The 57671-nt window shown below is 67.3% G+C and carries 49 protein-coding genes and 1 tRNA gene (1 of these 50 only partly in view); 31 read left to right on the top strand and 19 right to left on the bottom strand.

The features are described from left to right. Nucleotides 1-146 precede the first annotated feature (146 nt). A complete protein-coding gene (locus AB0O89_RS07890) occupies nt 147-1100 on the bottom strand; it encodes a hypothetical protein (protein ID WP_363495975.1) in 954 nt (317 codons plus the stop codon). A gap of 352 nt (nt 1101-1452) precedes the next feature. Here AB0O89_RS07890 and AB0O89_RS07895 point away from each other — a divergent pair, with 352 nt between their 5' ends. Further along, on the top strand, nt 1453-2778 hold the full coding sequence (locus AB0O89_RS07895) for a hemolysin family protein (RefSeq protein ID WP_363496220.1): 1326 nt from the start codon (nt 1453-1455) through the stop codon (nt 2776-2778). Further along, entirely contained in the window at nt 2775-3842 is a 1068-nt protein-coding gene (locus AB0O89_RS07900; protein WP_363495978.1) for a hemolysin family protein, read from the top strand. Before AB0O89_RS07895 ends, AB0O89_RS07900 begins: the two co-directional genes overlap by 4 nt. Before the next feature lie 9 nt (nt 3843-3851). On the opposite strand, the gene AB0O89_RS07905 is transcribed toward AB0O89_RS07900, so the two are convergent. Next, a complete protein-coding gene (locus AB0O89_RS07905) occupies nt 3852-4928 on the bottom strand; it encodes an NADH:flavin oxidoreductase/NADH oxidase (RefSeq protein ID WP_363495981.1) in 1077 nt (358 codons plus the stop codon). Between the two features lie 27 nt (nt 4929-4955). On the opposite strand from AB0O89_RS07905, the gene AB0O89_RS07910 reads away from it, so the two are divergent. The 6 genes from AB0O89_RS07910 (at nt 4956) to AB0O89_RS07935 (ending at nt 12755) form a co-directional block, all read left to right on the top strand. Beyond that, nucleotides 4956-5807, top strand: coding sequence for an ADP/ATP-dependent (S)-NAD(P)H-hydrate dehydratase (locus tag AB0O89_RS07910; protein WP_363495984.1), 852 nt, complete (start codon nt 4956-4958; stop codon nt 5805-5807). Nucleotides 5808-5863: 56 nt separating this feature from the next. Beyond that, on the top strand, nt 5864-7144 hold the full coding sequence (locus AB0O89_RS07915) for a hypothetical protein (protein ID WP_363495987.1): 1281 nt from the start codon (nt 5864-5866) through the stop codon (nt 7142-7144). Further along, the gene (locus AB0O89_RS07920; protein WP_363495990.1) at nt 7141-7467 is read left to right on the top strand and encodes a thiamine-binding protein; all 327 of its coding nucleotides are present in this window, start codon (nt 7141-7143) and stop codon (nt 7465-7467) included. The genes AB0O89_RS07915 and AB0O89_RS07920 overlap by 4 nt, the downstream gene beginning before the upstream one ends. Nucleotides 7468-7762: 295 nt before the next feature. Beyond that, nucleotides 7763-8872 (top strand): NAD(P)-dependent alcohol dehydrogenase, encoded by a 1110-nt coding sequence (locus tag AB0O89_RS07925; RefSeq protein ID WP_363495993.1) that lies wholly within the window; start codon nt 7763-7765, stop codon nt 8870-8872. A 2-nt stretch (nt 8873-8874) separates the two neighbouring features. After that, nucleotides 8875-10365, top strand: coding sequence for an aldehyde dehydrogenase family protein (locus tag AB0O89_RS07930; RefSeq protein ID WP_363495995.1), 1491 nt, complete (start codon nt 8875-8877; stop codon nt 10363-10365). Nucleotides 10366-10385: 20 nt separating this feature from the next. Next, nucleotides 10386-12755, top strand: a complete 2370-nt coding sequence (locus AB0O89_RS07935) for an acetyl-CoA acetyltransferase (RefSeq protein WP_363495998.1) — start codon at nt 10386-10388, stop codon at nt 12753-12755. Nucleotides 12756-12767: 12 nt separating this feature from the next. Here AB0O89_RS07935 and AB0O89_RS07940 read toward each other — a convergent pair whose 3' ends face one another. Beyond that, nucleotides 12768-13673, bottom strand: a complete 906-nt coding sequence (locus AB0O89_RS07940; RefSeq protein ID WP_363496001.1) for a LysR family transcriptional regulator — start codon at nt 13671-13673, stop codon at nt 12768-12770. Between the two features lie 242 nt (nt 13674-13915). Between AB0O89_RS07940 and AB0O89_RS07945 the strand changes: the two genes are divergently transcribed. Further along, the gene (locus AB0O89_RS07945; RefSeq protein WP_363496004.1) at nt 13916-16318 is read left to right on the top strand and encodes a CoA transferase; all 2403 of its coding nucleotides are present in this window, start codon (nt 13916-13918) and stop codon (nt 16316-16318) included. 38 nt (nt 16319-16356) lie between these two features. Here AB0O89_RS07945 and AB0O89_RS07950 read toward each other — a convergent pair whose 3' ends face one another. Next, the gene (locus tag AB0O89_RS07950; RefSeq protein WP_363496007.1) at nt 16357-17562 is read right to left on the bottom strand and encodes a homoserine O-acetyltransferase; all 1206 of its coding nucleotides are present in this window, start codon (nt 17560-17562) and stop codon (nt 16357-16359) included. Nucleotides 17563-17704: 142 nt separating this feature from the next. Further along, nucleotides 17705-19027 (bottom strand): bifunctional o-acetylhomoserine/o-acetylserine sulfhydrylase, encoded by a 1323-nt coding sequence (locus tag AB0O89_RS07955; protein WP_363496010.1) that lies wholly within the window; start codon nt 19025-19027, stop codon nt 17705-17707. A 138-nt stretch (nt 19028-19165) separates the two neighbouring features. Here AB0O89_RS07955 and AB0O89_RS07960 point away from each other — a divergent pair, with 138 nt between their 5' ends. Beyond that, the gene (locus AB0O89_RS07960; RefSeq protein ID WP_363496013.1) at nt 19166-19942 is read left to right on the top strand and encodes an SDR family oxidoreductase; all 777 of its coding nucleotides are present in this window, start codon (nt 19166-19168) and stop codon (nt 19940-19942) included. A gap of 129 nt (nt 19943-20071) precedes the next feature. Here AB0O89_RS07960 and AB0O89_RS07965 read toward each other — a convergent pair whose 3' ends face one another. Beyond that, the gene (locus AB0O89_RS07965) at nt 20072-21577 is read right to left on the bottom strand and encodes an MFS transporter (RefSeq protein WP_363496016.1); all 1506 of its coding nucleotides are present in this window, start codon (nt 21575-21577) and stop codon (nt 20072-20074) included. 63 nt (nt 21578-21640) lie between these two features. Between AB0O89_RS07965 and AB0O89_RS07970 the strand changes: the two genes are divergently transcribed. From AB0O89_RS07970 to AB0O89_RS07980, 3 genes are read left to right on the top strand one after another with little or no spacing between them, the layout of a single operon-like run. Beyond that, nucleotides 21641-22141, top strand: a complete 501-nt coding sequence (locus AB0O89_RS07970; protein WP_300593729.1) for a phosphoribosyltransferase — start codon at nt 21641-21643, stop codon at nt 22139-22141. A gap of 3 nt (nt 22142-22144) precedes the next feature. Then, the gene (locus AB0O89_RS07975) at nt 22145-22843 is read left to right on the top strand and encodes a uracil-DNA glycosylase (RefSeq protein ID WP_300593726.1); all 699 of its coding nucleotides are present in this window, start codon (nt 22145-22147) and stop codon (nt 22841-22843) included. Nucleotides 22844-22852: 9 nt separating this feature from the next. Next, a complete protein-coding gene (locus tag AB0O89_RS07980) occupies nt 22853-23491 on the top strand; it encodes an N-acetyltransferase family protein (protein WP_363496020.1) in 639 nt (212 codons plus the stop codon). On the opposite strand, the gene AB0O89_RS07985 is transcribed toward AB0O89_RS07980, so the two are convergent. The 6 genes from AB0O89_RS07985 to AB0O89_RS08010 all read right to left on the bottom strand — a co-directional run bounded on the left by AB0O89_RS07985 (nt 23424) and on the right by AB0O89_RS08010 (nt 29603). After that, a complete protein-coding gene (locus AB0O89_RS07985) occupies nt 23424-24272 on the bottom strand; it encodes an ATP-binding cassette domain-containing protein (RefSeq protein ID WP_363496023.1) in 849 nt (282 codons plus the stop codon). The genes AB0O89_RS07980 and AB0O89_RS07985 overlap by 68 nt on opposite strands. Next, a complete protein-coding gene (locus AB0O89_RS07990; protein WP_300591649.1) occupies nt 24269-25066 on the bottom strand; it encodes an ABC transporter ATP-binding protein in 798 nt (265 codons plus the stop codon). Before AB0O89_RS07990 ends, AB0O89_RS07985 begins: the two co-directional genes overlap by 4 nt. Continuing rightward, the gene (locus AB0O89_RS07995; RefSeq protein ID WP_300591650.1) at nt 25063-25992 is read right to left on the bottom strand and encodes an ABC transporter permease; all 930 of its coding nucleotides are present in this window, start codon (nt 25990-25992) and stop codon (nt 25063-25065) included. The genes AB0O89_RS07990 and AB0O89_RS07995 overlap by 4 nt, the downstream gene beginning before the upstream one ends. Further along, nucleotides 25989-26939, bottom strand: a complete 951-nt coding sequence (locus AB0O89_RS08000; RefSeq protein WP_300591651.1) for an ABC transporter permease — start codon at nt 26937-26939, stop codon at nt 25989-25991. Before AB0O89_RS08000 ends, AB0O89_RS07995 begins: the two co-directional genes overlap by 4 nt. A gap of 83 nt (nt 26940-27022) precedes the next feature. Next, nucleotides 27023-28531, bottom strand: a complete 1509-nt coding sequence (locus AB0O89_RS08005; RefSeq protein ID WP_363496028.1) for an ABC transporter substrate-binding protein — start codon at nt 28529-28531, stop codon at nt 27023-27025. A 124-nt stretch (nt 28532-28655) separates the two neighbouring features. Next, nucleotides 28656-29603 (bottom strand): alpha/beta hydrolase, encoded by a 948-nt coding sequence (locus tag AB0O89_RS08010; protein ID WP_300591653.1) that lies wholly within the window; start codon nt 29601-29603, stop codon nt 28656-28658. 110 nt (nt 29604-29713) lie between these two features. Here AB0O89_RS08010 and AB0O89_RS08015 point away from each other — a divergent pair, with 110 nt between their 5' ends. Beyond that, nucleotides 29714-30427, top strand: coding sequence for a tyrosine-protein phosphatase (locus AB0O89_RS08015; protein WP_300591654.1), 714 nt, complete (start codon nt 29714-29716; stop codon nt 30425-30427). Here AB0O89_RS08015 and AB0O89_RS08020 read toward each other — a convergent pair. Genes AB0O89_RS08020 through AB0O89_RS08035 form a run of 4 tightly spaced genes read right to left on the bottom strand, consistent with a single transcriptional unit; the run spans nt 30417 to nt 34492 of the window. Beyond that, the gene (locus AB0O89_RS08020) at nt 30417-30899 is read right to left on the bottom strand and encodes a Fe-S oxidoreductase (protein ID WP_292711859.1); all 483 of its coding nucleotides are present in this window, start codon (nt 30897-30899) and stop codon (nt 30417-30419) included. The genes AB0O89_RS08015 and AB0O89_RS08020 overlap by 11 nt on opposite strands. Further along, complete coding sequence (locus AB0O89_RS08025; RefSeq protein ID WP_363496033.1) at nt 30896-31711, bottom strand: arginase family protein; 816 nt, start codon at nt 31709-31711, stop codon at nt 30896-30898. Before AB0O89_RS08025 ends, AB0O89_RS08020 begins: the two co-directional genes overlap by 4 nt. Before the next feature lie 12 nt (nt 31712-31723). Next, nucleotides 31724-32461, bottom strand: coding sequence for a PspA/IM30 family protein (locus AB0O89_RS08030; RefSeq protein WP_292711863.1), 738 nt, complete (start codon nt 32459-32461; stop codon nt 31724-31726). A 45-nt stretch (nt 32462-32506) separates the two neighbouring features. Further along, the gene (locus AB0O89_RS08035) at nt 32507-34492 is read right to left on the bottom strand and encodes a TPM domain-containing protein (protein ID WP_363496037.1); all 1986 of its coding nucleotides are present in this window, start codon (nt 34490-34492) and stop codon (nt 32507-32509) included. A 139-nt stretch (nt 34493-34631) separates the two neighbouring features. On the opposite strand from AB0O89_RS08035, the gene AB0O89_RS08040 reads away from it, so the two are divergent. The 5 genes from AB0O89_RS08040 (at nt 34632) to AB0O89_RS08060 (ending at nt 40406) form a co-directional block, all read left to right on the top strand. Continuing rightward, complete coding sequence (locus AB0O89_RS08040) at nt 34632-35471, top strand: DUF3097 domain-containing protein (protein ID WP_300594176.1); 840 nt, start codon at nt 34632-34634, stop codon at nt 35469-35471. A gap of 96 nt (nt 35472-35567) precedes the next feature. After that, entirely contained in the window at nt 35568-36857 is a 1290-nt protein-coding gene (locus AB0O89_RS08045) for a hypothetical protein (RefSeq protein WP_363496040.1), read from the top strand. A gap of 89 nt (nt 36858-36946) precedes the next feature. Further along, on the top strand, nt 36947-37606 hold the full coding sequence (gene trmB / locus AB0O89_RS08050; RefSeq protein ID WP_363496223.1) for a tRNA (guanosine(46)-N7)-methyltransferase TrmB: 660 nt from the start codon (nt 36947-36949) through the stop codon (nt 37604-37606). Between the two features lie 38 nt (nt 37607-37644). Continuing rightward, nucleotides 37645-38517, top strand: coding sequence for a CPBP family intramembrane glutamic endopeptidase (locus AB0O89_RS08055; RefSeq protein ID WP_363496226.1), 873 nt, complete (start codon nt 37645-37647; stop codon nt 38515-38517). Nucleotides 38518-38585: 68 nt separating this feature from the next. Beyond that, nucleotides 38586-40406: an alkyl sulfatase dimerization domain-containing protein gene (locus tag AB0O89_RS08060; protein WP_363496043.1), complete on the top strand. Its 1821-nt coding sequence runs from the start codon at nt 38586-38588 to the stop codon at nt 40404-40406. An 82-nt stretch (nt 40407-40488) separates the two neighbouring features. Here the strand turns inward: AB0O89_RS08060 and AB0O89_RS08065 are convergent, their stop codons facing one another. Both AB0O89_RS08065 and AB0O89_RS08070 read right to left on the bottom strand, forming a co-directional pair. After that, entirely contained in the window at nt 40489-41688 is a 1200-nt protein-coding gene (locus tag AB0O89_RS08065; RefSeq protein ID WP_363496046.1) for an alpha/beta hydrolase, read from the bottom strand. 430 nt (nt 41689-42118) lie between these two features. Next, nucleotides 42119-42191, bottom strand: a tRNA-Arg gene (locus AB0O89_RS08070). Nucleotides 42192-42298: 107 nt separating this feature from the next. On the opposite strand from AB0O89_RS08070, the gene AB0O89_RS08075 reads away from it, so the two are divergent. From AB0O89_RS08075 to AB0O89_RS08130, 12 genes are all read left to right on the top strand, one after another. Continuing rightward, complete coding sequence (locus tag AB0O89_RS08075; RefSeq protein ID WP_363496049.1) at nt 42299-43129, top strand: transglutaminase family protein; 831 nt, start codon at nt 42299-42301, stop codon at nt 43127-43129. 191 nt (nt 43130-43320) lie between these two features. Next, on the top strand, nt 43321-44985 hold the full coding sequence (gene argS / locus AB0O89_RS08080) for an arginine--tRNA ligase (RefSeq protein ID WP_363496052.1): 1665 nt from the start codon (nt 43321-43323) through the stop codon (nt 44983-44985). Nucleotides 44986-44988: 3 nt separating this feature from the next. Further along, nucleotides 44989-45825 carry a DUF2993 domain-containing protein gene (locus AB0O89_RS08085; protein ID WP_363496055.1) on the top strand — a complete coding sequence of 279 codons (837 nt, stop codon included), beginning with the start codon at nt 44989-44991 and terminating at the stop codon, nt 45823-45825. Next, the gene (gene add / locus AB0O89_RS08090) at nt 45822-46826 is read left to right on the top strand and encodes an adenosine deaminase (RefSeq protein WP_363496058.1); all 1005 of its coding nucleotides are present in this window, start codon (nt 45822-45824) and stop codon (nt 46824-46826) included. The genes AB0O89_RS08085 and add overlap by 4 nt, the downstream gene beginning before the upstream one ends. Nucleotides 46827-46981: 155 nt before the next feature. Further along, a complete protein-coding gene (gene lysA / locus AB0O89_RS08095) occupies nt 46982-48409 on the top strand; it encodes a diaminopimelate decarboxylase (RefSeq protein ID WP_363496061.1) in 1428 nt (475 codons plus the stop codon). Then, the gene (locus AB0O89_RS08100) at nt 48406-49743 is read left to right on the top strand and encodes a homoserine dehydrogenase (RefSeq protein ID WP_292711891.1); all 1338 of its coding nucleotides are present in this window, start codon (nt 48406-48408) and stop codon (nt 49741-49743) included. Before lysA ends, AB0O89_RS08100 begins: the two co-directional genes overlap by 4 nt. A 1-nt stretch (nt 49744) precedes the next feature. Further along, complete coding sequence (gene thrC, locus AB0O89_RS08105; RefSeq protein WP_363496064.1) at nt 49745-50833, top strand: threonine synthase; 1089 nt, start codon at nt 49745-49747, stop codon at nt 50831-50833. Beyond that, the gene (gene thrB / locus AB0O89_RS08110) at nt 50830-51771 is read left to right on the top strand and encodes a homoserine kinase (RefSeq protein ID WP_363496067.1); all 942 of its coding nucleotides are present in this window, start codon (nt 50830-50832) and stop codon (nt 51769-51771) included. Before thrC ends, thrB begins: the two co-directional genes overlap by 4 nt. 219 nt (nt 51772-51990) lie before the next feature. Further along, nucleotides 51991-54087 (top strand): transcription termination factor Rho, encoded by a 2097-nt coding sequence (rho, locus tag AB0O89_RS08115; RefSeq protein WP_363496070.1) that lies wholly within the window; start codon nt 51991-51993, stop codon nt 54085-54087. Nucleotides 54088-54117: 30 nt separating this feature from the next. After that, entirely contained in the window at nt 54118-55200 is a 1083-nt protein-coding gene (prfA, locus tag AB0O89_RS08120; RefSeq protein WP_292711899.1) for a peptide chain release factor 1, read from the top strand. A 66-nt stretch (nt 55201-55266) separates the two neighbouring features. Continuing rightward, nucleotides 55267-55671, top strand: a complete 405-nt coding sequence (locus tag AB0O89_RS08125) for a hypothetical protein (RefSeq protein ID WP_267189575.1) — start codon at nt 55267-55269, stop codon at nt 55669-55671. A 42-nt stretch (nt 55672-55713) separates the two neighbouring features. Next, nucleotides 55714-57444, top strand: a complete 1731-nt coding sequence (locus AB0O89_RS08130) for an amidohydrolase (RefSeq protein WP_363496073.1) — start codon at nt 55714-55716, stop codon at nt 57442-57444. Nucleotides 57445-57565: 121 nt separating this feature from the next. On the opposite strand, the gene epsC is transcribed toward AB0O89_RS08130, so the two are convergent. Then, nucleotides 57566-57671: the 3' portion of a serine O-acetyltransferase EpsC gene (gene epsC / locus AB0O89_RS08135; protein ID WP_363496076.1), read on the bottom strand. Its footprint extends 473 nt past the window's final position; the window shows 106 of its 579 coding nt (coding positions 474-579); its start codon lies off the right edge, out of view — the gene reads right to left on this strand; it ends in the stop codon at nt 57566-57568.

Here is a 57671-nt window from a genome sequence, read left to right on the forward strand (position 1 = left end):
TCGCCGGTCGGCGTTGCGCAAATCTCCTTCGTGCTGCTGTTGTGTGCAGGTGCTGCGAATAGAAGCGCAGCACCTGCACACAACAGCAGCACATGTATGCCGGCAGCCAGCGAACACCCGGGCGTGCTCCGCTCGGCGAGCAGCGGTCAGGGGCGCGGGAGGGCACTGGCCAGTCCGTCGCCCGTGAGGATGTCGTAGAGGCGACGCGGATGCTCAACATCCGCGCGGTCCCACCGCGAGAACCCGCGCACTTCACGTCGAATCTCGTTCTCCCGGTTCTTCTCGTCTATCACCGCGTCGGCGACGTCGTGACCTGGGCGGCGGAGCGCGGCATCCCGGTACTTCCCTTCGCCGTCGAACTCGCCCCAATGATCGGCCTCGGGAAAGTAGAAGTCGGCGAAGACGAGTCTTCCGGTGCGCAGGACGCGCCGCTCTTGCAGCCGAGGCCGTGGAAATCCCAGTCGTGCGATTTCCACACGGCAGTGGGATTCGCGAACGTTAGCGGCTCCGGTTTCCGCAAACGACAGCGCCCGCAGCGCCCGGACCTGTCCGCGATGATGCGCGTCGCGAGTCCACAGCGCGTGAATGCTGTCGATGTCGGTGAGTGCTCCGCCCGGGCGATCTGCCCAGATCGCCTGATCGACGCTGGCGACGGCATTCAGGAACCGCAGAGAGCGGGCGAGGTCCAGCGCGGTCTGCGCCGGCGTCGTGATCGTGTGGCGACCGAACGGCATCACCTCAAGCGTCCGCAGGTCGCGGGTGTGGCGGCGAACGACGCCGCTGGAGCGTCCGCCCGTTGCAGGCCCGCAGGTCACATCGACAACGTGCGGCCAGGGGCCCAGCATGTCGATGCCGTGCTCCGCTGCCGCCGCTGCGTGCGAGAGGACGGCGCCGGGCTGAAGACGACGTGCCACTTCGTGAACGAGTACGCGGTGGCGTTCGATCGGTGTGAGCATGAGCCAGTGATCGGAGCGGACAAACGCCCCGGGCGCGACCTTTACCCAGGTGCCCGCCTCGAGGGCGCGCCGCAGGCGCCGATTATCCAACGGTTCCATCCGGTCTGAACGGCGAATCGTGTCGATCTCGGGCAGTGTGCGCACGGAAGAATCCTCGGACCAACGCTCCACGCAGCATCCCCGTGCGTGCCACCGCAGTGGATTTGCGCCGGAACACCCGCTCGGGGGAGGAGATCTGCAGGCGGCGAGCGGCCTAGCGCGGGGCGGGCCGGGTTCGGGCGCCCTGTCGCGTCTGAGCGCTGCAGTTCTGTGCGGATGCTGCGCGTTTATGAACAGCGCACGCACAGACGTGCCGCGCACGTGGGGCGATACACCTGCGCGAACGCGCCGCGCTGGGGCGGCATCTCGCCGGGTAGACTCGTCTCACGATGGACGACCCTCCGAGTTGCCGACGATCGCCCCACCGACCCGCACCCCAGACCGGGGGTGATGCGTGATGGAGTTCATCATGCTGGGGGTGGGGCTCCTGCTCACGATCGGGACGGGGCTGTTCGTCGCGAGCGAGTTCGCGCTGGTGAACCTCGATCGCGCCGATCTCGAAGCGCGTCAGGCTGCGGGAGAGACGCGCCTCTCGCTGACGATCAGCGCGCTCAAGATCACCTCGACGCACCTGTCCAGTGCTCAACTGGGCATCACGCTGACGACCCTGCTCACCGGTTACACGATGGAGCCGGCGATTTCGAGCCTGTTGCGTCCGGTCTTCACGGGGTGGGGTTGGCCCGATGCCGTCGTCAGCCCGCTCGCTGCGATCATCGGTGTCGCCATCGCCACCATCTTCTCGATGGTGATCGGCGAGCTCGTACCGAAGAACTTCGCACTCGCGGTCCCGAGACAGACGGCGAAACTTGTCGTGCCGTTTCAGACTGCCTTCACGACCGTGTTTCGCCCGGCGATCGTCGTGCTCAACGGAAGTGCCAACGCGTTCCTTCGCGCGGTGGGAATCGAGCCTAAGGAAGAGCTCTCTGGCGCGCGCTCTGCAGAGGAGCTCTCGAGCCTCGTGCGCCGTTCGGCGAGCGCCGGTGTCCTGGAACAGGACACCGCGTCACTGCTCGACCGCTCCCTCACCTTCGCGCGCCTGACCGCTGCGGATGTCATGACGCCGCGCCCGAGTGTCCACGCGCTCGCCGCTGACGACTCCGTCGAAGACGTCATCCAGCTCGCGCGATCCACGGGTCACAGCCGCTTTCCGGTGTACGAGGAGTCGATGGATGACATCGTCGGGATCGCTCACCTCAAGGCTGCAGTGGGTGTTCCCCGTGGCAGACGCGGAACGGTTCCGGTGGGCGCGATCGCGACCGAGCCGCTCCGCGTGCCCGAAGCCGTGCACCTGGACGCGCTGCTGGCCGAGCTCCGTTCCCGCGGGTACCAAATGGCGATCGTCGTCGATGAATACGGCGGCACCGCCGGAGTCGTCACCCTCGAGGACCTGGTCGAAGAGATCGTCGGTGAAGTCCTCGACGAGCACGACCGGCGTCGCACCGACATCGTCCGCATCGATCGGGATGTCGTCTTCCCCGGGGAGCTTCGGCCCGACGAGGTGCTCGACCGGATCGGCATCCGCATTCCCGTGGGCGACGTATACGACACCGTCGGCGGTTACCTCATGAGCGAACTCGAACGGATCCCCGTCGTGGGAGACACCGTCGAGCTCGAGGAGGGAACCCTGTCTGTGGAGAGGATGGCTGGTCGGCGCGTGGACCGCGTCCGGTTCATCCCCGCTACCATTCCCGGTGAGGATGCCGACGAGGAGGTGTCCTCGTGAGTGACTGGGCAGGCCTGGCTTGGTTGGTCGTCCTGCTGGTGGCCAACGCCTTCTTCGTCGGTGCTGAATTCGCTGTCATCTCCGCGCGCAGGTCGCAGATCGAGCCGTTGGCTGAGCGCGGTTCGCGTGCCGCCAAGACGTCGCTGTACGCCATGGAGCACGCGACGCTCATGCTGGCGACCTCGCAGCTGGGTATCACCATCTGTTCGCTGTTGATCCTGAACGTCTCAGAGCCCGCGATCCACCACCTCTTGGCGGTGCCGCTCGAACTCACGGGGCTGAGCTATGCGGCAGTCGATGTCATCGCGTTCGTCATCGCCCTCGTGGTGGTCTCGTACCTGCATGTCGTCTTCGGCGAGATGGTTCCCAAGAACCTCGCGTTCTCGGTTCCCGATCGTGCCGTGCTGATGCTCGCGCCGCCGCTCGTATGGGTCTCGAAGGTCTTCCACCCGGTCATCGTGACGCTCAACTGGATCGCGAATCATGTTGTTCGCTTGTTCCGGGTCGAGCCCAAGAATGAAGCGACCTCGACCTACACGCTCGAAGAGGTCGCGACGATCGTGGCGCAGTCGCGGATGGAGGGCGTGCTCGAGGACACCGCGGGCACGGTAGCGGCAGTCGTCGAGTTTACGGAGAAGAAGGCCCGCGATGTCGCTGTTCCGCTCGCTGATCTGCTGACACTGCCGCAGAACACGACGCCCAAGCAGATCGAGCGCGCCGTCGCCAAGAACGGATTCTCGCGATACGTCATCGTGGACCCTGCGGGTATTCCGCTCGGCTACGTCCATCTCAAAGACATCCTGCGAGCTGCCGAGGGAGAGGACGCCGCGACTGACGTCGTGAGGCCGATCGACCCCGCTCGCATCCACCACATGGTGCCCGTGACCGAGAACACCGACCTCGAGGATGCCCTTGCTCTCATGCGGGAGCAGGGACGACACCTGGCTCAGGTACGCGACGCGAGTGGCACCATCACCGGTGTTCTGTTCCTCGAGGATGTCATCGAAGAACTCGTCGGCGAGGTGCAGGATGCCACCCGTCGAGGCTGGCGAAACGAACGGTAGAGGCCGCGCTCACGCCGTCCGTGTCGGGCGGGCTCGCTCATACTGGGCGGGCCAGTAGTCGATATCGACGCCGAGCTCTGCCGCAGCGCGCAGGGCGAAGTGAGGATCGCGAAGCCACTCACGCGCTGCCATGACGGCATCCGCGGCGCCTGACGCGAGAACCTCCTCGGCCTGTGTGCCCGTGGTGATCATCCCCACCGCGCTCACGGGAACTCCCGCTCGCTCTCGCACTTCACGGGCGAACGGCACTTGGTAGCCCGGACCCGCGATGACCCGCTGGTGCGCGACGAGACCGCCGCTGGAGACGTCGATGAACACGGCGCCGTGCTCAGCCGTCCAGGCGGCTACCGTCGCGGTCTCTGCGACATCCCAGCCTCCCTCAGCCCAGTCTGTAGCCGAGAATCGCACCATCACGGGCGCGGTGGGCGCGGCAGCGCGAACGGCGTCGATCACCTCGAGCAGCAGCCGTGCCCGGTTCTCGAGCGAGCCGCCGTAGGAGTCGGTTCGCTGATTCGACAGCGGCGAGAGGAACTCGTGGAGCAGGTAGCCGTGCGCAGCATGAACCTCCAGCACATCGAAGCCGGCTTCGACGCTGCGGCGGGCGGCTGCCGCGAAGTCCTCGACGACCTTCGCGATTGCGGCGTCATCCATCTCCTCGGGAACGGCGTAGCCCTCGTAGGCGATCGGTGAAGGCGCGAGCGGCTGCCACCCGCCGTCGGCTGCCGGCACAGTCCCGCGACCTGCTTTCAGCGGGGACCACGTCGACGCCTTCCGACCCGCGTGCGCGAGCTGGATAGCGGCAAGAGCGCCGCGAGCACGGATCTCAGCAGCGATCGGTGCCCAGGCATCGCGCTGGTGGTCGTTCCAGATTCCCGTGTCCTCAGGGCTGATCCGGCCCTCAGGGCTGACCGCGGTCGCCTCGGTCATGACCAGACCCGCGCCGCCGGTCGCGAACGAGCTGAGGTGGGTGAGATGCCATGTGTTCGGCATCCCGTCTACCGAGCTGTACTGACACATGGGGGCAACCCACAGGCGGTTGCGCGCCTGCAGAGAACCGATCTCGACGGGGGTGAACAGCAGACTCATCGATTCTCCAGAGGTAGGGTTGCTCGCATGTTGCGGTCATGGGCGGCGGATGACGCGCGACGCGTCCTGGGAAGACCAACCGCCCACGACGACAAGTATTCCCGCGGTGTCGTCGGCTTGCGGACCGGGTCACGGCAGTTTCCCGGTGCCGCGGTGCTCGGGGTCGAGGGTGCTTGGCGCACGGGTATCGGCATGGTGCGCTACCTCGGACCGGCGCGACCGACACGGCTCGTGCTGGCGCGGCGTCCCGAGACCGTCACCGCCGAGGGGCGTGTCCAGACGTGGGTCATCGGTTCGGGTACGAGCTCCGAGGACCGGACGGATGCCGAGACACGCGTGTTGCGCGAGGTTCTCGACGGGCCTGATCCGGTCATCGTCGATGCCGGCGCGCTCGATCTTGCGGCATCCGCCACGGCACCGGTAGTCATCACGCCGCACGCCGGCGAGCACGCGAAGCTGCGCTCTGCGCTCGGACTCGATCCGGATGGTGCTCGCAGCGCGGCGGGTGCAGCAGAGACCGCTGCGGCACTCGGAGCCGTGGTCATGCTGAAGGGTGCCACAACGATCGTGGCATCCCCGGAGGGCTGGGAGTGCGCGATCGACGCCCCGACGTCGTGGCTCGCAACTGCCGGGACCGGCGACGTCCTGGCAGGGATCCTTGGGGCCGTCACAGCCGGTGCGGCTGCGCGAGGCGCGTCGGTCTCTCTTGCCGCGTGCGCGGCGACCGCGGCATGGCTCCACGGTCAGGCCGCCTTGGCTGCGTCAGAGGCGGTCGCTGGCGGACCGATCACGGCGCTGGATGTCGCCGAGCATCTCCCGCTCGTCGTCGGTCGCCTCCTCGCGGGCCCCGACACGACGCCAATGCTCATCGAATCGTGATCGGCGCGGCCGGCCTTCTGACGAGGCGGACCTTGCTGCTTCCGTAGGATGGTTGCGTGGCACGGCGGGGTTGGATGTGGGTGGCGTTCGCCCTCGTACATGGATTCGTTGCGGTAGCGGGATATCAGCTCCCGAACGCACCGATGGGTGACGTTTACTTGGTCTACGAACCCTGGTCAGGCTGTGCGCTCGGCATCATGGACTACTGCGGGACCTCCGGACGGCAGATCGTCGGGATCACCGAGCCGTGGGTCTATCCCGTTCTTGCCCTCGTGCCTATGCTCGCGGCGTGGCTGTTCGAGGCGGCTGTGTCGTACACGCCGGCCTGGGCGATCCTTGTGACGCTCGTGGACGCCGTCGCGTTCGCCGTGCTGCTCGGCGACGCGCGATCTCGCGGGCGGGCGCTGGCTGCCGCGTTCTGGCTTACCTACATGGTCGCTCTCGGGCCTGTCGGTATGTATCGCCTGGAAGGGATCGCGGTTCCGCTGGCGATCATGGGATGCCTGTGGCTCGTTCGCCGGCCGTGGCTCGGATCAGCCTTGCTTGCCGCCGGCACCTGGATCAAGGTGTGGCCAGCCGCGCTCTTGGCGGCAGCCTTTGTCGCGGTGCGACGTCGCCTTGCCATCGTCGGCGGTGCCGTCGTCGTGTCGGCGGCCACCATCGCGGTCGTGCTCGCGCTCGGTGGCGGACGGTATCTGTTCGGCTTCATCAGTGACCAGACCGGCAGGGGCCTGCAGATCGAGGCTCCCGTGTCCGCCGTGTACATGTGGTTCTCGGCGTTGGACGTCTTCGGTTCCCGGGTGTACTACTCCAGCGACCTGCTCACGTTCCAGGTCGCCGGCCCCGGTGTCGACGCCGTGATCGCCGTCATGACCCCGCTGCTGGCGGCATCCGTGCTGGCACTACTGCTGCTCGGGCTGTGGGGAGTGCGCCGTGGAGCACACATCGTGCGGCTGTATCCGGCGCTGGCGTTCGCCCTGGTCCTCGCCTTCATCGTCGTGAACAAGGTCGGCTCGCCCCAGTACATGACCTGGATCGTGGCGCCTTTGGTCTACGGGCTCGTGGTCGATCGTGCGACCTGGCTGCGGCCTGCCGCCTTCGCGGTGGCGGCCGGACTCCTGACGCAGATCGTCTATCCGATCTACTACAACTTCCTCATGACGGACCACCCGGCTCCCGGGGTCGTCGCCTTGCTCACGGCGCGAAACCTCGCTCTCGTGGTGATGTTCGCGTGGTCGATCATCCACCTGGTGCGCGTCGCCAGCGCCGGTGGGTCTGCCTCGGCTGGGGCACCGCGCACGCGCCCCGCATCCGTCAGCGAAAGGTCTGCCTCATGATCGTTGCCTTCTCCGTCGCCCCGAGTGGCACAGGTCGCGCCGACGGTTCGGTTCACGATGCCGTCGCCGCGGCGGTCCGGATCGTCCGGGAGTCGGGTCTGCCCCACCGGACGACTTCGATGTTCACCGAGATCGAGGGGGAGTGGGACGAGGTTTTCGCGGTCGTGAAGGCTGCCACCGAGGCAGTCGGCGCCTACGGTTCGCGCGTCTCGCTCGTGCTCAAGGCCGACATTCGCCCGGGCTACACCGGCGAACTCGACGGGAAGCTCGAGCGCCTCGAGCAAGCGATCAACGCGGACGGCGAGACCCCAGCCGCGAACTGACGGCGCTGCGCAAAGCTCCCGGCAGGTTGGCTGCCCGAAAGGGGTGACCCGGGACTGGTTGTGGGCTCGCACAGGGTCGTGCGGGACGAGCCACCGTTCGATTTAGGTCCGGTGTGGCGGACCCCGTTGACCGCTACTCCCGTGCTGCAGACCGTCCCTGCGGCTGTCTCTCTTTGCGCTGGGCGTTCGGACCTCGCCCGAGCGAGAGTGATCCCACGCCCCGGCACCGTCGCGGCGTTACCCGCACCCGCGGTCGCGCCTCAGACGGGCGGCCGCTCTCGAAGAAGAGGGATCGATGAAGATCACTGCGCTTGTCTCCCGGGGACCCGCGTCCCCCCTTTCGATCGAACCGCTCGAGATCGACGAGCCTCGGCCCGATGAGATCCTGGTGCGCCTGAGCGCCGTCGGCGTCTGCCACACCGACATCGTCACGCGGAGCTTCTTTCCCGAGGGTGCTCCCATCGTCCTCGGCCACGAGGGGGCGGGAACCGTGGAGGCCGTCGGCGCCGAGGTTTCTGCCGTCACCGTGGGAGACAAGGTCCTTCTGAGCTACCGGAGCTGCGGTAACTGCCGCACGTGCACGGCTGGGGCGCGCGCGTATTGTGAGCGGTTCGCCGCGCTGAACGTCTCGGGCGGACGCGGCGATGGAACCACGCCCCTCCACGATCGGACCGGTGGACCGATCGGCGGCGGGTTCTTCGGCCAGTCGAGCTTCGCAACCCATGCACTGGTCACCGAGTCCAACGCGGTGCGGGTTCCCGCCGATACCAACCTCGTCGCCACGGCGTCGTTCGGCTGCGGGATGCAGACCGGCGCGGGAGTCGTCGCCAACGTGCTGCGGCCCCAGAAGACCGACAGCGTCGTGGTGTTCGGGACCGGCGCTGTCGGCATGGCGGCGATCATGGCTGCGCGCGCCCTCGGCGTCGGCACGATCATCGGGGTCGATCTGTCGGAGGACCGTCTCGCGCTCGCCCGTGAGCTCGGAGCGACGCGCACGTTCTCGGGCTCGGCGCCCGGCCTCGTCGAGAGTATTCATGCAGCCACATCCGGGGGCGCGACCCACGGCCTCGACACCACCGGCAACGCCGGTGTCGTTCGAACCGCGACCGATGCCCTGGCTCCGCTCGGAACCCTCGTGGTGGTCGGAACGGGGGGAAGCGAACTCACGCTCGACTCGACCACGTTCATCGGAGCGGGAAAGACCATCCGCGGCAGCATCGAAGGAGATGCCGACCCGCACGAGTTCATTCCGACACTTCTGACTTGGCACGCCGAGGGGCTCTTCCCGGTGGAACGGCTCGTGAGCACGTACCACTTCGACGCCGTCAACGAAGCGATGGCAGACAGCATCTCGGGCGTCACCGTGAAGCCCGTTCTCGTTTTCTCGGAAACTGAAGGAGAGTGACCATGACGATGTCCGCTGACAACACCGAACGTCTCATCGACCCGAGCCGGGAGCGGCTTGCGGAGGTGCTACAGCTGCAGCGCGAGGCGCAGCGGCGCGAAGGCATCCCCGATCTCGAAACGCGTCTGTCGCGGATCGACCGGCTCGCTCTGGCGATCATCGAGCACGCCGACGACATCGTCGATGCTCTCAACGCGGATTTCGGCAACCGACCTGCGCTCGCGAGTCTGCGCTCTGACGTTGTTGCGTCCGTGACCGAGGCTGAGTACATCCGGGCCAATCTTGCTGAGTGGATGGCGCCGCAGGCTTCGGAGATGGGACCCGGTATGGGCATTCCCGTGACGATGTCACCACAGCCCCTGGGTGTCGTAGGAATCGTTGGCCCGTGGAACTTTCCTGTCGGGCTGGTGATTCAGCCGGCGCTGGAGGCTCTGGCGGCGGGCAACCGGGTGATGATCAAGTTCTCCGACATCCCCGAGCGGACCGGCCGCGTGGTCGCCGGAGCTGTGGCTTCCCGCCTCTCGCAGGAGGAGGTCGCCGTCGTCCTGGGCGATCGGGACACCGCTGTCGCGTTCTCTGACCTGCCCTTCGACCATCTGTTCTTCACCGGGTCGCCGGGAGTGGGGCGCGCGGTTGCCGCCGCGGCGGGGCGAAACCTGGTGCCAGTGACACTGGAACTGGGGGGAAAGAACCCGGTGCTGGTCTCCGCCGAGGCATCCATCGACGAGGCTGCAGCGCGCGTGGCCGCCTCTCGCATGAACAACGGGGGACAGCTCTGTCTCTGCCCCGATGACGTCTACGTGCCGCGCGACAGCGTGGATGCCTTCGCCGATGCCTTCGCCAATGCCATCCGCACGTCGCTTCCTGACTACGCGCACAATGGTGATGTCATTACCGTCATCAACGAGGCGAATTACGCGCGAATCCTTCGTCTGATCGAGGATGCCCGCGCGAAGGGAGCACGCATCCAGCCCATCGAGACCGGCGACGGCGACGCGTCGCTCCCTGACCCTGAGACCCGACGGATCGCCCCGACTCTCGTGTTCGACGCCACCGAAGACATGCTGATCTCTCACGAGGAGATCTTCGGGCCCGTTGTCGTGGTGCGTCCCTACGACGACGTCTCCGACGTGATCGAACGCATCGCTGCTCACCCCCACCCGCTCGTCGCCTACTACTACGGTCCGGAGGGTGAGGAGTTCCAGCGTTACATCGACGAGACCTCTTCCGGTGGGGTCACGCGAAACGATCTTGCATTGCACCTCATGGTCCCCGACGTTCCCTTCGGCGGGATCGGGATGAGCGGTACCGGCGTTTATCACGGGAAGCCGGGGTTCGACACTTTCAGCCATCTGCGGCCGGTTGCCTCGCCGCAGCTGCCGTTCTCGATGGGGCAGATGGTGGGGGCGCCGTTCCTTCCCGACACCGCGGAGACCGAACGGACACAGCTCGAGGGATTGCGCGCGAGCATCGCTGCGCGGGTCGGTGCGTGAGGAAAGGAACGAATACGCCAATGACTGAGATCGACCGCAGCACCCCCGTCATCATCGGAGTGGGACAGGTCATCGACAGACTCGGTGAGGACGGCTATGAAGCGTTGTCTGCGGTCGACCTCGCCGCTCGGGCTTCCCAGCGTGCGCTGCAAGACGCGGGAGTTCCCGTCGAGACGCTCACGGAGGCCATCGACACTGTCGCGGGCATCCGTCAGTTCGAGATATCGACACCGGGTGCTCGCGCGCCACTCGGGAAATCCAACAACTATCCCCGCTCGGTGGCGGATCGGCTCGACGCACGGCCGCGACGCGCGATCCTTGAGGTCGTTGGCGGGCAGAGCTCCCAGCACCTGGTGACCGAGCTTGCAGGGGAGATCGCCGCAGGCCGCAGCCGGGTCGCGCTCGCGTTTGGCTCCGAGGCGATCTCGACCGCGCGCGCCCTGGCGAAATCTCCCGACAAGCCGGACTTCACCGAGCACGTCGAGGGTGAACTGGAAGACCGCGGATTCGGCCTGTCCGGGCTCGTCTCGATGGAGGCATCCCAGCACGGGCTCGTGGACGCTCCGAGTCAATACGCCCTGTTCGAAAACGCCCGCCGCGCACGACTCGGGCTGTCCCGGGCAGAGTACGACGCGCAAATGGGGGAGCTGTTCGCGCCGTTCACTCGTGTCGCCGCGGCAAACCCCTATGCGGCGGCCCCGGTCGAGCGGACCGCTGAGGAGCTCGTCACCCCGAGCGAGGCGAACCGCCTCATCGCCGAGCCTTACACCCGTTACCTCGTCGCGAGGGACCAGGTCAATCAGGGCGCCGCTGTGCTGCTGGCATCCGTGGATGCCGCGCGCGAGCTCGGAGTCCCGGAGAGCGCATGGGTCTACATCCACGGGCACGCGGACCTGCGCGAGCGCGACCTCATGGATCGCGAGGACCTCTCGGTCAGCATCGCGGCACGCGAAGCGACCGAGCTTGCGCTGGAGATGGCTGGAATCGGGGCCGACGACGTCTCGACGTGGGACTTCTACAGCTGCTTCCCGATCGCGGTCTCTACCGTCGCCATCGATGGCCTCGGCCTTTCGGCCGACGACCCGCGCGGCCTGACGGTCACGGGCGGTCTGCCGTTCTTCGGCGGGGCGGGGAACAACTACTCGATGCACGCGATCGCCGAGACCGTGGCTCGCGCTCGCCGCAAGCCAGGATCCTACGGCTTCGTGGGAGCGAACGGCGGGGCGCTCAGCAAGTATTCCGCGGCGGTCTACTCGACCCTTCCTCGCCCCTGGCAGCCCGACAGGTCTGCGGCGGCGCAGGAGAAGATCGACGCGACCGCCCCGGTGCCCCAGGTGTCGCGGCCCTCGGGGAGGGCGACGGTCGAGACGTTCACGATCACGCACGGCCGAGACGGATCGGAGGCGGCAATCGTCATCGGGCGCCTCACCACGACGGGGGAGCGTTTCATCGCTCGCGGATGGGACGGGGACAGGGAGTTGCTCGACCAGCTGCGGTCCGAGCACCCCGTCGGTTCAGCGCTCTGGGTCACCCCGACCGGGCCGGCCAACCGCGTCACCGTCAGCCGTGAGCGTGCCGCGCAGCTCGCCCCGCCACAGCCTCCGCGTCTGCGCGAGAGCTACGAGTACGTGACGGTCGCGCGCGAGGAGCATCTGCTGATCGTGACGATCAACCGCCCCGAGGCGCGCAACGCGCTCTTCCCGCCCGCGCACGACGAGTTGGCGGAGGTCTTCGATGCATTCTTCGCCGACCAGGATCTGTGGGTCGCGATCCTCACGGGCGCGGGAACCAAGGCATTCTCGGCAGGCAACGATCTCGTGTACTCCGCGAGCGGAAAGCCCAACTATCTGCCGCTGTCGGGGTTCGCGGGGCTGACCAGCAGACGCGGGATGAACAAGCCTGTGATCGCCGCCGTCAACGGATACGCCATGGGCGGGGGATTCGAGACGGCTCTTGCATGCCACCTCGTCGTCGCCGACGAGGCCGCTCAATTCGCGCTGAGCGAGGTGCGAGTGGGTCTGGTTGCCGGTGCCGGCGGGGTTGTTCGGCTCCCGCGGATGATCCCTGAGAAGGTTGCGACGGACCTGATCCTCACAGGCCGTCGCATCGGTGCGGCGGAGGCGCGTGAGCTCGGCGTTGTCAGCCGCGTGGTTCCGACGGGCACAGCGCTCGATGGTGCTCGGGAACTCGCCTCGGAGATCCTCACCGGCTCTCCGACATCCGTGCGTCTCTCGCTCGAGGTGATGGAGCAGGCCCGTGCAGTCCCCGACGTGATCGACGCCGTCACGGCGAGATCGTCGGCGTTCGACGAACTCATGGTCAGCGCTGACGCGATGGAAGGGATGACGGCCTTCGCCCAGAAGCGCGCTCCCCGCTGGTCGAACAGCTGAGCGGAGCCGCGCTCAGCGGAAGTACGGCAGGTCGCCGTCCGGTGGGCGCAGTTGCGCCACGATCGAGTCCAGTTGCTTCGCGTGGACACTGTCACGCTCACGCCACGCCAGACCGACCGTGGTATCTAGCTCCCCGTCGGCGAACGGGTAGACCTCGAGCTGATCGAAGTCGAAGAACCGCGACGCGGGCAGCTCGGTGCTGCGCGTGACGAGCATGACTTCGCCCGTCCGTACGAGCCGAGTCTGGACACCGATGATGTCGCGCAGATCGATCTCTTCCACCGTGCCGATCCCTGCGCGCTTGAACGCCTCGAACATCTTGCCCATCGACGTCGGCTGCATCGCCAGAGGCAAAGTCAGAAGGCGCCGTCCCGCCAGGTCGGACAGACGTAGCGGTCGCCCGAGATCGAGGGTCGGATCGGCGATCGAGGCCAGCGCGTAGCCGTACTGAGCCAGCGCCAGGGTGGCGATCCCCGGCTCGGCGATCGGCAGATGTACCAGCGCGAGATCCAGGTCTCCGTGACGCAACGACTCCAGCAGAACAGCGGACAACTCCGACGCCGGGTCTGGCGCGCTCGGAGAAGCGTCTGCCACCGCTTCACTGAGCCGCTGGGCCAGGACCCGGGAGGTCCAGGGCGTTGCACCGAAACGCAGTGGCGCGCTTTCTCCTCGGGACACCGCCAAGAATTCGTCCGCTTGTGCCACGAGTTCGACGGCCAACGGCAGAAGCCGGTCGCCGAGTTCCGTGCGTGTGAACTGATGGTACGAGCGAGAGAAGAGATCTCCGCCCAGCTGCCGCTCGAGTTCGCGGATCGTCCTGCTGAGCGGCGATGGCGTCACGTGCAGGTCCTCCGCCGCGGCCGCAATCGTCCCCCGTCGGGACACCGCGACGAACGCCCTCACCTGCGAAAGCTCCACGGCCATACTTTACGGACTCGTCGGCCCCGGCAGGTCCGTCGTTACGCACGACGCGGGTCGGTATCGGTCCGCTGCAGCGTGCGCCCACCGACTCCGTGAGAGCTGGCTCCGTGCACGCCGTAACGTGCCGCGCCGGCGCTCCTGTACAGACGATGTTTGCGCTGGGCCAGGGGTCAGCCTGCGCGGAATGCTGCTTCCACGCCCCTGACCAGGAGGCGCAAGGCGCGCACAAAGGAGTGGCCATGAATCTGCAACGCGATACCGAACTCGACCTGCCGCTGTTCGGCATCCGCATCCTCGACGCTGTCGACGGCCCGATGCAGAACGTCGGGCGCATACTTGCCGACCTCGGCGCAGACGTTATCCGTGTCGAATCGCCGGGCGGGTCCCCGGCGCGACGGGCAGGGATCACGGCGGCTGGACGTGACCTGACCTTTCTCATCAAGAATGCCGGCAAGCGCGGGGTGACCATGGATCTGACCGCCCCGGAGGGGGTAGAGAGCTTCGCAGCGCTCGCCGAAACCGTGGACGTCGTCCTACGCGACGACCGGGGCGATGCGGCTGACATAGACCCGGCGGCCCTGCGCGCGCGGCATCCCCGGCTCGTGGTCATCGATCTCAGTGAGTTCGGGCGTGTGGGTTCCAGAGCCGGTTGGCAGGCGACACCCGATGTCCATTCGGCTCTGAGCACCGTCCTGTCCCGCTCGGGTCTTCCGGATGTGCCCGAACCGCTCCTTCCGCCTGAGTTCCTGCTGTATGAGTCCGCGGTCGCGCAAGCAGTGTGGGTCGTCCTGTTGGAGTTGGCTCACGTTCGTGCAACCGGCGACGGGGACACTGTCGATCTCTCTGTCCAGGAGGCGCTCATCCAGATCCTCGACCCCGTGTTCGGGGTGGGCGGGTCTGCCCGTGCGGGGGTCCCCCTCAGCGACCTTCCTCGAGGCCGACCCGATGCACGCCACCTCTACCCGATCTTCCCCGCTCAAGACGGCTGGGTGCGCATCTGCGTTCTGTCCAAGCGTCAATGGCACGGGATGTTCGAATGGCTGGGGCGCCCGGAGGAGTTCGCGGACCCCTCGTTCGACAACATCCGCAATCGGTTCGCCGCAGCGCGGACGCTGTACCCCATGATCGGGCGGATGTTCGCCGCCATGACGGTTGCCGACGCTGTTGAGCGCGGGCAAGAACTCGGCGTTCCCACCGCGGGCCTGGCGGATGCAGCAGACGTCCTGGCCGAGAGCGCATTCCACGAGAACGGGTCACTCGTCACCGACTCTCCGATTCTCCCGGGCACCCTCGTGCACCAGGGTTGGTTTGAGATCGACGACGTCCGTGTCGGTGCGCGCTCGTCGGCGCCGGAGGTGGGCGAATCAACGGATGTCGCTGGGCGGCCCGGTCTGGCGGTCCTCGAGTCCGCTCGCGCCGGGCGACGCCCGTTCGAGGGGCTTCGCGTCCTCGACCTCGGAGTCATAGTGGTCGGCTCCGAGCTGGGCCGTCTGTTCGCCGACTACGGCGCCGAGGTCATCAAGATCGAGTCGAGTGCGTTCCCTGACGGTGCACGGCAGTCCCTGACCGGCGACCTCATGACCGAGAGCGTTGCCTGGGGCCTGCGCAACAAGCGGAGCCTCGGCCTGAATCTTCGCACCGACGAGGGGCGTGAGCTCTTCCGCGACCTCGTCGCGGTGAGCGATGTGATCCTCACGAACTTCAAACCGGGGACGCTCGCCTCGCTTGGGTTCGACATCGAATCCCTCCACCGGATCAATCCGGGCATCATCCTCTCCGAGTCGAGTGCTTTCGGCAATCACGGATCGTGGAGCAGGCGGCTCGGCTACGGGCCTCTCGTCCGTGCAAGCGCGGGGCTCTCGTCGTTGTGGACCTATCCCGGATCCAGGGATGGGTTCAGCGATGCCATCACGATCTTTCCCGACCACGTCGTCGCCCGCCTCAACGCCGCGGCGATCGTCGCCCTTCTGCTGCGGCGAGACCGCACGGGAATGGGCGGTCGCGTGAGCACAGCGCAGGTCGACGCGATCTTCGGCGCGATGGCCGATCTGCTGGCCGCTGAGGCACTCGAACCGGGGCGGGGGCCCCGCGCGGAAGGGAACGACCGCGGTGAGGACGCCTTCCGCGGGGTCTTCGCCGCTCACGGAGACGACGACTGGCTCGTTGTCGATGCGCGCGGTGAGGACGCCTTCCGCGCCACGGCAGGCATCATCGGACGCGCCGAGCTCGCGGACGAGGCTGCGTACGCTACTGCCGCGCAGCGGTGGTCGGCGAGGCACGAGCTACGCGAGATCTTCGCGGAGTGGGCCTCGAAACGAAGCGCGTTAGACGCCGCCGACGCTCTCCAGGCTGCGGGAGTCCCCGCGGGAGCGATGCTTCGCGCCGACGACCTGCGCGTGGACGCGCATCTATCCGAACGTGGCGTCTTCGGGCAGATCCTGCAGCCGCAGTTGTCGAGCCCGTTGGTGGCGAACCTCGGAGAAGCGCGCACCCAGACCCTCGCGCCCCCCATCACCGGGCCCGCGCCGATCGCCGCGGAGAACACGAGGGAAGTCCTCGCGGATGTCCTCGCAGTGGCGCCGGAGGAGATTCAGCGACTGATCGATGCCGGAGTCGTCGAGGAGGCGAGTGAGCTGGTCTGACGAGCTGGCGGAGAGCTGATCGCGGGGGCTCTGCGCGATCAGCTCTCCAGGAGCCGGCGCAGATGGGCGCTGACGGTCGGCGTCTCGATGAGGAAGCCGTCATGGCCGAAGTCGCTGGAAATGACCGCCGCCTGATCGCCGTCGAGGGTGGTCCGGATGCCGCGAGCAATCCGATGCTGCCCATCGATGGGGAACAGCCTGTCGCTGTCGATGCCGACCACGAGCGCGGTAGCGCTCACGCGAGCCAGTGCATCTTCGATGCCGCCGCGATCGCGGCCGACGTCGTGGGAATTCATCGCCTCCACGAGCGTGATGTACGTGTTCGCGTCGAAGCGGCGCGTGAAGCGGTTGCCGTGGAAATCGAGGTACGACTCGACCGCGAACCGCCCGCCGTTGCCGAGCGGGCTGACCTCTGACTGCCAGGAGCGCTGGAAACGCTGGTTGAGTTCGGTCGGGGACCGGTAGTTCAACAGGGCCATGCGCCGCGCAAGTGCGAGCCCGCGGTGCGGGCCGTCGCCGTCGGCTGCGTCATAGTATTCGCCGCCCTGGAACCGGGGGTCGACCCGGATCGCATCGAGCTGTACGGAGTTCAGGGCGATCTGGTCGGCGGTGTTTGCCGGGGGAGCCGACAGGACAGCGACCCGATCGAGTCGGTCGGGGTATTCGATCGCCCACTCGAGCGCGTGCATCCCGCCCATCGACCCGCCGACTACCGCCGCCCACACGTCGATGCCGAGAGCGTCGGCGAGCTGCCGTTGCGCGTGGACCTGGTCGCGAATCGTGAGGTAGGGGAACCGCGCTGCCCACTCATACCCATCAGGCGCTATCGTTGCGGGGCCCGTCGACCCCTGGCATCCGCCCAGCATGTTCGGCGCCACCACGAACCAGCGGTCGGTGTCGATGGCGCTCCCGGGTCCGACGATCCCGTCCCACCAACCGTCGGTGGGATGCCCCGGCCCCGCGGGCCCGCGCACGTGCGAGTCGCCGGTCAGTGCATGAAGAATGAGGATCGCGTTGTCCCGCGTGGGAGAGAGCTCACCCCAGGTCTCGAACGCGAGGCGGTAGGCGGGAAGTTCGGCTCCGCCCTCGGTGTGGAAAGCTCCGAACGCGGCGAAGCGCCGGTCGCCGGCGGGGTCGCCGTCACGCCACGCGCCCGTGGCCGGAGGCCTCCCCAAGAGCAGGCGCGCGTCGGCCTCGGTCACGGGCGATGAAGGCACCGTGTCTTCCGAGGTCTGCCAGTCCATTCGCCCATTCTCGCGGGTCAGCCGCGGCATCCGTCGCAATATGACGTTCCCGCGTCCAAACTCGAACGCCGAAGGGCCGCAACTCGCCGCTGGATCAGTGATCCGTGCGGCGTGTTGCGACCCTTCGGATGCGAGACGCAGGTCAGGCGTTCGCTGCGGCTCCGACGCTGCGGGCTGCGGCGAGAGCCTGGGCGAGGTCAGCCTTCAGGTCCTCGATGTTCTCGAGACCGACCGAGAGGCGAACGAGGCCCGGCGTGACGCCTGCCGTGAGCTGCTGCTCGGGCGTGAGCTGCGAGTGGGTCGTGGATGCCGGGTGGATCACGAGCGAGCGCACGTCACCGATGTTGGCCAGGTGGCTGAACAGCTCGAGCGAGTCGACGAACGCGCGACCGGCGTCCACACCGCCCTTGAGCTCGAACGAGAGCACCGCACCGACACCCTTGGGTGCGTAGGTGTTCGCGGCGGAGTACCACGGCGAGGTCGGCAGGCCCGAGTAGTTCACCGACGCGACGTCATCCTGGTTCTCGAGCCACTCCGCGATCTCCTGCGCGTTCTGCACGTGACGCTCGATACGCAGCGAGAGCGTCTCGATGCCCTGCAGCAGCAGCCAGGCGTTGATCGGCGAGATGGACGAACCCAGGTCGCGCAGCAGCTGCACGCGGGCCTTGATGATGTAGGCGATGCCGTCTCCGACAGCGGTCGTGTAGGACGCGCCGTGGTACGAGGGGTCGGGCTCAGTCAGGCCGGGGAACTTCTCGACGTTCTGCGACCATGCGAACTTTCCACCGTCGACGATGATGCCGCCGATGGTTGTGCCGTGGCCGCCGAGGAACTTCGTCGCCGAGTGGATGACGATGTCGGCGCCGTGCTCGAGGGGACGGATGAGGAACGGGGTGGCGATCGTGTTGTCCACGATCAGCGGCACGCCGTTCTCGTGGGCGACCGCCGAGACCGAACGGATGTCGAGCACGTTGATCTTCGGGTTGCCGATGGTCTCGGCGAAGAAGAGCTTCGTGTTCGGGCGGACGGCGCGACGCCATTCCTCGGGGTCGTCCTGGTTCTCGACGAACGTCGTCTCGATGCCGAGCTTGGCGAGCGTGTACTTGAAGAGGTTGTAGGTGCCGCCGTAGATCGAGCTCGACGAGACGATGTGGTCGCCGGCCTGGGCGATGTTCAGCACGGCGAAGGTCTCTGCAGCCTGGCCGGACGAGACGAGGAGGGCACCGCTGCCGCCCTCGAGCGCCGCGACACGCTGCTCCACGACATCCTGCGTCGGGTTCATGATGCGGGTGTAGATGTTGCCGAACTCAGCCAGAGCGAACAGGTTCTGGGCGTGGTCGGCGTTGTCGAACACGTACGAGGTGGTCTGGTAGATCGGGGTCGCGCGCGACTTCGTGGTCGGGTCGGGGACGGCGCCGGAGTGGATCTGCTTGGTCTCGAACTTCCAGTTCTCGGGTGCGGACATGATGTGCTCCTTGAGTCTTCGGGGTCGGTCGGCGGGTCGACCGGCCAACACCGAGAGTACGAAGACGAGCCGTTGTCAACAACAGCACGGAAATGTGACGTAACACTCCGCGTGCCCTGTGGCAGCTAGCGTTGACGCATGACCAGACGCGCTGTGGTGACGGGAGCCAGTTCGGGAATCGGTGCGGCGACGGTGCGCCGACTGCGCTCGATCGGGTGGGAGGTCGTGGCCGTCGCCCGGCGCGCCGACCGCCTCGCGGCGCTGGAGGACGAGACCGGAGCAGTCGCGTTCGCCGCTGATCTCACGACGGATGCCGATATCGATGCGCTGACCCAGTTTCTCGCCGGCTCCGGAGCCGTGCACGCCGTCGCGCACATCGCCGGCGGGGCTCGCGGCACTGACCGCGTCGAGGACGGCCGTGTGTCGGACTGGCAATGGATGTACGACGTCAATGTCCTCGCCGTGCAGCGGCTGACGCAGGCGCTGCTCCCGCAGCTGCGGCAGAGTGCAGCATCCGACGGTCATGCCGACCTGCTGTTCGTGACCTCGACCGCAGCGCAGGCTGCTTACCCGGGCGGTGGCGGATACAACGCCGCGAAGGCAGCCGAGTCGATGCTGGTGAATGCCCTGCGTCTCGAGCTCAACGGGGAGCCGCTGCGTGTCATCGAGATCGCCCCGGGGATGGTCTACACCGAGGAGTTCACGCTGAACCGTGTCGGCGGTGATCGTGGCCGTGCGGCAGCTGTCTACGAGGACGTGCAGAATCCGCTCACCGCCGAGGATGTCGCCGATGTGATCGGCTACGCCCTGGAGGCGCCCGGCCACGTCAACCTCGACCTTGTGACCATGCGTCCCGTCGCGCAGTCTGCCCAACATCTGCTGGCCCGCGGCCCGCTCGTCCCGCGTCTGCCGTAGCCCGACCGCTCGCCCTGCACCACCGGTCACGAGTGTGCGGTCGTTGTGTGCGGATGCTGCGCATTTATGTGCCGCAGTTGCGCACAATAGCAGCACACATGTGAGACTGCGCCGCGCTCGGGTGAGCGGTCAGGTGAGCTGGGAGCTGCCCCGGGTCGCGTCGAGTTGACTCGTATCGGTGTCGGCGAAGGCCACCTTCGGGACGAACAGCAGCAGCAGGGCTGCGAGGAAACCGCCGCCGGCGCAGATCGCCCAGACGGCGAGGTAGCCGCCGAGGGATGCCGCGGTTTCGCTGGCGACAGCCCCGGCGCCGGCTGCAAGCAGCACGCCGAACACGGCTGACGCGAAGGCGCCGCCGACGGTCTTGGTGGTGTTGGTCAGCGCGGAGGCGATGCCGGTCTGTCCACGTGGGGCTGCCGCCGCAGCCGCCGCAGGCAGCGCCCCGACGAGAGCGCCGGAGCCGAGGCCCGCGATCATGAGGTTCAGCAGCACCTGCCAGAGCTCGAGGTGGAACGGCAAGAACAGCGTGTAGCCGATGCCGACCAGAAGCGATGCGCCGATCAGGATGAGTCGGGGATTGGCCCGACGCGACAGCACGGCGAAGATGATGGCGCCGATGATGAGGGAGAGCAGATACACGCCGATCACGTACGAGCGCTGCGACGCCGACAGCCCCAGTCCGTAGCCGAGAGATGAGTCGGTTCCCGCGTACGTCGACAGCGGCCCTTGGGCGCCGAGCAGGCTGATTCCCACGAGGAACGCAGTCGTCTGCACGGGCCACATCTCGGGTCGCCGCAGGACCCGGATGTCGATCGCGGGGTCGTCCTGGCGCAGTTCGAACCGGACGAACCAGACGAAGACGCCAAGCCCGGCGGCAAAGAGCGCGACCACCCACCACCACGCGTTCTCGCCGAGGTCGAGTTGCGGGATCATGCGCATGTAGACCAGGGCGCCCGTCACCAGCAACAGACCCCACGTCAGCAGCACGAAGCCCCAGGTGTCCAGGCGCCGACCCGTCGTGGGCTCAGACTCGGGAACACCGAGCCAGATGACCCCGGCGATGAGGGTGACCGCGATCGCGGGAATCATCATCGTGACGGTGAGGTCGCCGGTCGCTTCGAAGATCGCGCCTGCGGCAAGCGCCCCCGCGATCGCACCGGCTTGCAGTCCGACGACGAGGAGCCCAGCTGCGCGCCGGGTGGAGGAAACGCCGCGGTTCTGGCGGCGACCGCGCTCGAAGATGAGCGCGACCTCCAGCGGCAGCCAGACGACGTAGAACCCCTGCAATGCCCACGCGATCAGGAAGGTCCAGAAGTCTCCCGCGAACACGAGCCACCAGCTGGCTGCAGCGGTCAGGATGGACGAGATCAGCAGAATCCGCTTGTGCCCGTACATGTCGCCGAGCTTCGCGAGGATGGGAACGACGAGCGCAGACAGCAGCAGCTGGGCAGCTTCGAACCAGTTCACATCCGAATCGTGGATGCCGAGGTCGATGACGATGTCACTGAAGAGCGGAACGTAGTAGCCCTGGATGATGCCGCTGACGAATTCGACGAGGATGAACCAGCCGATCAGCCCTGCAGTGATTCCCAGGCCCGTTCCGCGCAACCGGTCGAGGGCGGATGCGGCGGGCATGCCCGCGAGAATAGCACCGCGGCGCCGCCTAGTCTGGTGCGGGGGTAACCGAGAGGAGAACCGGTGACGACCGAGCGGGAAACGTTGACCTGGCAAGGGTTCGGAGATGCCACGCGTGAGCTATCCCGCACCATCGTGGCTGATGGCTTCATGCCCGATGTGGTCGTCGCGATCGCCCGCGGCGGGCTCCTGCCTGCCGGCGCCATCGCGTACGGGCTCGGCGTCAAGAACTGCGGGGCGATCAACGTCGAGTTCTACACCGGCATCGGCACGGTGCTTCCCGATCCCGAGCTCCTGCCCCCAGAGATGGATATGGCCTACCTCGACGGTCGTCGTGTCCTGCTCGTAGACGATGTCGCCGACAGCGGGCGCACGCTCGATCTGGCGGTGCGTCTGCTGACCGATCGTGGCGCGATCGTGCGCAGCGTCGTCATCTACACGAAGCCGACGACGATCATCCGTCCGGACTGGTCGTGGAAAGACACCGACCTGTGGATCGATTTCCCGTGGTCGTGGCAGGGGTCGGTCATCGAGCAGGATGCCGCGGTCACGGAGTCGGCCTGACCCATGGCGATGTCCCTGCCCGAGCTCGCCGACGCCGGTCTGATCGACAGCGGCTGGGCTGAGGCTCTCTCGCCTGTCGCCGATCGGATCGCGGGCATCGGGGAGCGCCTGCGGGCTGAGGTCGCCGCCGGGCGGCGCTATCTACCGGCGGGAGATCGAGTCCTCCGCGCCTTCGCGCGTCCGCTGGCAGACGTGCGGGTTCTCATCGTCGGTCAGGATCCCTATCCGACGCCCGGACACCCCATCGGTCTCTCATTCGCTGTCGACGCTCACGTCCGGCCCTTGCCGCGGAGCCTCGGGAACATCTATCGAGAGCTCCACGATGACCTCGGCATTCCGGCAGCTTCTCACGGCGACCTGTCGGCCTGGAGCGAGCAGGGTGTCATGCTGCTGAACCGTGTCCTCACCGTGTCCCCGGGCGCTCCCGGCTCGCACCGCGGCTGGGGTTGGGAGGCTGTCACAGAGCACGCGATTCGAACGCTGGCAGCACGCGACCAGCCGCTTGTCGCCGTCCTGTGGGGGCGGGATGCCGCCAGTCTGCGGCCCCTGCTGGGGCCGGTTCCGATCATCGAGTCGCCGCATCCCTCACCCCTGTCGGCGAGCCGTGGGTTTTTCGGCTCCCGCCCGTTCTCCCGGGCCAACGAGCTGCTGGAGCAGCAGGGGGCAGAACCGATCGACTGGCGCGTCGAGCGGTCGGCGTAGGCTGATCTCATGCTGGAAGAGGAATACGACAAGAAGCGGCGGCTTCCCTTCCATCTGCGACGGCGGTCCGAGCCTGAAGGGCCGTTCAGTTACGTCATCCGGGCCGCCGAGGAGCGCGACATCCCCGACATTCGGGAGATCTACAACTACTACGTGCGCAACTCCGTCGTGACCTTCGATGAGAAGGTCTGGTCGATCGCGCAATGGCGCGAGAAGTTCGCGTTCTTGGCGAAGCTCGACCTGCCCTTTCTCGTCGCTCAGTCACCGACCGGTCAGATCCTGGGCTACGCGCTCGTGCAGCCGTGGGCAGGAAAGTCCGCATACCGCTACACCGTCGAGAATTCGATCTACCTGGGTCAGGCTGCGGCAGGCAAGGGCCTCGGTCGCGCCCTGCTCGAGGCACTCATCGAGGCTTGTCAGCAGAGGGGCATTCGCGAGATCGTCGCCGTGATCAGCGACAAAGGCGCCGAGGCCTCGATTGCTCTTCACGAGCGGCTGGGCTTCACCGAGGTCGGTCGAATGGGACGCGTCGGCTTCAAGTTCGGGCGGTGGCTCGGAACGATCTACCTGCAGAAGTCGCTCAAGCCGGTGAAGAAGGGGTTGTTCCGTCGCGGCGGGAGTCCGCGGGAGCCTCGCGCGGGGGAGTGATCGACGGGATCGCGGCCAGGAGCGCTCGGGTGTAGTCGTCCTCTGGCGAACGCAGGACACTGGCGGTCTCGCCCCGTTCGACGATCCGTCCGTCCTTCATGACGACCACCCGGTCGCAGAGGTTCTGAACCACGCCGATGTCGTGGGAGACCATGATGATCGTCATCCCCTCGTCCTGCCGGAGCTGGTCGAACAGACCAAGGATCTGCGCCCTCACCGTGACGTCGAGCGCCGACAGCGGCTCGTCCCCGACGAGGATGCGCGGTCGGTGCGCGATCGCCCGTGCGAGTGCGATCCGCTGCCGCTGACCGCCGGAGAATTCGTGCGGGAACCTGTCGGCTGCCGCAGCGTCCAGGCCCACCTGGGTGAGGACCTCCCGCACCCGCGCTCGCCGGTCCCCGGCGATGCCCAGCGCCCACAGCGGCTCGCCGACGATACGCCCCACGCTCATGCGGGGGTCGAGCGAAGCGTAGGGATCCTGGAACACGATGCCGGTCTCGCGCCGCAGCCACCGGAGCGACCTGGCAGATGCCGATGCGTCGACCTCGCGACCATCGATGTGCACCGAACCGGAGGTCGGTTTGTCTAGGCCCAGGAGGAGGCGGACGAGGGTGGATTTGCCTGACCCGGACTCGCCGATCACCCCGAGGGCGTGTCCCTCCTCGAGCGTGAGATCTACCGCGTCCAGTGCCGTTGTGACAGCGGGCTTCGCGAATAGGCGTGTGGGAGGGGTGCGGTGGCGTCGGGTGAGGGCCTCGGCGCGGACGAACTCCGTGCTCATGCGTCCTCACTCGGGGTCTGGCCGCGCCACAGCGTCGCCGTCGCATCACGCAGGAGTCCCTGTGTGACAGCTGCGCGAGGCTCGCTCAGCAGGCGGGGAACCTGACCGGCCTCGACGACGCGACCGCGTTCGAGGACCACGGCGTGAGTCGCGACCTGGGCGAGCACCGCCAGGTCGTGGGTGATGAACAGCAGGGACATGTCTTCGTCGGCAGTGAGGCCGCGCAACAGGTCGAGGATCCCCGCCTGCACCGTCGCATCGAGCGCTGTCGTCGGTTCGTCGGCGATGAGTAGACGAGGCCGGCACGCGAGCGCCATGGCGATTGCCACGCGTTGGCGCTGACCCCCAGAGAGCTGGTGCGGATAGCGGCGGACGATACCCTCCGGATCGGGCAAGGCGACGCGGGCGGCTTCGGCAACGACACGAGCCCGCAGCTCGCGACCCCGCAGGCGCTCGTGAATCTGCACCGACTCCCCGATCTGACGTCCGACGGTACGGATCGGGTTCAGCGCGGTGAGCGGATCTTGGAACACGATGCCGATCTCGTCACCGCGGAGCGCGGCGAAAGCACGCTCGTGAAGGCCCAGAACCTCCTGTCCGCGCCAACGGATGCTGCCCGAGGCCTGCGCACCCTGGGGTAGAAGCCCCACGATCGCCAGCGCCGTCAGGGACTTGCCGGATCCGGATTCTCCGATGAGCCCCACCGTCCCGCCGTCCGGGACCTCGAACGAGACACCGTCGACGACGCGCTCGCCGCCGATCTCGATCGTCAGCCCATGCACCTCGAGGCTCATGAGACCACCTCGGGCATGTGCGTGCGCGACACTCGCGCGGCGCCGGTCGTCGAGGCCAGAGTCGGGTCGGATGCCTCACGGATGCCGTCGCCAAGCAGGTTCAGCCCGAGAACTGTCACCGTGATCGCCAGGCCCGGCCAGAGCACGGCAAGCGGATAGACGGTCAGATACTGCTGCAGATCCCGAAGCAGGACTCCCCAGGAGGGCTCGGTCACTGGCGCACCGAAACCGAGGTATGAGAGGCCGGCTTCCGCAAGAACCGCGACGGCCATCGCCCACGACAGCTGCACGATGAACACCGGTGCGACGTTGGGGAGGAGGTGGCGCCAGAGGTTCTGCATCGGGGTGAGGCCTGCCGCGGTTCCTGCGAGCACGAAATCGCTGTGGAGGACGCGTCGCAGCTCGGGTCGCGTGACGCGGGCGATGTTGACACCGAAGCCGATGCCCACCGACCAGATCACGACCCAGAGCGATCCGCCCCACACCGCCGAGATCATCATCGCCACCAGCAGCACCGGGAACGCCACGAGGATGTCGATCAGGACCGCCACCGATTCGCGAACCCAGCGCGTTGTGAGGGCGCCGAGGCTTGCCAACGCGACGCCGAGCACCGTGGCGACGACCGCCGACCCCACTGCCACCCACAGGGTTGTGCCAGCCCCTGCCATCACGAGGCTCAGGATGTCGCGCCCCGCGCCATCCGTGCCGAGCAGATGCGGCCAGCTCGGGGGGAGCCACCGGTCTTGCACGTTCACCTGTTGCGGATCGAATGGCGTCCAGATCCGGGCGATCACTGCGATCAGGATGATCGCGGCGGCGACGCAGATCCCGAAGCGTCCCGTCGGCACTGCCCACACGCGCCGTAGCCACCGTGCCCGCGTCCGCGTCGGGCGCCTGCCGCGTGCGTCACGTGGAGGGAGAGTCACGACGCCTCCCGTTGCCTGGGATCGAGGATCCTGTGGAGCAGGTCGACGAAGAACCCCACGATCAGGACGAAGCCCGTGAGTGCCAGCAGCTCGCCCTGGACCTTGGGAAGATCCCGTGCTCCCACGTCGTCCACGAGCATCCGACCGATGCCCGGGAGCGAGAAGAGCTGCTCGATGATCACGGCGCCAACGATGATGCCCGCGACCTGGAGGCCGAGGACTGTGATGACCGACAGCCCGACGTTCGGCAACCCATGCCGGATGAGCGCCGTCGTGCGGGTCAGGCCTTTGGCGGCTGCGGTGCGGACGTAATCCTGTCCGATGGCCTGGAGTGTCGCGCTGCGCACGAAGCGGAGGAGCATTGCGCCTTCCACGATCCCGATCGTGACGGCGGGAAGGATGAGCGAGCGGATCGCCGCGGCTGGGTCGTCCCATCCGTTGCGCGGGAACCCCTGCGCGGGGAGCCATCCCAGCCACACGGCGAACACGACGACAAGCATCATGCCGGCCCAGACAACGGGCACCGCTGCAACCGTCTGAGCGCTCACGCTCATGAACGTGCCGCGGCGCCGGCCTCGCCAGATCGCCGAAGCCACGCCGAGCGGGATGCTGAAGAGCACAGCGATGGTCAACGACAGGATGCCGAGCGGCACCGTGACCTGCGCCTTCTCAGCGAGTTCCTCCGCCACCGGGGTGCCGGTGAGAAGAGACGTGCCGAGGTCGCCTCCAAGAACCCCGCCCAACCAGTCGAAGTATTGCGCGATCAGCGGCTGGTTCAACCCCAGTTGCTCGCGGATGGCCTCGATCTGCTCGGCCGTACCGTTGGTTCCCGCGATCAGCTGAGCCACATCGCCGGGAAGAACGCGAAGGGTCAAGAAGATGATCGCGCTTGCCACCGCGAGCCCCAACACGAGCAGCCCCAGCCGGGTCACGACGTACCTGGTCACCTGTCTCTCCCGACCAGGCCCATCGCCCGCGTCGCCGGGGCGGCCGCGGGTCGACGCATCACGATGACCCCGTCAGTCTCGCCTCAGCCCGCGACCTTGGCGAGGTCGGCGAGGTTGAGTCGTTCGTTGACGTTGATGGACGGCATGCCGGTGACGTTCGTTCCGACGGCGACGACGGAGGCTCCGTTGTAGAGCCAATCGGCAGCGGCGTCTTCGGACACGATCCGGGCAGCCTGGGCCAGCAGCGCGGCAGCCTCGGTCTCGTCCGTTGCGGCAAGCGACTCCTGATAGAGCTTCTGCACCTCGGGGTTGTCGTACGTGAAGTAGTAGTCGGGGTTCGCCCAGTTCTCGAAGTCGCGGGCTTCGGTGTGCAGCACGAAGCTCAGGTCGTAGTCCTGGTTGACGTAGACGTCGTTGATCCACGTGGGGAAGTCGACGCTGTTGACCGTGAGGGTGATGCCGACTTCACGCAAGTCGGAAACGAGAAGCTGGGGAATCAGCGTCGGGTAGCCGTTGTAGATCGTGAGTTCGAGTTCCAGATCGCTGTACCCCGCATCCGCGAGAAGCTCGCGTGCGGCATCCGGGTCGTAGGGGGCCACGTCGGAGAGGTCCTCGTAGCCAGGGTCAAGCTCCGGAATCGGTCCATACATCGTCTGGCCGGCTCCCAGCGCAGCGACGAAGGCGTCGTGGTCGATGGCCTGGCGGATCGCCTGGCGCACGCGCGGGTCAGCAAGAGGGCCCGCGGTCTGGTTCATTGCGAGGGTGCCCTTGTCGGTAGATGGCCCCGTCACAACGGTGAACGCGCCATCTGCCTCAATCTGGTCGGTGAGGTTCGCGTCGAACCCGGTCACGACATCCACCTCGCCAGCTGAAGCGGCGTTGAGGGCTGCCTGTGTCTCGGTGATGTAGTCGAAGACCACCTCGGCGACCTTGGCTTTCTCACCCCAGTAGGCGTCGTTACGGACGAAAGTGATCGAGTCCCCCTGACGCCACGAGTCGAGCAAGAACGGGCCGGTACCGTTGGCGGCCGTGGCGTAGTCGACTGTGTCGCCCTCTTTGAGAATCAGTCCGGCACGGCCGGTCAGGTTCCACAGCAGGCTCGAGTCGGGCTCGGAGAGGGTGAGCGTAATGTCCTGCCCCTCGGCGGTGATGGATGCGATGTTCGCCAATCGAGCGGAGTCGGCCCACTCCGGGGTATCGCGCCTGGTCGTCAGCGACCACACGACATCCTGCGGCGTCAGCGCCTGGCCATCACCGAAGGTCACTCCCTCACGCAGGGTGAACGTGTAGGTCAGGCCGTCAGCCGAGACCTCATAGTCCTCCGCGAGAACGGGGACGATGTCTTGCTCCGGGGTGCGACCGACGAGCCCCTGGTAGACGTTGTCGATCAGGATCTGGTCGAGTGCGGCACCAGCTGTCTGTCGGATGTCGAGGTTCCCCGGCTCCAGAACGAGACGGATCGCGACCGATGCGTCAGCGTCGGGAGCCCCCGTCGCCGTCGACGCGGGGTCAGTGCTTCCGGTGCAGGCTGTCAGAACGAGCGCGCTCGCGGCGAGTAAGGCCGACGCGGCCAGAGCGGTGCGGCGGAACATGGGAGTCCTTTCCGGGGGGCATCCGCGGCGAAGCTGGTGGGCGCGCGGAGCACAAAGGGGATCTGCGGTAGATAACTCTAGGGTCCGGTTGCTGTGTTCCCCTCATCGAGCGGAGAACGTGACGTCATCGTTGCCCGGTGCTCGACAGTTCGGTGATGGTCTGTGCCAGTGCTGTCGGTGCTTCCTCGTGGACGTTGTGGCCGGTCGGAAGGGCGACGACAACGGCGTCGGGTCGGCGCCTGCTGAACTCTGCCGCATCGTCGGTCGTCACGAAACCTCGCTCCCCGCGGATCAGCGACAGCGGGGCCGAAACGGCGGCGATGTCGTTCCATCCGCTCGCCGAGAGGATCTCGGAGAGCGCATCCTGCTGCGCATCGACCTGTGCGGCCAGCTCGGGCGCTGCCGCGAGGGCCGAGGCCAGGTGAGCAAAGTGGTGCTTCCACTCGACGCGTCCGTCTTCGCGGACTCGCGAGTTCAAATACACGCCGCGTTCGGCCTTTTCGCGGGTCCCCCCACCCAGGCCGAAGGTCATTGCACGATCGACGAGCTCGTCACGGCTTGCCCAGTCGGTCGGGCCGGCGAAGAACGCCCGGATCTGTGCCGCCCCGGCGTTCGGATCGATACCGGGGGTGATGTCGATCACGATCAGTTGCGTCACGAGCTCGGGAACGGATGCCGCAACTGCCGCGCCCGTCAGTCCGCCCAGGGAGTGTCCGACGATGAGCTGCGGCGCCGACGTCCACGCGCGGATACCCGTTGCCACATCGGGGGCGAGGTTCGCCGCGGTGTAGGCAGCATCAGGCCGCCAGGAGGACTCGCCGTGCCCGGGAAGGTCGATCGCGAGGGCAGGCAGGCCGAGCGCCAGGATCGTGGAATCCCAGGTGTGTGCATTGAGCCCCGCGCCGTGGATGAAGGTGACAACGGGGGGCTCGTCACCGAAGCGAAGAGCGCTCAGGGTGCGTCCGTCGTCGAGGAGGAGCGACACGCGCTCGACCGGTGGGAGGTTTCCGGCCACGCCGACGCTGGCGGCGTCTGTTGGCAGGAACCGGAATTCATCGTCAGGTGTCGTCATCGTTGTCCGTCCTCGGTTGATTCGGCTGTCCCCATTCTGGCCCTCGCGCGGAGCACCCGGAGACGCTGGGCACGCGCGTGCCCAGCGTGCCCGGGATAGGGTCGAGGAACGTGAGCACACTCGACATCTCCGGCGCGATTAACTTCCGGGACACCGGTGGTCTGCGTGCTGGCGCCGGTCGGACCCGGGAGGGCGTGTTGTACCGGTCGGGAAACCTCGCGCGGCTGGACGAGGACGGCATCCGTGCTTTCTCGGGACTCGGCATCCGTCGGGTCATCGACCTTCGCGACGACGCCGAGGTGGCCGGTGCCCCGAGCCGATTCGATGACCGTGAGCTCGTTGTGCAGCGGGTTCCCCTGTTTCTGGGCTCGGTGAGCTCGTTCTTCGTCGAGGACGTTCCGCTCACGGAGATGTATCGCCGGCTCGTCGATGACTCAGCGGGGCGTGTGGTCGAGGTCGTGCGAGGAGTGCTGGCCGATCAGCCGGTCCTGGTGCACTGCACGGTCGGCAAAGATCGCACGGGTGTCACCGTGGCAATCACGCTGGCCGCCGCGGGAGTCGACAGGGATGCCGTCATCGCCGACTATGCGCGCACGGAGGCGCTCCTGCCGCAATCGCGCAACCGCGACGTCGTGGCACGCATCCGCCAGTTCCACCCGGACTCGGTCAACCTCGAGGAACTGGCCACGAAGTCGCCCGCAGAGGCGATCGCCGGGCTCCTGAACAGCCTGGATGAGGCCTACGGCTCGCCGCGTGACTACCTGCGCGCCCACGGCATGAGCGATGACGAACTCGTCGCTCTGGACGAGGTGCTCATCGACTGACTGCTCTCTTCGGTCGCTGGCGCGGGATGTAGTTCCCGTCCGCGAGGCCCGCCTCGATCTCGAAGCGGTTGCCTAGCGGGTTGCGGCCCGAGAGCTGGTAGAGCAGCGGCATCAGCATCCCGTAGCGGCGCCACTGCCGCGCGTGGACGAGCTCGTGCCGCAGCACGCGCGGGCCGTCATTGGTTGCCGTGAGGTAGCAGGCGCCGACGCACACGCCGCCGCGGGGGAACGTCCACGAGGGCATGCCGGAAAAGACATACAACACCGTGCTGTCGGCGCCCCGGTGGACTCGCACCCTGCCTGTGCTCCAGAGGAAGCCCCAGACAAAGCCGATGGCGGTTCCGATGACGGAGCCTGCCCGCGAAACCGGGGAGTCCAGCAGCGGGAGCCAGCGATCCAGCAGCTGACCTCGCGCGACGGCCCGCTCCGCGGCAGCCTCCCACCCCGGTGGGGGCGTCGGAATCGGGGTCACGCCAGCGCCCCGAGAAGGCGCAGGATCGTCGGCATGTCTTCAATCGCGGTGTCCGCAGACGCGGGAGAGAAGCCGGCGATCGTCGCCCCGACGAGCGGGAAGCGATCACGTACCGCTCGGACTGCGGCGATGACCTCGCCGGCATCCGGACCGAACGGCACGGGTGAGGACACTCCCGTAACGACGGAGGGATCGAAGACGTCGATGTCGATGTGGATGTATGCCCGTGCAGCGCCGGTCGCTGCCACCGCGGCGACGAGCGTCTCGGGATCGGCCAGGTCCCGAGGCAGCACCCGGCGGATGCTGTGCTGATCGACGTACTGCTGTTCGGCGTCGTCGAGTTCTCGGGTGCCGGCCAGCACGACCCGGTCAGGGGTCAGGATGCCGTGGGGGAGGCGGAGTCGATCGGCTCCGCCTCCGAGAGCGGCGCGCAGCACCATGCCGCAAAACGCTCCGCTGGGCGAGGACTCCGGGGTGTTCAGGTCGGCGTGGGCATCGAACCAGACAACCGCGACGTCAGGAGCCGCGACTGCCTCCAGCGCGCCGAGGGTTACCCCGCAATCCCCGCCGATCACGACCACCGGCTCGGACAGGCTCGCCACGGCATCCCGGACGAGATCGCGGATGCGCACGAGTGAGCTGGCCCGACGGATGCCGGTCTCGAGGCTCTCACCGGCTTCGACCGGCACCTCCAAACGGGTGCAGGCCGAAGCCGGGAGGTCGCCCGCGATGGCTTCGGCGCCGTCGATCAGCTGCATTGCGCGAGCCGACCCGGAGCCTTGCCACTGCGGGGCGATGACGAAGTGAGCCATCGGCTGGTTCGGTCAGCCCTCGATGGCGGGCTTGGGGGCACCGCCGGACTTGAGTGCGGCGAGGCGAGCTTCGACCTCCGTGAGCTCACCGAGATCGTCGAGGCTCTCGAACTGGGCGTCCAGGCTCGAGGCGGCGAGCTCCGTCTTGCCCTGCGCGATGGCCTCCTGGCGGCGAACCTTCTCTTCGAAGCGGCCGAGTTCGCTGGTCGGGTCGAGAACATCGATCGACTTGACGGCATCCACGACCTTCGTCTGGGCCTCGGCGGTCTTCTGACGCGCGACCAGCTCGGCCGACTTGGCCTTGAGCTGCTCGAGCTTCTGTTTCATGCCGTTGAGGCCGTCCTTGAGTTTGTTCACGACCTCGGTCTGCGAGGCGATCTGCGGGGCCGCAGCCTTCGCGGAGTTCTCGGCCGCGATCTGGCGCTGTAGGGCGACCTTGGCCAGGTTGTCGAACTTGTCGGCATCCACCGGGTCGCCCGCCGCACGGAACTCGTCGGCCTTGCGGCTGGCGGCAAGCGCCTTGTTTCCCCAGTCGGATGCCGACTGGAGGTCTTCCTGGTGGTCGCGCTCGAGCAGGCGCAGATTGCCGATCGTCTCGGCGATGGCAGCCTCGGCGTCTGCGATGTTGTTCGTGTAGTCGCGCACGAGCTGGTCGAGCATCTTCTGCGGGTCCTCGGCCTGGTCGAGCATCGCGTTGATGTTCGCCTTCATGAGGGTTGAAATGCGTCCGAAGATTGACTGCTTTGCCATCGGTATGTCCTTCCGTCTGGGTGTGTGAGTGGTGGTCGATCGTGCCTAGAAACGGCCCCCGCCGCGGCGTCCGCGAGCGCCTCCGCCGCCGCGTGACCCGCCGCCGAATCCGCCGCTGCGTGATCCGCCGCCGAATCCGCCGCCGCGTGACCCGCCGCCGAATCCGCCGCCCCTACCGCCTCCGCCGCCGGAGAGGATCGAATTGAGCACGATGCCGCCGAGAACTGCGCCCATCATGCCGTTCGATCCGCCACCGCGAGAGCCGCCATAGCCGCTGACATCGAAGGCACCCACGTCGCGCTGGGCGGCCTGAATCGCCTGAGACGCGAGATGTTCCGCGCGCTGTGCGTGAGGGAGGGCTTGAGCGGGGTCGGAAACCTGGATCTGCTGCGCGGTGGCGAGGCTTGCGCGGGCCTCGGCCAGTCGCGTCCGGGCCTCGGCGCCGACGGCGCCGCGCCGAGCGGCGATGAAGTCGTCGGCAGCGGAGATCTGAGCGCTCGCCTGCATCGAGATCTGCGCGAGCGCCTGCTGGGCTCGCTGCGCTCGCGCCTGCGCGTCCCGCGCTGTTTGCAGGACCTCGTCGATCTGCCGGTCCGCCTCTTGGAGCGCGTGCAGCGCGGCAAGCGGACGCTGCTGTGGGGCATCCAGGAGAGCTCGGGCCGCTGCGACCTGTTGCGTCGTGCTCGCCGCGACACCAGCCAGGCGCCCATCGAGATCGGGAAGTGCGCGCGCGGCTGCGATGTCGGCTTCGATCCCGGCCATGACGCTCTGCGCGTTCGCTGCCGCCTGCCGCAGGTCGTGTGCCAGTGTGTCGATCGCGCGCTCCAGCTGCAGTGCTTGGGCTACAGCATCCTCGGCGCCGCGGATCGCGACCGCGGCCTCGGCTGTCTTGCCGGCGGCGAGGTCCTGCCGGGCCTGGGATAGCGCGGCATCAGCGAAGGCAAGGCGCTCACGGACCTGCTCCGGGTTGTCGGCGACAGTCGCAAGAGCATCCGGATGGAAGGACGCCTCAAGCTCAGAGAGTGCCCGTTCGGCGTCCGCTACGCCGGCTGAGGCCGTTTCGCGGTCCCTGGCGACGCGCTCGAGAGCCTGCGGTGCGGTGCGCTCCAGCTCGCGCAGCGACTCGAACTCCGCCGCTTTCTCGTCGAGCGCCGTGTTCGCCTTCTCGCACAGGTCGAGAATCGCGAGGTTCCACTCGCGGATCTGAGCCTCAGTGTCGGGTTCGGCATCGTCGAGGCGCTGCTGCAGAGCGAATGCCTCCGTGAGGCTCGCTCGGGCCCCGGCAAGGGCGTTCTCGAACTCGGCGGCCGCAGCGTCGCCGAACTGCGCACGAGCGAACCCGAGTTCCTGCGTGCTGGTCGTGATGGCATCGTCGGTTGCGACCAGCGCCGATGCGGCACGCCGAGCGAGCTCATCGAGACTCACCGCCTGCGGATCAGCTTCCCGCTTTCGGCGCGAACGGATGACGATCCACAAGACCAGGCCAGCAAGAGCAGCGACCACCACGACGAGCAGGACGACCGTGAAGAACCCGCCGCCCCCGGATCCGCCAGCCAGGGCTTCCTCAAACCCATTGGCTGCCGTCGTGATCGCACCGAGGTAGTCGCCGGCGCTCAGGTAGGGCTTGATCTCATCCTCGATGGCCAGCAGTTGGTCTTCGCTCAGCGGGCCGGACGAGTCGGCTGAGATGGTGAACTGCCGCGAGTCGGTGGCAACCGCGAGAAGGTACTGGCTTTGACCGAGCCCGTTGTCATACGCAACGGCATCAGCCCACTCGTTCCTGTTGGACGGATTGGTGAAGTCGTCAACGAACACGGCGTAAAGGTCGACGCCGGTCGACTCGTACAGCTCGGCGAGCCTGGCGTCAGCGGCTGCCTCGTCCGCAGCGCTGAGCGCTTCGACCTCGTCGAGGACGTAGGCAGCGTCGAGCGTGACCGGATCGGTGGCGCTCGCTGGCGCCGCAGTGATCGAGAGCAATACCGCCATCGCCACCGCGCTCAGGACCGCCCCGAACGACCATCGAGTCGGCATCGATTCCCCTCCCGGCGCGCGAAAGCCCGCGTCCTTCGATCCTATTGATGGCGCACGGCCCCGGGGAAGCACTCCGCGAGGCACACCGGATCCTCACAGCGTGCGTCGTAGGGTGAGTGCCCGAAAGGCAGGTGCGGTGGTGGACGATCGGTACGGAACTGACGTACTCGCAAGCGGCTGGCGTGGCCACGGGAAGACTGACAGTGCTCGCGTGCCGGCAGAGCGGGGCCTGGTCATCGAGGTGCAGGCCGACGGATTCTGCGGCGCTGTGACCCAGGCGGATGCAGCGACCGTCGAACTCGAAGACCGCTTTGGTTCGCGGCGCCGCTTTCCGCTGGGTCCCGGCTTTCTCCTCGATGGATCGCACGTTGTGCTCGTGGCGCACCGGCCAGCTGCCTCCCGGCAACCGCAGCGCACGGCGTCCGGCTCGTTCGCGGCTCCCGAACAGCGGGCGCGTGTCGCGCGAGCCAGCCGCATCCTCGTCGAGGGGCGCCACGATGCCGAGCTCGTAGAGAAGGTCTGGGGCGATGATCTGCGTGCCGAGGGGGTTGTCGTCGAGTATCTCGAAGGAGTCGACCGCCTCGCCGCCATGCTCGATGAGGAGCCCCCGTCAGCGAGCCGCCGGTACGGCATCCTCGTCGACCATCTGGTCACCGGATCGAAAGAGGCCCGCGTCGCCGCGGAGATCATGCGCGGCAGGCATGGGCAGAACCTTCTGATCGTCGGTCATCCCGAGATCGATGTGTGGCAGTGCGTACGCCCCGCGGCCCTCGGGCTTCGCGCGTGGCCGACCGTGCCGCGCGGGGTTGACATCAAGGTCGGGACGTGCCGCGCCCTGGGCTGGCCGAGCGAGACTCCCGCGGATCTCGCGCGCGCCTGGCGCCGAATACTGGGCTCGGTGCGCAGCTATCGTGACCTGGAACCGTCGCTGCTCGGTCGTGTCGAGGAGCTGATCGACTACGTGACAGCTGCGGACTGACGGAGCCGCACCGAGCGCCGAATTGGTCCTGCCGCAGAGACTGGCATACTAGGGGGAGGCGTTCTCGCCTCCTTTTGTGTGCGCGGAAGGTCAGCAGTGGTTCCCACCTCTCGACAGGATGTCGCGCTCTCCCCTCGGAGAGCCCCCTCCTCCCGGGGATGGCGAGGTCTTCCTCGCGCTCTGAGCGAATGGCTCTCAGACCTCACCTCGGCGCGCGTCGGCGTCGAACCGATCGCGTCTGGGACGCTGACCAAGGTCGTCGGGATCTGGGCGATCGGTCGCGCAGTCAACCTTGGGCTGCTGTGGATGTTCTTCGAGATCTCGCGGCTCGCTGACCTCGGCTTCGGCCCGTTCGGCATCCACGTGCGCACCTTCCTCACCTTCCTCACGGGGTGGGATGCCGACCATTACCTCAACATCGCCCGCACCGGCTATCCGGTCCGGCTCCCGATGGAGGAGGGCATCGTTCAGCCCAACGACTGGGCGTTCCTGCCGGTTCTGCCATTCCTCGAACGGGTGGGCCATGACCTGACCGGTGTGAACGAGGGAATCATCGGGATCATCGTCAGCATCGCGGCGAGCCTCGGCGCTACCCTCGTTCTTTTCCTCTTGCTTCGGCGCGTCACGACTCCGCAGGCATCCTGGTGGGGCATCGTCCTGTTCACCTTCGCACCCCTGTCGTTCGTCTACGTGCTCGCGTACGCCGAGTCGCTGTTCCTCCTGCTCGTGTTCACCGCCCTCCTCCTCGCGATGAAGCGCCAGTACCTCCTCATCCTGCCGGTGGGTGTGCTCGCGGCCTACACCCGACCCGGCGTCCTCGCTCTCGCGCTGGGCCTGGGAATCGTGTTCCTCGTGCGGTGGATGCAACACCGCACCGACCCGTTCCCCTGGACCCAGCGCCTCAGCCTTGCCGCCAGCGGCATCGCGATCGCGGCGGCTGGCCTGTCGTGGACCTACATCGCCGATGCCGTCACCGGCATCCCGCACGCTTATGTCCGTACCGAGACCGCCTGGTGGATTCCACTCGTCGGCACCGGTGACTTCGTGCCCATGACGCCCTGGTTCCGGTTCTTCGGCACCTATCTGAACGTGTTCGGCATCCTTCTGGTGCTGGCGATCATGGCGGCATTCGCGTGGTGGATCTTCTCCAAGCCGACACGCAAGCTCGGTCTGGTGATCGTGGCGTACGCGGCCAGCTACGGCCTGTACCTCTTCGGTGTCTTCCTGCCCCAGCAGTCGACGTTCCGCCTCATGATGCCGCTCTCGCCCCTTCTCGGAGACGAGCGCTTCTCGTCGACGCAGCACCGCAGGCAATGGCTTTTGCTGGGCTGCCTCGGCCTGCAGGTGGTGGCAGTGTTCCTGCTGTGGACCATCGGGTATCCGTGACCGGTCGCGCCCCCGGTGTGACATCTTCCGGCGAAGCCCCGACGGGTTATCGTCAGCACCCCGTCTCGTTCGTGCGCCGTAGCGGCCGGATGTCGGAGGCGCAGCAGCGGGCCTGGAACGAGGTCAGTCCTCGCATGCTCGTCCCCGTCGAGCGGGATGCCGCCTCCACGAGCATCCGAGCGGCCTCGACCATCGACCCGGCGGCGGTGTGGGGACGGACAGCGCCCCTGATCGTCGAGATCGGATCCGGTCAGGGGCACGCGATCGTGCACGCGGCAGCCGCTCAGCCGGGCGCGAACTTCCTTGCTGTCGAAGTCTTTCGGGCGGGGCTTGCGCGCACGATGCTGGACGCCGACCGGGCGAATCTGGATAACCTCCGACTCGTGGAGGCCAACGCGCCCGAGGTTCTCGAGCACCTCCTGCCGTCGGCATCCGTCGATGAGCTGTGGATCTTCTTCCCCGACCCCTGGCACAAGAAGAAGCACGCCAAGAGGCGGCTGGTGACGACCGAGTTCGCGGCGCTCGCGGCATCCGTTTTGCGTCCGGGGGGCATCCTTCGACTCGCCACGGACTGGCAGGACTACGCCGATCAGATGGTGTCGGTGCTGGATGCAGCGCCAGGGTTCAGCCGCGCGTTCGAGGGCGGGTGGGCGCCGCGTTTCGACGGCCGGGTCCTGACCGCGTTTGAACGGAAAGGCACGCGCGCCGGGCGCGAGATCCGCGACCTCACCTACCGGCGGTCTGCGTGAGCAGCCACGCGGATGCCGCGCACGGCGCTCCGTACCGGCTGCCTGTGATCTCGTGGCGTGTCGTGCCGGCGGTCCTGATCGTTCTGGCAGCTCCGGCGTTCTTCGTCGCCCTGATCCCGTGGCTCGGGTGGACGCTGCTGGCAGCGGGCATGATCGCGGCGGTGCTGGTCGAGCGGTTAGCGCCTGCTCTCGGCCGCCCGACCGTGCGGGCGGGGACCCGGCAGGACACAGCCCGCGTTGTCTCTCGCGACGCCTCGATCGTGCGGGATCTCTCGCTCATCGCGATCGGGATGCTGATCGTCAGCGCCATCCCGCTCAAGGCCGAGCTCGACAACCTCGCCATCCTTCGATTCGGGGTGGCGCTCGCGGGAGCGGTGGCAGTTCCCTACCTGATCTCGCGGTTCGTCTATCGGGACCGGGCGATCGGATTCCCGTGGCGGGGCGGCGGGCGCTGGAGCTGGTTCCAGTGGGCGTGGCTCGTCGGTGTGCTCGTGCTGGGGTGGCTCATCCTGCCGTTCTACTTCATCACCTCGGGCGTGTACCTCAACTGGCCGGTCGTAGACACTCCCGACCTCATCGCCCGGCTGTTCGTCGGCGTCGGCGCGGTGGGCATCTGGGACGAGCTCTTCTTCATCTGCACCGTCTTCGTCCTGCTGCTGCGGCACATGCATCCGGTCACCGCGAACCTGCTGCAGGCCGTCGTGTTCGTCTCGTTCCTGTGGGAGCTCGGCTACCAGGCGTGGGGTCCGCTGCTGACGATCCCGTTCGCCCTCCTGCAGGGCTACATCTTCCTCGTCACGCGCTCGCTCGCGTACGTCGTCACCGTGCATCTGCTCTTCGACGCGGTGGTCTTCGCCGTCCTGGTCCATGCCCACAATCCAGGCCTGTTCGACGGTTTCTTTCTCGTCTGAGTGGGTCACGGCGGCAGCCGAGTCCTTCGTCTCTTGCGCGCAGGCTGAGCTTCAGTCACGCTGATGCCATGAGTGAACCTCTCGACCCGGCCCCGGCCATTGTCGACGCCCATGCCCTCGCCCTGAACACGCTCCCGTTCCACGACGATCGTGACCTCGTCGCCGCCGAGCGAGGCTTCCTCGGCACTCTTGACCCGCTCGTGATCACGGATGCTGCGGGCGACGTCGTCTGGGACGGTGAGAGCTACAACTTCCTGCAGGGTGAGCCTCCGGCATCCGTGCACCCGAGCCTGTGGCGTCAATCCCAGTTGGCGGCGCGGCACGGACTGTTCGAGGTCGTTCCCGGGATCTATCAGGTGCGCGGCTTCGACCTCTCGAACATCACGTTCGTCGAGGGGGACACCGGGGTCATCGTCATCGATCCGCTGATCTCCAGTGAGACCGCCGCCGCCGCACTTGCGCTCTACCGCGAGCATCGCGGTGAGCGTCCTGTCGTTGCCGTCATCTACACCCACAGCCATGCCGACCACTTCGCCGGGGTATTCGGCGTGACCTCTCAGGAGGAGGTTGATGCGGGGAAGGTGCACGTGATAGCACCCGAGGGCTTCGTCGAACACGCTGTGGCCGAGAATGTCTACGCCGGAACGGCGATGGGGCGTCGCGCCGGGTACATGTACGGAGCCGCGCTTCCTCGGGGCCCGCGCGGCCAGGTCGGGACGGGCCTCGGCCAGACCACCTCCACGGGCTCGATCGGGCTGATCGTGCCCACCCTGGACATCCGAGAGACCGGCGAGCGCCACACGATCGACGGGGTGGAGATCGAGTTCCAGATGGCGCCCGGCACCGAGGCGCCGGCCGAAATGCACTTCTACTTTCCGTCGTTCCGCGCGCTGTGCATGGCCGAGAACGCGACCCACAACCTGCACAACATCCTCACCCTCCGCGGCGCGCTCGTGCGTGACCCGCACGTGTGGTCGCAGTACCTGACTGAAGCCATTGAACGGTGGGGCGAGGCATCCGATGTCGTCTTCGCCTCCCACCACTGGCCGACGTGGGGCCACGACGAGATCGTGGAATTCCTCTCGACGCAGCGTGACCTCTATGCCTACCTCCACGACCAAACGCTGCGGATGCTGAACCAGGGCATGACCGGAGCCGAGATCGCCGAAGTGATCCAGCTCCCGCCCGCGCTCGAGAACGCCTGGAATGCCCGCGGGTACTACGGCTCGGTCAGCCACAACGTCAAGGCGATCTACCAGCGCTACATGGGCTGGTTCGACGGCAACCCCGCGCGCCTGTGGCCGCATCCACCTTCCGCTCTGGCGGAGCGGTACGTCACGGCCCTGGGTGGGATCAGCCGCGTCATCGAGCTCGCTCAGGCGGCGTACGACGAGGGTGATTTCCGGTGGGCAGCGACCCTTCTCGATCACGCAGTGTTCGTGGATGCCGAGCACACCGGCGTGCGCGAACTCTATGTCGCGACGCTTCGTCAGCTCGGCTACGGCTCAGAGAACGGCACCTGGCGCAACTTCTTCCTCTCCGGCGCAACCGAGCTCAGCGAGGGAAACTTCGGAACGCCGACGAGTCCGAACGCCCCCTCGATCGTCGCGCAGCTCTCACCCGAGCAGCTCTTGGACTCGATCGCCATCTCGGTGAACGGGCCGAAGGCGTGGAACCTGGATCTCACGCTGGATCTCGTGTTCACCGATCTGGACGTCGCCTACCGGGTGACGCTTCGCAACGGGGTCCTCGTGTATGTCGCGCGCTCAGCACCGGCAGATGCCCCGCTGGTGCTGCGGATGCCGAAGCTGCGCCTCCTCGCGCTCCTCGGTGGTGACCGCACGAGCCCGGGTATCGATGCCGAGGGCGACATGCGGGTGTTCGAATAGCTCGCCGCCGTGCTCGAACCCGGAGACCCCAACTTCGAGATCGTCCTTCCCTGACACGGGGGCGGCGCCGTTCCGCGGGTTTTCAGCGACCGAGACGCGTGTCGAGCCAGTCGAACATCCGCTCGTCGGTGAGCAGGCGCGCGAGCGGCTGACAGTGGTAGTCGGCGCCTTCGTCTGCAGTGAAGGGCTGAAGCGTGGCATCCGGCACCGTCGCAGCGAGCTGCTCGGACTGGCCCGGCCAGAACTGCTCCTTCTCGGGTGAGGTGATCAGCAGCGGCGTGGAGATCTTTGCGGCATCGTCGGGCTCGAGCCGGTAGCGCAGCATCTCGACCATGGTGTCGTACGGGCTGTCTTTGCCAAACGGCTTGGCGCGGAAGTTCCACAGACGCGAGACGGACTTCGAGTAGCGCAGGGCCATTTCCATCCCGCGGTCGAACTTCTCTTTCTCGCCCTTTTCGACGAGCTCCATCTCGGATTTCGGGATGCCGGCGCGCCAGGACTGCGATACGTCGACGACTCCGGGGTCTGCCACTGCCGCGGCGATCCGGTGCTCGAACGTGAGGGCCCGGGGGAGCCAGTACCCTGCCTGGCTGATGCCGTACGCGGCGATACGGTCGGCATCCACGTCGTCGCGAGCAACGAGTGCGTCGACGACCGGCGTCATGACAGCCTCCCAGTCGTAGCGGAAGGGGATGTTCTTGTCGAAGAGCATCGATTGCTGACCGGGTCCGTCGAACATCAGCACGTTGTACCCGCGCTGGAGTCCGCCAAGGCCGCCGGTCGCCCACATGCTGCTGATCGATCCATCGCTGCCGTTGACCAGGATGAGGGTCGGTGCCATTGCGCCGTCCGTGCTCGCGCTGAAGAAGTAGCCCGGCATCGTCGTGTTCTCGTACGGGATCGCGAGGCGCTCGGCGGAGTACGGCGCGCGATCGACGAATGCGTCCCATGCTGCCCGGTGGGCGCGGAAGGCGTGCTGCAGCAGCTCCTCATCGCCCAACGCTGCTGCTGCGTTCACGGCGGGGGAGTACGCGTTCGCCGCGCGCAAGTACGCCGCCGCTGCGCTGGCGCGATGCCCGGCATCCGCTGAGGCCGCCGCCTGTGTCGCAAGGCGCTCGCCGAGCGAGCTCCACGCCTGATACCAGCCCTCGTGGTCACCGTCTTTCACCTCGGCGATGGTTCGAAGCACTTCGCCGACATCCGAGCCACCGTAGGGGGCTTGTCCGAGCTGGATGCGCACTTCGAAGTCGAAGTCCTCGCTGTAGAAACCCGTTTCGAACACGTCGTGTGCGTGCCTGCTGAATAGATTCGCCATCATCTCTCCCCGAGTGTCGTCGGGGGCAGGCTATCGGGGCGCTCGCGGCGGCGAAAGTGGTGTGCGCGGGCGTCGGCGAAGGTGCGCGAGCGTAGGGGGTATCGCCGAGGTAGGAGGGTTGCGCGCCGAAGCATCCTGCGCTGCGGATATGTCCTACATTCCGGATGCGGTGCGCGGAGCCTCCGCCGGCAGGGGCCCGCCTGACGGGAGGTGTAGAGATCGAGGAAGGGACCGCCCTTCGGACGGTCCCTTCCTCGATAACGTGCCCCCGCGCCCTACCGCCACTCCACGCGCCGCTACGCGTCGCGCGGAGCCTCCGGCGGCAGGGGCCCGCCCGACAGTGGGTGTAGATACGGCGAGAGGACCGCCCCTTCGGGACGATCCTCTCGCCGTAACGTGCCCCCGACAGGAATCGAACCTGCGACCTTTGGTACCGGAAACCAACGCTCTATCCCCTGAGCTACGGAGGCGTACCGATCGAGATTACCATCGCCCACCGGCCCGGCCCTGACCGCCCCGAACCCGGGTCACCGGGACGCGTCATCCGCAGGTCTTCACGGCGTGCGAGGATACTCCGGTGCATCGCATCGTGACCGCTGAACTGGACCTGGAACTCCGGGCATCCATCGACCTCATCTTCCAGATCGCCGTCGCCCAGCATGCACCTGTTCTGAGTGAGAATCTCACCTTCTCGCAGGGCGATCGGATCTACACACCGATCGAGATCATCGACCAGACGGGAAGCCGCCTGCACCGGTTCTGCGGCGAGCCGGGCGTCCTCGAAGTCCGCTACGACGCCGTCGTCGACGAGCAGGTCACATCTCGGCCGACGAGTGACCTCGAGGCGATCACCTACCTGCGTCCGAGCCGATACGCCCAGTCCGACGAGGTGTTCTCGCAGGCCCGGCGTCAGTTCAAAGGCCTCGTCGGCGAGGAGCTTCTGCTTGCCGTGTCGGAATTCGTATCCGAAACCGTGACCTACACCCCGGGACTGAGCCTCGGCACCGACTCGGCGGTCACGACCCTGATGACCGGGCAGGGTGTGTGCCGCGACTACGCCCACCTGGTCATCGCGCTTCTTCGTGCGATGGACGTGCCAGCCCGCTACACGGCGTGCTACGCGCCGGGTCTTGAACCGATGGACTTCCACGCCGTCGCTGAGGCCTATCTCGAGGGCGCCTGGTACGTCATCGACGCCACGCGGCTGGCCGACCGGCGCTCCCTCGTACGGATCGCGACCGGCCGGGATGCCGCGGATTGTGCCTTCCTCAGCTACCACGGCGGAAACCTCAGCCTCGATCGCATGCGTGTGGATGCGCGAATCGCGTCGCCTGACACGGATGCCGCACCCGACGCATCCGCCCCCGACGCCGTCGACGACTTCGCCTCGCTCGTGCAGCTGGCCTGACACGCGAACAAGCCACGAACGCACTGAGAATTCGATCGGGCGCCGCCGTCAGCGGTCCCGATCGGATTTTCGGCGCCGGATCGGATTCTCGCGACTGAGGGTCGCGACTGAGGGTCGCGGGCTGAGGGTCGCGGAGTCAGCGGGGCGGCGAGGGAGGGGAGGGTGCGCTGCGCGCCTAGACTGGATCGGCCATGAACCCCGAAGCACTCTCCGCCGCACTCCTCGCCGTGATCACGCCCCTTGCCGAGGCGCGACGCGAAGGCGCGGCATCCGATCTGACCGCCGCAGACCTGCCGCTCGAGCGACCCAAGAACCGCGACCACGGCGACTGGGCCTCCAACGCGGCGCTCAAGCTCGCGAAGAACCTCGGCGTGAACCCGCGCGAGTTCGCGACCGAGATCGCCGCGGGGCTCGAGGAGGTCGACGGCATCGCGAGTGTCGAGGTAGCGGGTCCCGGGTTCATCAACATTCGGCTGGATGCCGCTGCCGCCGGCTCCCTCGCCAAGACGATCGTCGACGCCGGGGCGGCGTTCGGCACGTCGACGGTGCTCGCTGACCAGGTCATCAACCTCGAGTTCGTCTCGGCCAACCCCACGGGTCCGATCCACATCGGCGGCACCCGGTGGGCTGCGGTGGGCGATGCCCTCGCCCGCATCCTCGCCTCGCAAGGTGCGAGCGTCACGCGGGAGTACTACTTCAACGACCACGGTGCCCAGATCGATCGCTTCGCGCGCAGCCTCGTCGCTGCGGCCGAGGGCCGGCCGGCGCCCGAGGACGGCTACGGTGGGGCCTACATCGCCGATATTGCGGCGCGGGTGACGGATGCCTACGACGGCGACCTCGCCGCCCTGGATGCCGAAGCCAAGCAAGAAGCGTTCCGCGAACTCGGTGTCGGATTCATGTTCGACGAGATCAAGCAGAGCCTGCACGAGTTCGGCGTCGACTTCGACGTGTACTTCCACGAGAACGATCTGCACGCATCCGGGGCCGTGACCCGGGCCGTGGATCGGCTGCGCGATCTCGGCCACATCTACGAAGCCGACGGTGCGATCTGGCTGCGCTCGACCGACTTCGGCGACGACAAAGACCGCGTTGTGATCAAGAGCGACGGCCAGCCCGCGTACATCTCGGGTGACCTCGCCTACTACCTCGACAAGCGCGAGCGCGGGTTCAACCGTTGCATCATCATGCTCGGGGCCGACCACCACGGTTACGTCAAGCGACTCATGGCGATGTGTGCGGCTTTCGACGACGAGCCGTATGTGAACCTGCAGATCCTCATCGGCCAGATGGTGAACCTGCTGCGCGAGGGCCAGCCGGTGCGGATGTCCAAGCGTGCCGGCACCGTCGTGACCCTCGAAGACCTCGTCGAGACGGTCGGGGTGGATGCCGCCCGCTACGCCCTCACGCGCAGTTCCACGGATTCGAACCTCGACATCGATCTCGACATCCTGCAAAAGCGCACGAACGACAACCCGGTCTTCTACGTGCAGTACGCGCACGCCCGAACCCATAACGTCGGGCGCAATGCTGCAGCGGCAGGTGTCGACCGCAGCGTGTTCGCACCCGAGACGCTCACGCACGAGACCGAGTCGGCGCTGCTGGGCGCCCTGCAGGAGTTCCCCCGCACTGTCGCGTTCGCCGCGGAAGTGCGAGAGCCCCACCGCGTCGCTCGCTACCTCGAAGAACTCGCCGGCCTGTATCACCGGTGGTACGACAACTGCCGCGTGATCTCGCTCGGCAACGACCCCATCGAGCCGGTGCACCAGACGCGGCTGTGGCTCAACGACGCCACCGGCCAGGTGCTGCGCAACGGACTGACGCTGCTGGGCGTCGGAGCTCCCGAACGGATGTAACCCATGACGGATGCCGAACACCCGACCGACCCGCTGCCGGATCTTCGCGCGGGATGGGTGCTCGCGGTTCCGGAGGAGCCGAAGAAGCGTCGCCGGGTGTGGCCGTGGCTCGTTGCAGCTGCGGCCGTGGTCATGGTCATCGTCGTGGTTGTCGTCGTCATCGTCGAGACCGTCGTGCGATCAACGATCGAGGCGGGTCTCGCCAGCCAGGTGCGGACGGGACTCGACCTGCCCGCCGATCAGCCCGTCGACGTGTCGATCCAGGGCCCGCTCACTCTCCAGCTACTCACCGGCAGCCTCGACGACCTGCGGCTCTCATCCGACGACGTGCCGCTCGGTCCGACGACGGCGGATATCGACGTCACCCTGCAGGGGGTGAGCACGACAGCGCCCTACACCGTGGGCGCGGGAGTTGCCACGGTGACTCTCGACCAGACTCAGGTGGCAGCCCTCACCGACAGCGTCGCCCAGATCGACATCGTCGATCTGACGCTCGAGGACCCTGCGATCGTCGTCGGAACTGAGCTCTCATTGTTCGGGTTCGGCATCCCGGTGTCACTGTCGCTCGTGCCCAGTGCCGAGGCTGGCGAGCTTGTGCTTCGGCCCGAAAGCCTGCAGGTCAGTGGACTCGCGGTGACGGCGGACGGCGTGCGAGACCAGTTCGGATCCCTTGCCGACCCCATCCTGCAGGACTGGCAGATCTGCGTTGCGGAGTACCTGCCTGCCGGAGCGACGCTCACGGCGGCATCCGTCACGGGCGACGAACTTGTCGCCACGTTCGACATCGATGGCCGGATGCTGGACGACGCAACCCTTCAGCAGAACGGCACCTGCGCGTGAGCGCCACCTCGGCGAGTGCGCCCCTGCTGATCAATCTGCACTCGCACCTCGAAGGGCGGGTGCGTCCGGGCACGGCGGCCCAGATCGCGCGAGAGCTCGGGATGCCGGATGCAGGCCGCGACTGGGCGGCGGCGCTGCAATTGGATGGGCCGGCGGATCTCACGACGTACCTCGTGAAAGTCGTTGCGACATTCCCGTTCTTCTCCCGCCTCGACCTGCTCGAGCGGATCACGCGCGAAGCCGTCGAGGATGCTGCAGCCGACGGTGAGGATCACCTCGAGCTGCGGTTCGGTCCCGCCTCGCACGCGTCGACGCTGGCAGAGCTGGATGCCGTGATCGCGGCGATGTGCGCGGGAATCGAGGCGGGCATGGCCGACACCGGAATCTCTGCTGGCGTGGTAGTCGCGGCGCTGCGCAGTGACCCTAGCGAGGTGAACGAGGCGGTGGCCCGGGCCGCGGCTCGCGCGGCAGGGACGGGCGTGGTCGGATTCGACCTGGCCGGAGACGAACTGCTCTTCCCCGACCTCGACCGGTATCGGGATGCCTTTGCCATCGCGCGCAGTGCGGGCCTGGGTATCACGTGCCATGCCGCCGAGGCGGCATCCGGGCGCGCGGCTCAGCAGGCCGTGGAGCTTCTCGGCGCGACCCGCATCGGCCATGGTGCACGCATCGCGGAGGAGCCGGACCTTATCCGCTGGTTCGTTGAGCGTGACATCGCGATCGAAGTGTGTCCGACCTCGAACGTCTACACGGGTGCTGTGACGTCGATGGATGCCCACCCGGCGGCGCGGTTCGCCCGCGCCGGTGCCCGGGTCGTCCTCGGCGATGACAACCCACGTCAGACCGAATCGCTGCTCTCGAACGAGGTGGCTGTGCTGCGTAACGACCTCGAGTTCGATGACGCGATGATCGCGGCGCTGGCACGGCACAGCGTGGATGCGGCGTTCGTCGCAGACGGTGTGCGACAGAGCTGGCGGAGCCGACTCGAGAGCGGCTCGTAGCCCCGCGCGGGCGCGGGGAGTGCAGGCTGGCGGATTCCCGGGCGAGGATACCCGGTGCCCTAGACTGACCGGAGTGTCTCGGCGCGTGCGCTGACCGCCCGGGGCCTGCTCGCGCCGCTTGTTCGGCGCCGAAGACTTCACCGATTGGCTTCCGCGTGTCCGCCCACCCGACTTCCACCCCGCCCGTTCCGGCGTGGCTGGACGTGCCGTCGGATCCCAACGACCTGGTCGATGGTGTGTGGCCGACGGGTGCCGCGCGCGATGCTGACGGCGAACTGGTCATCGGGGGAGTCGCGGCATCCGCGCTCGCTCGGGACTACGGCACGCCGCTGTACGTCCTCGATGAAGACGATGTGCGCTCTCACGCTGCCCGTGCCCGCGAGGCTTTCGCATCCGCGGCGGCGCGGCACGCAGTAGCGTCGCGGGTCTATTACGCCGGCAAGGCTTTCCTCAGCACCGAGGTGGTGCGCTGGGTGACGGATGCCGGCCTTGCCGTCGACGTCGCCAGCGGCGGTGAACTCGCCGTCGCCCTGGCAGCGGGTGTCGACCCGGCCCGGATCGGCGTCCACGGCAACAACAAGAGTGTCGCCGAACTCGAGCGGGCCGTCGCCGTCGGTGTCGGCTCGATCGTCGTCGACAGTTTTCAGGAGATCGAGCGTCTCGCTGCCGTCGCGCAAGCCGCTGGTGCCGTGCAACCCGTGCTCGTGCGGGTCAACAGCGGCGTTCACGCCGAAACGCACGACTTCCTTGCCACAGCTCACGAGGATCAGAAGTTCGGGTTCACGCTCGCCGACGCGGCTGTGGCGGCAGCCCGTGTGCGTGCAGCCGCCGGCCTGCGGCTGGTCGGGCTCCACTGCCACATTGGTTCGCAGATCTTCGGCACCGCCGGTTTCGCCGAGTCGGCAGCCCGCATCGTGGGTCTCTACGCACATCTGCAGGGCGGAGCGGATGCCGCTGAAGACCTCCAGGTGCTGAACCTCGGCGGCGGATTCGGTATCGCCTACACGCGGGTCGACAACCCCACCGCGATCGAGGTTCTCGCGGATGGGATCGTCGATGCTGTTGCTGCCGAGTGCGCCGCGCGCGGCATCCGGATGCCGAACCTTGCCTTCGAGCCGGGCCGGGCCATCGTCGGTCGGGCCGGGGTCACCCTGTACACCGTCGGGACGACCAAGGCCGTCGCGCTCGAGGGCGGCCTCGAGCGCCTCTACGTGAGCGTGGACGGCGGGATGAGCGATAACGCGAGACCAGCGCTTTATGGTGCGCAGTACAGCGCCCGCCTGGCATCTCGGGTCAGCGACGCCGAGCCCCAGCTGGTTCGCGTCGTGGGCAAGCACTGCGAGTCAGGTGACATCGTCGTGGATGCCGAGTACCTCCCCGCTGATGTCGCACCGGGGGACCTCTTGGCCGTCCCTGCGACCGGCGCTTACTGCTTTTCGCTCTCCAGCAACTACAACTTCCTCCCGCGTCCGGCCGTCGTGGCTGTCCGGGACGGGCGCTCCCGCGTGATCGTGCGCGGTGAGACCATCGATGACCTGCTGGCGCGTGACGCCGGCATCCTCCCGACCGAAAGGACGGCATGACCGACTATCGCCGCCTCCGCGTCGCGCTGCTGGGCGCCGGGGCCGTCGGCTCCCAGGTCGCCGCGCTGCTGCGTCAGCACGCCGACGAACTGGCAGACCGCGCCGGAGCACGCCTCGAACTCGTTGGCATCGCCGTGCGCAACCCGGACGCGCCGCGCGACGCTGACCTGCCGCGCGAGTTGTTCACAACGGATGCCGAAACCCTCATTCTCGGCGCCGACATCGTCATCGAGTTGATGGGCGGGATCGAGCCAGCACGCACGAGCCTGCTGCAGGCGATCGGCTCGGGTGCTGACGTCGTGACAGCCAACAAGGCGCTTCTTGCCACGCACGGACCGGAGATCTTCGAGGCAGCCGACCAGGTCGGCGCGCAGGTGTACTACGAGGCTGCGGCGGCCGGCGCGATTCCCATCATCCGTCCCCTGCGCGATTCGCTCGCCGGCGACCGGGTGCAGCGCATTATGGGCATCGTCAACGGCACCACCAACTACATTCTCGACCGGATGGACACCGAGGGCGCCGACTTCGGCGAGGTCCTCGCGCAGGCGCAGGCCCTCGGGTATGCCGAGGCTGACCCGACGGCCGACATCGAGGGATATGACGCGGCGCAGAAAGCTGCGATCCTTGCGAGCCTCGCGTTCCACACGTCGGTGCCGCTGGAAGCGGTTCACCGCGAGGGCATCACCGCGATCGACAAGCCGATGATGGATGCCGCGCGCAAGGCGGGCTATGTCATCAAGCTCCTTGCCGTCTGCGAGCGTGTGTCGAACGGCTCCGGCGAGGCGATCTCGGTGCGGGTGTACCCGGCTCTCGTGCCTCGCGAACATCCGCTCGCGAGCGTCCACGGCGCGAACAACGCCGTGTTCGTGCAGGCCGAGGCGGCTGGAAACCTCATGTTCTACGGCGCCGGAGCGGGCGGCGTGCAGACGGCATCCGCGGTTCTCGGCGATGTCGTCTCTGCCGCACGACGCCATATTGCCGGTGGCGTGGGGGTCGGCGAGTCGACCCGCGCGAACCTCCCGATCCTGCCGATCGGGCACGTGACGACGCAGTACCAGATCACCCTCGAGGTCACCGACGAGCCTGGGGTCCTCGCGACCGTGGCCGGCATCCTCAGCGAGGGTCGCGTCTCGATTGCGACGGTCGAACAGACGGTGGCTGACGCATCCACTGACCCGCTCGCGCGCGTCGCCGCCGACCCGACGGGCGTTGCGCGCCTCGTGATCGGCACCCACAAGGCATTGGAACAGGACCTCAGCGAGACGGTTGCCCGCCTCGCTGACAGTGACGTCGTGGACCGGGTCGTTTCGGTCCTGCGAGTAGAAGGAGATTGACGTGGCACACGTGTGGCGCGGAGTCATGAACGAGTACGCCGACCGCCTGGGGGTGACCGCGGAATCGACGGTCGTCTCCCTCGGAGAGGGCGGCACGCCCCTGGTGTCGGCGCCGGCGCTGTCGCAGCGTACGGGAGCCCAGGTCTGGGTGAAGTTCGAGGGGATGAACCCGACCGGTTCTTTCAAGGACCGCGGTATGACCGTGGCACTGTCTCGGGCTGTCGAGCACGGCGCCAAGGCCGTCATCTGCGCCTCGACGGGCAACACCTCGGCATCCGCTGCCGCATACGCTGCCCACGCGGGGATCACGGCGGCAGTGCTGGTACCTGAGGGCAAGATCGCCATGGGCAAGCTCAGCCAGGCCGTCGCGCACAACGGACAGCTCATCCAGATCCGCGGCAACTTCGACGACTGCCTCGAGATCGCCCGGGAGCTCGCCGACAACTACCCGGTCCATCTCGTGAACTCCGTCAACCCTGACCGCATCGAGGGTCAGAAGACTGCGGCGTACGAAATCGTGGAGGTCCTCGGGGACGCTCCGGACTTCCACTTCATCCCGGTCGGAAACGCCGGCAACTACACGGCGTACTCGCGCGGCTACCGTGAGGAGGCCGACCGTGGCGTCGCCACGCGCGTTCCTCGGATGTTCGGGTTCCAGGCAGAGGGAAGCGCTCCGCTCGTGCGCGGCGAGGTCGTCAAGAACCCTGAGACGATCGCCACCGCCATCCGGATCGGCAACCCGGCGTCGTGGGAGCTCGCCCTCGAGGCGCGTGCCGCAACCGATGGCTGGTTCGGCGCGATCGATGACGAGCGGATTCTTGCCGCACAGAAGATCCTCGCCGGCGAGGTCGGGGTTTTCGTGGAGCCGGCATCGGCGATCAGTGTTGCGGGCCTGCTCGACCGGGCGGAGGCGGGAGTGATCCCGGCGGGATCCACGGTCGTGCTGACCGTGACCGGCCACGGGCTCAAGGACCCGCAGTGGGCGCTGCGTAACGCCGACGGATCGGAGGCCCGGCCGACTGTCGTGGACGCGACCACGTCCGAGGTGGCTTCTGTGCTGGGACTCGCGCGCGCAGGGGCGACCACGTGAATGCAGCCCGGGTCGCCGAACGCTCGGTCGCGGTGCGTGTGCCCGCAACCAGCGCGAACCTGGGTCCGGGATTCGACACGCTGGGGCTCGCCCTCAGCATCTACGACGACCTGGTCGTGACCTCGCTTGCGGAGCCCGGGCTCGACATCCAGGCCGAGGGCGAGGGTGCTGACGAGATCCCGCGCGATGAATCGAACCTTCTGGTGCGGGCAATGGCCTACGCCTTCGAGGCGGTCGATCGCCCCATGCCCGGTTTGCGTCTGCGCGCCCGCAACACGATCCCCCACGGCCGCGGCCTCGGGTCTTCTGGCGCAGCAGTCGTTGCCGGCATCCTCGCTGTCAAGGGCCTGCTCGAGGGCGACGTCGAGATCGGGCCCGACACGATGCTGCGCCTGGCAACAGAGCTCGAGGGGCATCCCGACAACGTCGCGCCGGCGCTGTTCGGCGGTCTGACGATCGCGTGGATGGACGAGGCGATCCCGCAGCACAAGAAGCTGCTGGTGCACCGCGGTGTCTCGCCCGTTGTGTTCGTCCCGAGCTTCACGATGTCAACGAGCGTCGCCCGCAGCCTCCAGCCCCTGCAGGTTCCTCGTGAGGATGCGGTCTTCAATCTCTCGCGCTCGGCGCTGCTGATCGCGGCGCTCACACAGAGCCCGGAGCTGCTGCTTGCAGCCACGGAAGACAAGCTGCACCAGAACTACCGTGCTCAGGCGATGCCCGAGACCGACCGATTGGTCCGGGCGCTGCGTGAGCAGGGCTTCGCTGCTGTCGTCTCGGGCGCAGGCCCCAGCGTGCTGGTGCTGGCCGACGGTCCCGGTCGTCGCCTGGAGGCGGCAGCGGTCGCCGAGCAGGTGACTGACACCCCGTGGGAGGCTCACATGCTGGCCGTCGATGTCAAGGGTGGTACAGTGAAGGAGCACGCGGGGGGTTCCACGTAACTCGTGAATCTGGCCCCCGCCGCATATCTGCGAAGCCTCCGCAATTCCCTCGATCTTCCGAATCCGGACATCTCTGTCCGGAAGGAATCGAGGAGAGGCAGATGAGCACGAGACGCTGAGTCCCGCTCAGCACCTCGAGCCCATCGCGGCGGCTTCTTCATCCGTGCGGGTCCGCACATCATTCGATTCACCGCACATTAGGTACACAAGGGAGTACTCGTGGAGTCCATCTCCGAGGTCCAGACCGACGCGTCCGAGAGCGACGCTGTCGACCAGACCACCCCAGCGGCCGACGAGGCCGCACCCCAGACCGAAACCACCCCGTCGCAAGCATCGACCGAGACCGAGACCGAGAGCGCCGACGCCGACGCCGCGGAAGCTTCGGCTCCCGAGTCGGAGGCCGCTGTCGAGACCGAGGTCGCAGAACCTACGGCCGAGGCGAGCACGGAGCCGGCCGAGGATGCAGGTAATGCCGCCGAGGCGAGCGACGAGACTGCTGACGCGGCCCCTGCCTCGTCCCCGGACGCCCAGGAAGCAGCGACTGCTGAGGAGCAGGCATCCGCAGCGCCATCAGAGGCCCCCGCCGAGGAGGCTCCCGCCGCTGAAGCGCCAGCCAAGCCGGTACGCAAGCGGGCACCCCGTCGAGCCAAGAGCACCGACGTTGCCGCGCAGGCTCCCGCAGACGAGGCTGCCGCAGAGCTGCCCGCGTCCACCGAGGCCGAGCAGTCGAGCGCGGCTGCAGACGACAAGCCGGTCGACACATCGGCCGAGGGCGACAAGCCCCTCGACGCAGGGGATGCCCCCGATGCGGCTCCTGCCGAGGCCGCAGCGACCGACGAGTCGTCGCCCAGCACCGAGTCCTCCGACGACGCAGGCGAGGAGTCCACGCCGAGCCGCAGCCGGAGCCGCAGCCGGAGCCGGAGCCGCAACCGGGCATCGGGCAACAGCGGCAACGGATCAGGTAACGCGGGCAACGGCAACGCGGGTTCGACCGGCGGGCCTGAGCAGTCGGCCTCCACGAACTCGGACGAGGACGGCGGTGCGTCCAGCGCTCGCGGTCGCCAGCGCAACAAGCGCCGTGGCCCGAACCAGAACGACGAGTTCGAGCCCGAGGTCGGCGAGGACGATGTCCTGATCCCGATCGCCGGCATCCTGGACGTGCTCGACAACTACGCCTTCGTCCGCACGACCGGCTACCTGCCCGGCCAGAGCGACGTGTACGTCTCGCTCGGTCAGGTCAAGAAGTACAACCTGCGCAAGGGTGATGCCGTCGTCGGTGCCATCAAGCAGCCCCGCGAAGGCGAGCAGACCGGCCGCCAGAAGTACAACGCACTCGTCAAGGTGGATGCCGTCAACGGCCTGTCGGTCGAGGACGCCGCGAACCGCGTCGAGTTCGGCAAGCTCACGCCGCTCTACCCGCAGGAGCGCCTGCGCCTGGAGACTGCCCCCGAAAAGCTGACGCAGCGGATCATCGACCTGGTCGCCCCGATCGGCAAGGGCCAGCGCGGCCTCATCGTCGCGCCCCCGAAGGCCGGTAAGACGATCGTGCTGCAGCAGATCGCGAACGCGATCGCGACGAACAACCCCGAGGTCCACCTCATGGTCGTGCTCGTCGATGAGCGGCCCGAAGAAGTCACCGACATGCAGCGCACCGTGAAGGGCGAGGTCATCGCCTCGACCTTCGACCGTCCAGCCGAAGACCACACCACGGTCGCCGAGCTCGCCATCGAGCGGGCCAAGCGCCTCGTCGAACTCGGCCGTGACGTCGTCGTGCTGCTGGATTCGATCACCCGACTCGGCCGCGCCTACAACATCTCCGCGCCGACTTCTGGCCGCGTCCTCACCGGCGGTGTCGACGCCTCAGCGCTCTATCCGCCCAAGCGCTTCTTCGGCGCTGCTCGCAACATCGAGAACGGCGGATCGCTCACGATTCTCGCCACGGCACTGGTCGAGACCGGCTCCAAGATGGACGACGTCATCTTCGAGGAGTTCAAGGGCACCGGCAACAGCGAACTGCGTCTGAACCGCCAGCTTGCTGACAAGCGCATCTTCCCCGCAGTGGATGTCAACGCGTCGAGCACGCGTCGCGAAGAGATGCTGCTCTCGCCCGACGAGGTCAAGATCACCTGGAAGCTGCGTCGCGCCCTCGCGGGCCTCGACCCCCAGCAGGCACTCGAGGTCGTGCTCGGAAAGCTCAAGGAAACCCAGTCCAACGTCGAGTTCCTCGTGCAGATGCAGAAGTCGATTCCGGCGCCGACCTCCAACGGTCACGGTGCCGGCGGACACGGCCACGGACACGAGAACAGCATCCGCTGACCCGGCGGCATCGAGATGGCCGAGCCGGCGATGTTCGACTCCGTCCGCGCGCTGATCGACGAGCACCGCGAGGTGCAGATCGAACTGTCTGACCCGGCGGTGCACGCAGATCCTGCCCGCGCAAAGCGGGTGAACAGACGCTACGCCGAACTGAGTCGGATTGTCGCTGCCCACGACGCGTGGGTGGCGGCATCCGATGACCTGGCAGCTGCCCGCGACCTCGCGAGGGAGGACGACGCCTTCGCCGAGGAGGTGCCGGCGCTCGAGGAGCGCCTCGCCGAAACGCAGGAGCGGCTTCGGCGGCTGCTGATTCCGCGAGACCCGGATGATGCGCGCGACGTGATCATGGAGATCAAGCAGGGCGAGGGCGGTGCAGAGAGCGCCCTGTTCGCCGCTGACCTGCTGCGGATGTACCTGCAGTACGCCGCCTCGAAAGGGTGGAAGACCGAACTCCTCGAGCGCAATGAGTCAGACCTCGGTGGGTTCAAGGATGTCCAGGTCGCGATAAAAGGGTCGTCCACCGACCCGTCGCAGGGTGTGTGGGCTCATCTGAAGTACGAGGGCGGCGTGCACCGCGTACAGCGGGTTCCCGCGACCGAGTCCCAGGGGCGCATTCACACCTCGACGACAGGCGTACTGGTCTTTCCCGAGGTCGACGAGCCCGAAGAGATCCACATCGATCAGAACGATCTCAAGATCGACGTGTTCCGTTCCTCCGGCCCCGGCGGCCAGTCGGTGAACACCACGGACTCGGCGGTGCGGATCACGCACCTGCCGACAGGCATCGTGGTGTCGATGCAGAACGAGAAGTCTCAGCTGCAGAACCGCGAGGCCGGGATGCGTGTCCTGCGAGCCCGGCTGCTGGCCAAACAGCAGGAGGAGCGGGATGCCGCGGCATCCGATGCCCGTCGCTCCCAGATCCGTGGGATGGATCGCTCGGAGCGCATTCGGACCTACAACTTCCCCGAGAATCGCATCGCCGATCACCGGACCGGCTACAAGGCCTACAACCTGGATCAGGTCATGGATGGCGCCCTCGAACCGATCATCGCGTCGTGCATCGCAGCCGACGAGGAGGAGCGGCTCGCCGCTCTCGGTTCAGACGGGAACTGATCCCGCGCGCCGCAGCGAGAGATCCTGTCGCGGTGGTCATCGAGGCGCTACTGTCAGGGCGTGGTCATGTTCCTCATCCGCGCGTTGATCTTCGTCCTCTCCGCCGCCGTCGGCCTCATCGCCGCCGACCTGCTGCTTCCCGGCTTCCGTATCGACTGGGCCGACTGGTGGGGCTTCGTCCTTGCCGTTTTGATCTTCGCCGTACTCCAGAGCGTCCTGTCGCCGTGGATCGCGACAGTCGCGAAGCGGAACGCACCCGCCCTGCTCGGGGGCATCGGCATCATCTCGACCCTTGTCGCGCTCGTGATCGTTGTGCTCATTCCCCGTGGCGGCATCAGCATCGGCGAGCCTTTCGTGCTCACCTGGATTCTCGCACCCGTCATTGTGTGGCTGGTCACGGCCCTCGCGACGTGGCTGCTGCCGATGGTCTTCATCAAGAAGAAGGTCGAGGAGCGTCGCTCCGAGAAATAGACGGGGCGCCGACCACGGCCGTCAGCAAAGGGGGGTAAAGACATGGACGTCATCATCACCGCGGGGACCATCGTCACGATGGACGCGGCGCGAACCAGAGCGCAGGCTGTCGCTGTCTCAGACGGGCGGATCGTCGCCGTGGGGAGCGTGGCTGAGTGTCAGAGCGCGCTACCTGGCGCAAGCCTGCACGATACGGGCGCCGCCGCGCTGCTACCCGGATTCGTCGAACCGCATTCGCATCCCGTTCTCAGCGGTATGGCCACGATGCCGCCGGCGTATTGGATCGCGCCGTGGTTCGCCCCGACATGGGATGACGTGGTCGCTGCCTTCCACAAGGCGATCGCGGAGACGCCGGCCGACCAGCCGCTCGCGTTCTTCGGCTTCGATGGTCTCCTGCACAAGCACGCCGACCCGACGGCACCAGAACTCGATGCCATCTTCGGCGACCGCATGGTGATGGTCTTCGGCAACTCGGGGCACACGTCCTACGTCACGACCGCGGTGCTCGAGCACCTCGGCTGGGTGAAGAACCCACCGGCGGACCCCGTTGGCGGATTCTTCGGCCGCAACGCCGACGGCTCCCTCACCGGTGTGGCCACCGAGATTCCTGCGGCCATGGCGCAGGCGGCTCCCGTGCTGGAGGCCCTTGCGAAGAGCCCGAAGCCCCTGCAGGGGGCCGTGGAGTACTACGTGCTGCTGTCCTCAGCGGGGATCACCGCCACCTCGGAGCATACGTACAAGACCGAGCTGAAGTCGGCGTACGAGGCACTCGCATCGCTTCCGAACAGCCCCCTGCGGATCTCGCTCTACCACATGTCGACGGAGGCTGACTGCGGTGATCCGTTCACCTCAGCGGCGCCTGACGAGATGCTGCGCAAGCAGGGGATCAAGCTCTGGGCCGACGGGTCGCCGTGGGTCGGCAACGTGGCGATGAGTTCGCCCTACCTCGACACCGACGTCACCCGCGCCGCGGGGATCGCTCCCGGCATCCCCGGCGAGAAGATGATGAACTACACCCGCGACCAGCTTGACGCCCTGTTGGAGGCTCACGTCGGTGAGGGCTGGCAGATGGCCTTCCACGCCAACGGCGATATCGCGATCGACATCGTGCTGGATGCCTTCACAACGGTGCTCGGCCGGCACAACCTGATCGAGAGTGATCACCGCTGGCGGATCGAGCACATCGGCGGTGCTCGTGCCGATCAATTCGCTCGGATGGCCTCAATCGGTGCCGTGCCCTCCATGGGCCCGTTCCAGTTCTACTACTGGGGCGATCTGCTCGACGGGGGCATGTTCGAGCCGGCGGTGGGTGGCGCGTGGCAGCGGTTCCGAGACGCCTTCGATGCTGGCCTTCCGGTCTCGTTCCACAATGACGGTTCCGTCACCCCTCCCACGCCGCTGCTGAACATGCAGGCAGCCGTCACGCGCCGATGCGTGTCCGGCGCCCTGCACGCTCCCGAACAGGCGGCGACGCTCGATGAGGCGCTTCGGGCACACACGATCAATGCAGCGTTCGCGCTGGGGCGCGAGCACGAGATCGGCTCGATCGAGGTCGGTAAGTTCGCTGACTTCGTCGAGCTCGATGCCGATCCCTACGCCGTCGTCCCCGACAAGATCGGTGCGATCGGTGTGCTCGGCACCTGGCTCGGGGGCGCTCGCGTCGATCTCGGGGAGTTCGCCGCGGCATCCCACCAGGTCGACGACGCTGCCTTCGCTCAGCTGCGCACCTATGGCGTGCCTGCTTGCTGTCACCTTCCCGGAGCTGACGCGTGACGGGTGGCTCGCCCGCATGATGGGCTCTGGAAGCCGCGCAAAGTTCGCAGAATGACGCGAAGTCCGCACGATTGTCGCGGCATCCTGCGAACCTCCTACGATTCTGCGAACTTCGCGCAGCTCAGATCTGGTAGTCAGGCATGGTCAGGATGGCGCGGGTGTCCATGCCGTCCTTGCGCTTGCGGGCTTTCGCTGGGATGCCGGTGAGCACGCTGTCGGCTGGCGCA

Source organism: Microbacterium sp. NPDC076895 (assembly GCF_040687115.1).
In the GTDB taxonomy this organism is placed as follows: Bacteria; Actinomycetota; Actinomycetes; order Actinomycetales; family Microbacteriaceae; genus Microbacterium.

Coding starts and splice junctions, on each gene's coding strand:
- prfA (WP_292711899.1), top strand. CDS start 54,118: ATGTTCGACTCCGTCCGCGCGCTGATCGACGAGCACCGCGAGGTGCAG.
- argS (WP_363496052.1), top strand. CDS start 43,321: ATGAACCCCGAAGCACTCTCCGCCGCACTCCTCGCCGTGATCACGCCC.
- AB0O89_RS08030 (WP_292711863.1), bottom strand. CDS start 32,461: ATGGCAAAGCAGTCAATCTTCGGACGCATTTCAACCCTCATGAAGGCG.
- AB0O89_RS08035 (WP_363496037.1), bottom strand. CDS start 34,492: ATGCCGACTCGATGGTCGTTCGGGGCGGTCCTGAGCGCGGTGGCGATG.
- AB0O89_RS07910 (WP_363495984.1), top strand. CDS start 4,956: ATGTTGCGGTCATGGGCGGCGGATGACGCGCGACGCGTCCTGGGAAGA.
- AB0O89_RS08025 (WP_363496033.1), bottom strand. CDS start 31,711: ATGGCTCACTTCGTCATCGCCCCGCAGTGGCAAGGCTCCGGGTCGGCT.
- AB0O89_RS07920 (WP_363495990.1), top strand. CDS start 7,141: ATGATCGTTGCCTTCTCCGTCGCCCCGAGTGGCACAGGTCGCGCCGAC.
- trmB (WP_363496223.1), top strand. CDS start 36,947: ATGTCGGAGGCGCAGCAGCGGGCCTGGAACGAGGTCAGTCCTCGCATG.
- AB0O89_RS08100 (WP_292711891.1), top strand. CDS start 48,406: ATGACCGACTATCGCCGCCTCCGCGTCGCGCTGCTGGGCGCCGGGGCC.
- AB0O89_RS07955 (WP_363496010.1), bottom strand. CDS start 19,027: ATGTCCGCACCCGAGAACTGGAAGTTCGAGACCAAGCAGATCCACTCC.
- AB0O89_RS07925 (WP_363495993.1), top strand. CDS start 7,763: ATGAAGATCACTGCGCTTGTCTCCCGGGGACCCGCGTCCCCCCTTTCG.
- AB0O89_RS07965 (WP_363496016.1), bottom strand. CDS start 21,577: ATGCCCGCCGCATCCGCCCTCGACCGGTTGCGCGGAACGGGCCTGGGA.
- AB0O89_RS07935 (WP_363495998.1), top strand. CDS start 10,386: ATGACTGAGATCGACCGCAGCACCCCCGTCATCATCGGAGTGGGACAG.
- AB0O89_RS07945 (WP_363496004.1), top strand. CDS start 13,916: ATGAATCTGCAACGCGATACCGAACTCGACCTGCCGCTGTTCGGCATC.
- AB0O89_RS07985 (WP_363496023.1), bottom strand. CDS start 24,272: ATGAGCACGGAGTTCGTCCGCGCCGAGGCCCTCACCCGACGCCACCGC.
- AB0O89_RS07895 (WP_363496220.1), top strand. CDS start 1,453: ATGGAGTTCATCATGCTGGGGGTGGGGCTCCTGCTCACGATCGGGACG.
- AB0O89_RS07960 (WP_363496013.1), top strand. CDS start 19,166: ATGACCAGACGCGCTGTGGTGACGGGAGCCAGTTCGGGAATCGGTGCG.
- AB0O89_RS07975 (WP_300593726.1), top strand. CDS start 22,145: ATGGCGATGTCCCTGCCCGAGCTCGCCGACGCCGGTCTGATCGACAGC.
- AB0O89_RS08130 (WP_363496073.1), top strand. CDS start 55,714: ATGGACGTCATCATCACCGCGGGGACCATCGTCACGATGGACGCGGCG.
- AB0O89_RS08085 (WP_363496055.1), top strand. CDS start 44,989: ATGACGGATGCCGAACACCCGACCGACCCGCTGCCGGATCTTCGCGCG.
- AB0O89_RS08125 (WP_267189575.1), top strand. CDS start 55,267: ATGTTCCTCATCCGCGCGTTGATCTTCGTCCTCTCCGCCGCCGTCGGC.
- AB0O89_RS08010 (WP_300591653.1), bottom strand. CDS start 29,603: ATGACGACACCTGACGATGAATTCCGGTTCCTGCCAACAGACGCCGCC.
- AB0O89_RS07905 (WP_363495981.1), bottom strand. CDS start 4,928: ATGAGTCTGCTGTTCACCCCCGTCGAGATCGGTTCTCTGCAGGCGCGC.
- AB0O89_RS07980 (WP_363496020.1), top strand. CDS start 22,853: ATGCTGGAAGAGGAATACGACAAGAAGCGGCGGCTTCCCTTCCATCTG.
- AB0O89_RS07930 (WP_363495995.1), top strand. CDS start 8,875: ATGACGATGTCCGCTGACAACACCGAACGTCTCATCGACCCGAGCCGG.
- AB0O89_RS08005 (WP_363496028.1), bottom strand. CDS start 28,531: ATGTTCCGCCGCACCGCTCTGGCCGCGTCGGCCTTACTCGCCGCGAGC.
- AB0O89_RS07950 (WP_363496007.1), bottom strand. CDS start 17,562: ATGGACTGGCAGACCTCGGAAGACACGGTGCCTTCATCGCCCGTGACC.
- AB0O89_RS08060 (WP_363496043.1), top strand. CDS start 38,586: ATGAGTGAACCTCTCGACCCGGCCCCGGCCATTGTCGACGCCCATGCC.
- AB0O89_RS07990 (WP_300591649.1), bottom strand. CDS start 25,066: ATGAGCCTCGAGGTGCATGGGCTGACGATCGAGATCGGCGGCGAGCGC.